The sequence below is a fragment of the Bradyrhizobium sp. USDA 4449 genome, from assembly GCF_054056275.1.
In genome coordinates, this window is the sequence record NZ_JBSRYD010000001.1 from 5,347,536 (window position 1) to 5,403,029 (window position 55,494).

Below are 55,494 nucleotides of genomic sequence, written 5' to 3' on the forward strand. Positions count from 1 at the left end.
GAAGATCCAGCCGAACACCAGGTTGGCGCGCTCGGGTCCGAATTTCTGCGCGGTGAGGCGCACCGTGGGCGGCACCGTCGCGATCCAGTCAAGGCCGTAGAACATCGCGAAGAGCGACAGGCCATAGAACGAGAAATCGCTGAACGGCAGGAAGATCAGCGAGAGCCCGCGCAGGCCATAGTACCAGAACAGGAGATAGCGATTGTCGTAGCGGTCCGACAGCCAGCCCGACATGATGGTGCCGAAGAAGTCGAAGATGCCCATCGCCGCCAGCAGGCTTGCGGCCTGAACCTGCGGGATGCCGAAATCGAGGCACATCGGGATCAAGTGCACCTGCACGAGCCCGTTGGTCGAGGCGCCGCAGACGAAGAACGTCGCAAACAGGATCCAGAACGCAGATGACTTCGAGGCATCGCGCAGCGTGCCGAGCGCGACTGCCGTGATCGAGCCGTTGCTCACCGGCGGAGCGGGCAAGGGCTCGGTGCCTTCGTCGCCGAAGGGACGCAGGCCCACATCGCTCGGCCGGTCGCGCATCACGAGCGCGACGGCGGTCGCCGAGACGCCGAGCATGATGCAGACGAAGCCGAGCGCGAGGCGCCACCCGTAACGTTCGGTCAAGCTTGCGAGCAGCGGCAAAAACACGAGCTGGCCGGTGGCGACGCTCGCAGTCATGACGCCGATGACCAGGCCCCGGCGCGCCGCAAACCAGCGCGTCGCGATGGTGGCGCCGAGCACCAGCGCGGTCATGCCGGTGCCGATGCCGATCACCACGCCCCACAGCGCCACGAGCTGCCAGACCTGCGTCATGCCGAGCGAGAGCACCAGCGCGGAGACGACGATGAGCTGCGCGGTCAGCGTGACGTTGCGCAGGCCGTAGCGATTGAGGAGGGCGGCGGCGAACGGCGCCATCAGCCCGAACAGGATGAAGCGGATCGACAGCGCCGAGGAGATTTCAGCCGTGCTCCAGCCGAACTCCTTCTGCAAGGGAACGATGAATACGCCGGGCGCGCCGACGGTGCCGGCGCTGATCAGCGCGGCGAAGAAGGTCACGCCGACCATCACCCAGCCATAATGGATGTTGCGACGGCCGAGTGCGGCCGAAAGCCAGTTCGAGATCATTGCCCCTCAATCCAGGTTGGCGGGGTCAGGGACACCCGCGTCATCGTTGCAGTCTGGCACGGGAACGGGAAGTCTGAAATGACGGACTTCCCTCATTTTCGGACTTCAGCGCGTCAGAGTGCGGGACGCTCCACCGCGATCGCAGTGGCCTCGCCGCCGCCGATGCAAAGCGCCGCGACGCCGCGCTTGAGGTTGTTGGCCTCGAGCGCATGCAGCAGCGTTACGATCAGCCGCGCGCCGGTGGCGCCAATGGGATGACCGAGCGCGCAAGCGCCGCCGTTGATGTTGAGCTTGTCACGGGGAATGCCGAGGTCGCGCTGCGCCGCCATCGCCACCACGGCAAAGGCCTCGTTGATCTCGAACAGGTCGACGTCACCGGCGCTCCAGCCGACCTTGTCGAGCAGCTTTCGGATCGCCGGGATCGGCGCCGTGGTGAACCATTGCGGCTCCTGGCTGTGGGTGGCATGGCCCTTGATCTCGGCAATCGCTTGCAGGCCATTGCGATCGGCGAGCGACCGCTTCGTCAGCACCAGCGCTGCGGCGCCGTCGGCGTTGGCGGAGGAGGCCGCCGGCGTGATGGTGCCATTGGCGCGGAAGGCCGGCTTCAGTCCGGGGATCTTGGCCGGGTCGACCTTCAGCGGATGCTCGTCATTGGCGATGATGCGCGGACCTGCCTTCTCGGTCAGCGTGATCGGTGCGATCTCGGCCTTGAACGCGCCGCCCTCGACCGCCTTGCGCGCGCGGCCCAACGTTTCCATCGCGTAGGCGTCCTGGTCCTTGCGGGTGAACTGATAGGCTTCGGCCGTGGCTTCGCCGAAATCGCCCATGGAGCGGCCGGTCTCGTAGGCGTCCTCGAGACCGTCCATCATCATGTGGTCGATGATGCGATCATGGCCGGCGCGATAGCCGCCGCGTGCCTTCGCCAACAGATACGGCGCGTTGCTCATGCTCTCCATGCCGCCGGAGACGACGATTCCGGCCGAGCCGGCGCGGATGATGTCGTGCGCCAGCATGGTCGCCTTCATGCCGGAACCACAGACCTTGTTGACGGTGGTGGCGCCGGTGGCATCGGGCAGGCCCGCCGCTCGCGCCGCCTGACGCGCCGGCGCCTGGCCCTGGCCGGCCGGCAGCACACAGCCCATGAACACCTCGTCGACCTTTTCGGGCGCGAGCTTGGCGCGTTCCAGCGCGGCATTGATCACATGCGATCCGAGCTTGTGCGCGGCAAGCGGCGACAACTCGCCCATGAAGCGGCCGAGCGGGGTGCGGGCGGCGGAGACGATGACGACGGGATCGGCGGTTTCAGCCATGACGAAGCTCCCTGCGATGGCGTTGGATGATGATCATCATATGATGCGGCGCAAAAAATGCAACCGTGCCCGGCATGAGAAATTGTCGTGGTTCCGATGAATTGTCGTCGCGTGATCGCAGGGCGTCCGCTTACCGCTTCCTGTTCGCAAACGCCTGCATCAGTCGCGTCGGCTCGTCCGTCAGGAACGATTGGCCGAACACCTTGACGCTGAGGTTGACCGACTCGGTCAGCGGCAGTTCCTCCCACTGCCGCAGCAGCGCCTTCTGCGAGCGCAGCGCTTCGGGGCCGCATTCGAGCAGGACGTTCACCAGGTGCTCGATCTCCCCGTCGAGGCCGCCCGGCGCGGCGACCTTGTCGACCAGGCCCCAGGCCAGCGCCGTCGGCGCGTCGATGTTCTCCGCGGTCATCACCAGCCAGCGGGCGCGGGCCCAGCCGATCAGGCGCGGCAAGAGCGCAGCATGGATCACCGAGGGAATGCCGACGCGAACCTCGGGCATGCCGAAATGCGCATCATGCGCGGCGATCCGGAAGTCGCAGGCCGCCGCCACCTCGAGCCCGCCGCCGAGGCACCAGCCGGGCATGCGTGCGATCACGGGGGCAGGGAATTGGCGTACGGCTTCGCAGAGGTCGCGCAGCCGGCTGATGAAGCCTTCGGCCGACGTCTGGTCGAGCTTCGCCATCTCCTTGATGTCGGCGCCGCCGATCATGCTCTTCTCGCTTTGGCCGCGCAGCACGGCGACGCGGATGCTGCGGTCGTCAGCGAGCCGCTGCAGGCCTTCGCGCACCGCATCGGTCACGGGCGAGCCCAGAATGTTCAGAGTGCCGGCATTGCAGATCGCGACATGGACGACGCCGCGCGCATCGCGCGTCACGCCGCAGTGGTCGTTGAGCATGTCCATCGTGAGATCTCGAAGGTTTCGCGGACCAGGGCGAGGGGCGCCGGCCGGGATCACTTCCGGGCCGAAACGGCTCCCTTGTCAAGCGGCAGGGCGGAGTTGCAAGTGCGAAGTCCGCCGCATAGTATGATATGAATCATATAAAGAGGCGACCCATGACTGAGCCCACTGAACTCGACCTGTTTTCGGCGGCGCAGCGGCGCGAGCGCGTGGTGGAGTGGCAGGCGCCTGCACCGGTCGCGAAAGTGGCGATGGGGCTCTCGGGCATGGACGCCATGCTGGGCATCCGCGACGGCCGGCTGCCGCCGCCGCCCTTCGCCAGGCTGATCGGGTTCATCATGGCCCTGGTCGAGCCGGGCCGTATCGTGATGGAACTGGAGCCCCGCGAGGATCTCGAAAATACCATCGGGCTGCTGCATGGCGCCACGGCCGCCGCGCTCCTCGACACCGCGATGGGATGTGCGGTTTCGACCAGCTTGGAGGCGGGGCAGGGGTCCGTCACGCTCGACCTCAAAATGACCTTCCTGCGTCCGCTCTCCGTGCGGTCCGGGCTGATCTCGGCCGAGGGCAAGGTGATCAAGCTCGGGCGTCAGACCAGCTACACCGAAGGTTTTGTGCGCGACGGCAAGGGGAGCCTCGCAGTCCATGCGAGTGCAACCTTTTCAATGATCGGCGGCAATTTTACCGGGAATTAATGCGCCGCCCGGTCGATATTCGTGTTATGAGATGACCTCCGACATTCAATGAGAGCCGCATGCGCTACTCCCGGGAACACAAGCAGGAAACCCACGATCGCATCGTGAAGAAGGCGTCCATCCGGCTGCGCGAAAAGGGCGCCCACGGTATCGGTGTCGCCGACCTCATGAAGGAGGCGGGCCTGACCCATGGCGGCTTCTACGCCCATTTCGATTCGCGCGAGGCCCTGGTGATCGAGGCGTTTGCCTACGCCATGGACCGCTCGATGGAACACTGGCGCAAGCAGTCCGATCAAGTCGCGCCCGAGAAGCAGTTCGCGCAGATCGTCGAGACCTACCTCTCGGCTTTGCACCGGGACAATCCCGGCCATGGCTGCTCGATCCCCGCGCTCGGCGCCGAGATCGCGCGCGAGAGCCCGAAGACGCGAAAAGCCTTTGCCGGCAAGCTCGACGAGATGCTCGAGATGATGACCGATTTCATCCCGAACATGCCGCGCAAGGCCGCGCGCAAGCAGGCGATCGCGACGCTGGCGACCATGGCCGGCACCATGCTGCTGGCGCGCATCGCCGGCTCTAGCGAGCTGTCGGATGAGGTGCTGAAGGCGGGCAAGGACAGCGCGCTGGAGGGGGCGAAGCGGGAGCCGGTGAAGGCTGCACCAGCGAAGAAGAAGCAGAGCTAGCCGGGATGCCGCTCTTGCGGGAGCGGCGTCTGCGGTCCCGCGAACAAAGCCCGCTCACGCTCCACGATCTCGCCGATGTAATCCGCCACGGCCCTGATCCGCGCCAGGTCCTTGCTGTCGGCATGCATCAGCATCCAGAACGTCCTGACGATCGAGACCTCCTCGGGCAGCACCGCCACGAGCTGCGGATAATCGCTGGCCATGAAATGCGGCAGCACCGCGATGCCGAAGCCTGCGAGCGTGGCATTGAGCTGCGCGATCAGATTGGCGCTGCGCAGCCGCGCTGAAATCCGTGGCGACACCAGCGGCAGGTAATCGAGCTCCGGCGTGAACAGCAGCTCCTCGATGTAGCCGACGAAGCGGTGTTGCGGCAGTACGTCGCGTGAGGTGATTTTCGGGAAGCGGTCGAGATAGGCTGGCGCCGCATAGAGCCCGAGGCGGTAGTCGAGCAGCTTGCGGCCGACGATGCGGCCCTCCTTCGGCATGGTCAGGCTGATCGCAATGTCGGCCTCGCGCTTGGAGAGACTGAACAGCCGCGCCGTCGCCACAAGTTGCAGATCGAGGTCGGGATAGCGATCGGCGAACGGCGCCAGCCGCGGCGCCAGGAAGGCGGTGCCGAATCCGTCAGGCGCGCCAATCCGCACCGTCCCGGTCAGCCGCGCCACCGAGCCGCCGACCTGCTCCTGGTTGGCGACGATGGTGGATTCCATGGCTTCCGCGCTGTCGGCGACGCGCTGGCCGGCCTCGGTGAGGAGATAGCCGGTCTTACGCCGGTCAAACAGCTTGGCCGAGAGGTGCTTTTCCAGCCGGTCCACCCGACGGATCACCGTGGCATGGTCGACGCCGAGCTGCTTCGCCGCAGCCGACACCGAGCCGCCCCGCACGATGGCCAGCACGAACCGAAAGTCGTCCCAATCGATGGTGCCTTGATCCAGCATTTTCGCACATCTATGGTGCAATATATCAGACTTGAATCCCAATAAATGCAGGTCGATAGGATTTGTCAAAGCGTTCCAGCTCGCCCTCAAGGAGATCATTCCATGCGTTCAGTCGGACATTTCATCGGTGGCAAGGAAGTGAAGGGCACGTCGGGCCGGACGGCAGACGTCTTCGAGCCGATGACCGGTGACGTTCAGGCCAAGGTCGCGCTCGCCTCGAAGGCCGAGGTTCGCGCTGCCGTCGAGAACGCGCGTGCGGCTCAGCCTGAATGGGCTGCGACCAATCCGCAACGCCGGGCCCGTGTGATGACGAAATTCGTCGAGCTGGTGCAGCGCGACTACGACAAGCTCGCCGAATTGCTCGCGCGCGAGCACGGCAAGACCGTGCCCGACGCCAAGGGCGACATCCAGCGTGGTCTCGAGGTCGCCGAATTCGCCTGCGGCATCCCGCATCTGATGAAGGGCGAGTACACCGAGGGCGCCGGTCCCGGGATCGACATCTATTCGCTGCGCCAGCCGCTCGGCGTCGTCGCCGGCATCACGCCGTTCAATTTCCCGGCGATGATCCCGATGTGGAAGTTCGCCCCGGCGATCGCCTGCGGCAACGCGTTTATCCTCAAGCCGTCCGAGCGCGATCCCGGCGTGCCGATGAAGCTTGCCGAGCTGATGATCGAGGCGGGCCTGCCGGCCGGTATTCTCAACGTCGTCAACGGCGACAAGGAAGCGGTCGACGCGCTCCTCGACGATCCCGATGTCAAGGCCATCGGCTTCGTCGGCTCCACGCCGATTGCGCAGTACATCTATGAGCGCGCCGCCCAGACCGGCAAGCGCTGCCAGTGTTTTGGCGGCGCCAAGAACCACGCCATCATCATGCCTGATGCCGACATGGACCAGGCCGTCGACGCGCTGATCGGCGCCGGCTACGGCTCGGCGGGCGAGCGCTGCATGGCCGTCTCCGTCGCCGTTCCCGTCGGCAAGACCACCGCGGATCGCCTGATGGACAAGCTGATCCCGCGCGTCGAGAGCCTCAAGATCGGCACCTCGATCGATCCGTCAGCCGACTACGGTCCGCTGGTCACGCGCGAGGCGGTCGAGAAGGTCAAGAGCTACATCGACATCGGCATCAAGGAAGGTGCGACGCTCGCGGTCGACGGCCGCGGCTTCAAGATGCAGGGCTACGAGAAGGGCTTCTATCTCGGCGGTTCGCTGTTCGACAACGTCACCAAGGACATGCGAATCTACAAGGAGGAAATCTTCGGTCCCGTTCTGTCGGTCGTGCGTGCGCATGACTACAAGGAAGCGCTCGCGCTGCCGTCCGACCATGATTACGGCAACGGTGTTGCGATCTTCACCCGGGACGGCGACGCGGCCCGCGACTTCGCGGCCAAGGTGAATGTCGGCATGGTCGGCATCAACGTGCCGATCCCGGTGCCGATCGCCTACTACACCTTCGGCGGCTGGAAGAAGTCGGGCTTCGGCGATCTCAACCAGCACGGCCCGGACTCGATCCGCTTCTACACCAAGACCAAGACGGTGACCTCGCGCTGGCCGTCCGGCGTCAAGGAAGGTGCGGAGTTCTCGATCCCGACGATGAAGTAGGGCTGTTGCGCAGCCCGTCATTGCGAGCGTAGCGAAGCAATCCGGAACCTTCCCGCAGAGACAGTCTGGATTGCTTCGTCGCTTCAGTGCAAAATTGCTCCGCAATTTTGTCACGAGCTCCTCGCAATGACGAGGAAGGTGAGGAGCCCAGCATGCAGTTCGCCCTGAATGAGGATCAAGTCGCGGTTCGCGACATGGCGCTGGCGTTTGCGGCCGAAAAGATCGCGCCGCACGCGCTGCGCTGGGACGAGGAGAAGCATTTCCCCGTCGAGGTCATGCGCGAGGCCGCCACGCTCGGCATCGGCGGCATCTACATCCGCGAGGATGTCGGCGGCTCCGCCATGACGCGGTTCGACGCGGCGCTGATCTTCGAGGCGCTGGCGACGGGCTGCCCGACCATTTCGGCCTTCATCTCCATCCATAACATGGCGAGCTGGATGATCGATGCCTTCGGCAGCGATGCCCAGCGCGCTCATTGGCTGCCAAGGCTCTGCACCATGGAGCTGATCGCGAGCTATTGCCTGACCGAGCCGGGCGCTGGGTCGGATGCGGCGGCGCTTCGCACCCGGGCGATGCGCGACGGCGATCACTATGTGCTCAACGGCCAGAAGCAATTCATCTCCGGCGCCGGTGGTACCGATCTGCTGGTCGCGATGGTTCGCACCGGCGGTGACGGTCCCGGCGGCATCTCGACCCTCGTCATTGACGGGAAGACGCCGGGTGTCTCGTTCGGTGCCAACGAGCGCAAAATGGGCTGGAACGCGCAGCCCACCCGCGCCGTGATCTTCGAGAACGCCCGCGTGCCTGTTGCCAACAGGCTGAGCGAGGAGGGCGTGGGTTTCAAGATCGCGATGGCGGGGCTTGACGGGGGCCGTCTCAACATCACGGCTTGTTCGGTTGGTGGTGCCCAAACGGCGCTCGACAAGGCGCGCGCCTATATGACAGAGCGCAAGGCCTTTGGAAAACGCCTCGACGAATTCCAGGCGCTGCAATTCCGCCTCGCCGACATGGCGATCGAGCTGGAGGCCGCGCGTACCTTCCTGTGGCGCGCCGCGGCGGCGCTCGACCGAAAAGATCCCGACGCCACCATGCTCTGCGCCATGGCAAAACGCTTCGGTACCGATGTGGGTTTCGAGGTCGCCAACCACGCGCTCCAGCTTCACGGCGGCTACGGTTATCTCAGCGAATACGGCATCGAGAAGATCGTGCGCGATCTGCGCGTGCACCAGATCCTCGAAGGCACCAATGAAATCATGCGGCTCATCGTGGCGCGCAGATTGATCGAGGGCGCGCGATGAGTGGAGCGGAAGAGGGCGATCTGATCGTTCGCCGCGAGGGCGCGGCAGGCGTGATCCGCCTCAATCGTCCCAAGGCGATCAACGCCATGACGCTGGAGATGTCGGAAGGCATCGACGCGGCGCTTGATAGATTCGAGACCGATCCTGACGTCGCTGTGATCATCCTGGAAGGCGCAGGCGAGCGCGGCCTCTGCGCCGGCGGCGACATCCGCGGCCTCTGGGAGAGCTCGCGCGAGGGCGGCGATCTCGGCGCCAGGTTCTGGCGCCAGGAATACGTCATGAACGCGCGGATCGCGAAATATCCGAAGCCCTACGTCGCCTTCATGGATGGCCTGGTGATGGGCGGCGGCGTCGGCCTCTCGGGCCATGCCAGCCATCGGATCGTCACTGATCGCACCAAGCTCGCGATGCCCGAGGTCGGGCTCGGTTTCTTCCCCGATGTCGGCGGCACCTTTCTGCTGTCGCGTTCGCCCGGCGAGATTGGCACTTATTTCGGCCTGACTGGCCAGACCATGAACGGCCCTGATGCGGTCCACGCGAAATTCGCTGACGCGGTGGTATCTGCGGCCAAATGGCCGGAGCTGCGCGCCGCTCTGACCAAGGTTCGCCAAGACGCCACTGCGGCCGATGTCAGCAGGCTCATCAACGGTTTTGCGACCGGTGAGATCGCGGGACCGGTCGCCGCCAAGGAGCCTGTGATCGACGCGCTGTTCGGCTTCGACCGCATGGAAGACATTTTTGCCGCGCTGAAGCGCGACGGGTCCGAATTCGCGCTGGCGACGCTGAAGACGCTCTCCGAAAAATCGCCGCGCGGCATGGTGGTGACGCTGAAATTGCTGCGGCTCGCGCGGACCGCCACCAGTCTGGAAGAATGCCTGGTGCGCGAATATCGCGCCGCCTGCGAAGTGTTCCGCAGCGATGACTTCCGCGAGGGCGTGCGCGCCGCTGTCATCGACAAGGACCGCAATCCGACCTGGTCGCCGCCGCGGGTCGAGGATGTAACGCCGCAAATGCTTGCGCCTTACTTCGCCGAGATCGGCGCCGACGAGCTGAAGTTCAATTGATCAACGCTACATCTGGAGGAAACGAAGATGGCCACGGTCGCATTCATCGGTCTCGGCAACATGGGCGGTCCGATGGCCGCCAACCTGGTCAAGGCCGGCCACAAGGTGGTGGCGTTCGATCTCGTCGAGGCCTCCCGCAATCAAGCCAAGGCCGACGGCGCCGGCATCGCTGATAGCGCATCGGGCGCGGTGAAGGGCGCCGATGTCGTCGTCACCATGCTCCCGGCAGGCAAGCATGTGCTCAGCGTCTGGAACGAGGTCGTGCCCGCCATGACCGAGGGTGCGCTGATCATCGACAGCTCCACCATTGACGTCGAAAGCGCGAGGGCCGCGCATGCGCTCGCGGCCAGGAATGGCGTGCTCTCGGTCGACGCGCCGGTTTCCGGCGGGACCGGCGGTGCCAAGGGGGCGACGCTCACCTTCATGTGCGGCGGCGAGGAGGGCGCGTTCGCGGCAGCCAGGCCCGTGCTGGAAAAGATGGGCAAGAAGATCGTGCATTGCGGCGGCGCCGGCGCCGGGCAGGCGGCCAAGATCTGCAACAACATGATCCTCGGCATTTCCATGATCGCGGTGAGCGAAGCCTTTGCACTCGGCGAAAAGCTCGGCCTCTCGCATCAGGCGCTGTTCGACGTCGCCTCGACCTCGTCGGGTCAGTGCTGGTCGCTGACCACCTATTGTCCGGTTCCCGGCCCGGTGCCGACCTCGCCCGCGAACAACGACTACAAGCCGGGCTTCGCCTCGGCGCTGATGGTGAAGGACCTGACGCTGGCGCAGGACGCCGCCAAGGCCGCCGGCGCCGCGACGCCGCTCGGCAAGCATGCACAGGAGATCTATCAGTCTTTCGACGCAGCCGGCCAGGGCGGGGTGGATTTTTCCGGAATTATCAAGCACGTTAGGGGGCTAGCCGGGAAAGCCTAATGACGACGTTTCAGGACGCGCGCGCGTTTCTTCTTCAGCACCGCACGGATTACGAAACAGCGGTCAGGGATTTCCGCTGGCCCGATCCGGTCCCCTTCAACTGGGCGCTCGACTGGTTCGACGAGCTCGCGAAGGATGCGGATGCCAAGGACCGGCCCGCGCTCTGGATTGTCGATGCCGCACAGGACAAGCAGACAAAACTATCCTTCGCGGCGCTCTCGAAGCGTTCCAACCAGGTCGCCAACTTTCTCCGTGCGCAAGGCCTCAAGCGCGGCGACCATCTCCTGCTGCTGCTCGGCAATGTGGTTCCGCTGTGGGAGACGATGCTGGCGGCGATCAAGCTCGGCGTCGTCGTCATTCCCGCGACCACGCTGCTCACCGCCGACGAGCTGCGCGACCGGCTCGATCGTGGCAGGGCGAAGGCAGTGGTGGCTGCGGAAGACCAGGTCGCGAAATTCGCAAGCCTTGGTGCCGGGAACATCGTCCGCATCGTCGTAGGTGCGGCCTCCGACGGCTGGCTCGCTTTTGAGCAGGCGGCGAAGACTTCAGAGAGTTTCACGCCCGACGGTGCGACCAACGCCGACGACCCGATGCTGCTCTATTTTACCTCGGGCACCACGGCAAAGCCAAAGCTGGTCCGGCACAGCCAGCGCAGCTACCCTGTCGGGCATCTCTCGACCATGTACTGGATCGGACTGCAGCCAGGCGACATCCACCTCAACATTTCCTCGCCCGGCTGGGCCAAGCATGCCTGGAGCTGCTTCTTCGCGCCGTGGAATGCCGGCGCCACCGTGTTCGTGGTCAACCAGCCGCGGTTCGACGCCAAGGGGCTGCTCGCCACCATCGGCCGCTGCGGCGTCACCACGCTGTGCGCGCCGCCGACGGTGTGGCGGCTGTTCATCCAGGAAAATCTTGCGTCGTTCAACGTGAGCCTGCGCGAAGTCTGCGGCGCCGGCGAGCCGCTCAATCCTGAAGTGATCGATCAGGTGCAAGCCGCCTGGGGCCTCACGATCCGTGATGGCTACGGCCAGACCGAGACCACGGCGCTTGCCGGCAATTCGCCGGGCCAGAAGATCAAGGTCGGCTCCATGGGCCGGCCGCTGCCGGGCTATCGCGTGCAGGTCAGCGATGCCGATGGCCATCCCGCCAAGGAGGGCGAGGTGGCCTTGCTGCTGGCCGCGGATCGTCCTGCCGGCCTGATGCAGGGCTATCAGGGCGACGACGGCAGGCTCTCCGGCGCCGAAGGGGAGCTCTATCGCAGCGGCGACGTGGTGTTCGCTGACGAGGACGGCTATCTCACCTTCGTCGGCCGCTCCGACGACGTGTTCAAATCCTCCGACTATCGCATCAGCCCCTTCGAATTGGAGAGCGTGCTGCTGGAGCACGAGCTCGTGGCCGAAGCCGCCGTGGTGCCGAGCCCGGATCCGATCCGGCTCGCGATCCCCAAGGCCTTCGTGCTGCTGACCTCGGGCGCGGAGCGGACACCGGAGACGGCACTCTCCATCTTCAAGCACCTGCACACGCGGCTTGCGCCGTTCAAGCGCATTCGCCGGCTCGAGATCGTCACGGAGCTGCCGAAGACGATCTCTGGCAAAATCCGCCGCGTGCAGCTACGACGGCTCGAACGCGACAATGATCGCGACGACCCGCTGCGCGGCCGGGAATTCCGTGAGGAGGACTTTCCGGAGCTGCCGAAAACGAGAAGTGAGACCTGAGTGAACGAAATCTGGAAGAAGCCGCCGATCACGCTGGAGGCCTATCAGGCCATGGTCGGCAAGGAGATCGGGGTGTCGTCCTGGCACCTGATCGACCAGCCCCGCATCGACACCTACGCCGCTGTGATCGAGGATCACCAGTTTATCCACGTCGATCCGGAACGCGCGAAGAAGGAAACCTGCTTCGGCACCACGATCGCGCACGGTTTTCTCACGATGTCGCTGCTGTCGATCATGTCCTATGAGGTGATGCCTGTGATCGCCGGCACCACGATGGGCGTCAATTACGGCTTCGACAAGCTGCGGTTCATCTCGCCGGTGCGCTCGGGCAAGCGCGTTCGTGGCCGTTTCGTGCTGGCGGAGGCCAAGCTGCGCAAGCCGAACGAGTTGCAGTCGCGCACCAACGTGACGGTGGAGATCGAAGGCGAGGACAAGCCCGCGCTGGTCGCGGACTGGCTTGGCCTGATCTATTTCGCGTAGGCCGAGGCCGTTATGGCCGGGCTTGACCCAGCCATGCATCGCTGCTCAAAAAGCGACTGAAAGCGAGGTCCTTATCCTCTCCCCTTGTGGGAGAGGGTGCCTCGCGGAACGCGAGGCGGGTGAGGGGTCTCTCTCCGCGAGCGCATCCGCCGAGAGAGACCCCTCATCCGGCGCTCCGCGCCACCTTCTCCCACAAGGGGGAGAAGGCAAGAACAGAGACTGTTTCAAATGCCAATCAGGTTCGACGGACGCGTCGCCATCGTCACCGGCGCGGGCAATGGTCTCGGACGCGCGCACGCGCTGGGTCTTGCGAGCCGCGGCGCCAAAGTCGTGGTCAACGATTTCGGCGGCGCGCGTGACGGCACCGGCGCCTCGCTCTCGCCGGCTGAAGCCGTGGTCGAGGAGATCCGCAAAGCCGGCGGCAACGCGATGGCCGACGGCGCCGACGTCTCGAATTTCGAGCAGGTCACCGCCATGGTCGAGCGCGCCACCAAGGAATGGGGCAGCGTCGACATCATGTGTGCCAATGCCGGCATCCTACGCGACAAGTCGTTCGGCAAGATGGAAGCGGCCGATTTTCAGAAGGTGCTCGACGTGCATCTGGTCGGCACGTTCTATTGCTGCAAGGCGGTCTGGGCCGGCATGCGCGACCGCAACTATGGTCGTATCGTGTTGACGACCTCGTCCTCCGGCCTGTACGGCAATTTCGGCCAGGCCAATTACGGCGCGGCCAAGTCGGGCATGGTCGGCCTGATGAACGTGCTCGCCGAGGAAGGCCGCAAGAACAACATCCGCGTCAACATCATCTCGCCCACGGCCGCCACCCGCATGACCGAAGAGCTGCTGCCGCCGCAGGCGCTGCAGCTGATGAAGCCCAACGCGATCACGCCCGCGGTCGAGTACATGCTGAGCGAGGACGCCCCGACCCGCACCATCATGGGCGCCGGTGCAGGCTCCTTCGCCGTGATCAAGATCATCGAGAGCGAGGGCATCAACCTGCCGGAGGCCGACTGGACGCCTGACGCAATCGCCGCGCGTTTCGCAGAGATCAGCGACATGTCGAAGGCCAGGGCGCTGGCCGGCGCATTCGAGCAGACGCAGAAATACGTCGCGCAGGCCGCGGCGCGCGCGGGGATCAAGCTCTGACTGACGTCGCCGTCATCGGTGCTGGTCCAGCCGGGCTGATGGCGGCGGAGGTGCTCGCATCGGGCGGTGCCCGCGTCACCGTCTTCGACGCAATGCCGTCTGCGGGCCGCAAATTCCTGATGGCCGGCCGTGGTGGGCTCAACCTGACTCACAGCGAGGCGCTGCCGGATTTCCTCCCCCGTTACCGCGAAGCGATGCCGCACTTGCGCTCCGCGGTCGAGGCGTTTCCGCCCGAGGCGCTGCGCGACTGGAGCGCAGCGCTTGGACAGCCGACCTTCGTCGGCAGCAGCGGGCGGGTGTTTCCAAAAACCTTCAAGGCTTCGCCCTTGCTGCGCGCCTGGCTGCGGCGGCTCGATGCCGCTGGCGTGCAGTTCGCATTTCGCCATCGTTGGGCCGGTTGGGACGGTAATGGGCGGCTGCAATTTCAAACGCCCGACGGCACGCGAGCCGTCGCGTCCAAGGTATCCGTGCTCGCGCTGGGCGGCGCCAGCTGGCCGCGGCTCGGCTCGGATGGCGCGTGGGTCGATTGTCTCGCCGCAAAAGGCATTGCTGTCTCGGAGCTGCGGCCGGCCAATTCCGGCTTCACGGTCTCATGGTCCGACGTCTTCCGCGATCGCTTTGAAGGCCAGCCGCTCAAGGGCGTGGCGCTGACGGTCGGCGCGCACACGGTGCGCGGCGAAGCAATGATCACCCGGGCCGGCATCGAGGGCGGCGCGGTCTATGCGCTATCGGCGGAGCTGCGCGAGGCGGTGCTGGGGATCGGGCGGGCGACATTGACGATCGCATTGAGGCCGGATCTCACCACGGAGGCGCTGGCCACGCGGCTGTCAGGCACGCGCGGCAAGCAGTCTCTGGCAAATTTCCTGCGCAAGGCGGCGCAATTGTCGCCGGTCGGCATTGGCCTGATGCAGGAAGCGGCCATTGCGTCCGGCCGGCCACTGGCCGTGTTCTCGCCGGTGGAGCTTGCGGATCTGGTGAACGCCATTCCGGTTCGGCTCACCGGCGTCGCCCCGATCGGGCGCGCCATCTCGACCGCGGGCGGCATTGCCTTCGACGAGCTCGATGAAAAATTCATGCTGCGCAAACTGCCCGGCGTGTTCGCCGCCGGCGAGATGCTGGACTGGGAGGCGCCGACTGGCGGCTACCTGCTGCAGGCCTCGTTCGCGACGGGGGCGGCTGCGGGCAGGGGTGCGCTGGACTGGCTGAAACGCTAACCACCGTCATTGCGAGCGCAGCGAAGCAAATCCAGAATCTCTGCGCGGAGGTAGTCTGGATTGCTTCGTCGCAAGGGCTCCTCGCAATGACGGTTGTGCGAGCAGCGCGCCTAGCGCAGCTTCCCCCGCGCGGCCACCGGCAGCGTGCCGATGATCTCCTCGCCGCGGACCATCACCACCTCGTCCATCATGTTGACGACGACGCAGACGTGGTTCGGCACGATGCGGACGACGTCGCCGACGCTTGGTCGCGTGTTGCTGCGGGAGAGGTCGAGAAAGCCGTGCTCCTCGGCGAAGCGGGCGATCTTGGCCTCGGGGTGCTCCAGGATCAGGCCGTGGCCGTCGAGCCCGCCGGTATCCGTCGTGAGCGTCTTCGAGCCGGCATCGAGAATGCCGCGCTCGGGGGCGGCACGGCTCACCACCGTCGAATAGACGTGCAGCGCGCAGTCGTCCCAGGTGGCGGAGCCGGCTGCGACCTGCATGCGGTCGTTATAGATATAGGTGCCGAAGCGGTGCTCGGTGCCGCCCCTGAGCTTGCCGATATTGACGAGGTTCGGCGTGCCGCCGGTCGAGACGATCTTCGCGTCGAGCCCGTGCGCGCGCACACCGGCCAGCGCCTCGTCGAAGAATTTCTGCGCATCGCCCCAGCCTGTTTCGGTCGGGTAGAGCATGAAGCCGGCAAACTCCAAGCCCTTGGACGCGGCAATTTCGCGTGCGAGCGCGATCGCCTCCGCCGGCGTCTCGACGCCCGCGCGCTTGCGGCCCGTATCGCATTCCACAACGACCGAGAGCGGACGGCCCGAGGCCGCGGCGGCCTTGGGCAGGCCGGCAACCACGGTCGGATTGTCGGCGGCGACCGTCATGCTGGTCTTGGCATTCAGCGCGCCCAGCCGCGCCATCTTCTCTTCGCCGAGCAGATTGTAGCTGATCAGGATGTCGTCGATGCCGGCATTGGCCATGATCTCGGCCTCGCCGATCTTCTGGCAGGTGATGCCCTTGGCGCCGGCCGCGACCTGCATCTTGGCAAGGGTCGGGTTCTTGTGCGTCTTGATATGCGGCCGGTTGGCGACGCCAGCCTCGTCGCAAGCCTTCTGGATCCGCGCGATGTTGCGCTCGACCTTGTCCATGTCGATGACGGCGCACGGCGTGCCGTATTCGCGGGCGATCTTTGCAGCAAGGGTCGTTGTCATGGGTCAAGCCTGTTCTATCTCTTCGCGAAGCATTTCGAGTTCAAGCCAGCGCTCTTCAGCTGCTGACAATTCATCATGTGCCTTGGCGATCGCAGCCGAGGTATCGTCGAATGTCTTGCGATCCCTGGCGTAGAGATTGGGATCGTCAAGCACACGCTGCAGTTTCGCGATGTCGGCGTGCAGGGTCTCCATCCTCTTCGGCAGCGTTTCCAGCGCGTGCTTTTCGTTGAAGCTGAGCTTGCGCTTGGCAGCGGACGAGGGAGCAGCGGGACGCTCCTCTTTCTTCTCCGCAGGAGCTCGTGCCTTCGACGTTTCGCGCTTCAAATCCGCGCCACGCTGCGCCAGCATGTCGCTATAGCCGCCGGCATATTCGATCCACTTGCCATTGCCCTCCGGCGCGATCACCGAGGTGACGACGCGGTCGAGGAAGTCGCGATCATGGCTGATCAGTATCACGGTGCCCTCGTAGTCGCCGAGCATGTCTTCGAGCACGTCGAGGGTCTCCAGGTCGAGATCGTTGGTCGGCTCGTCCAGCACCAGCAAATTCGAGGGCTTTGCCAGCGCGCGCGCCAGCATCAGCCGTCCGCGCTCGCCGCCCGACAGAACCTCCAAGGGCGTGTTGCGTTGCTCCTGCGCGAACAGAAAGTCCTTCATGTAGCCGACGACGTGCTTCGGCTTGCCGCCCACCATGATCTGGTCGCCGCGGCCGCCGGTCAGCGCCTCGGCCAGCGTCGATTTCGGGTCGAGGCTTTCACGGTGCTGGTCGAGCGTCGCCATCTCGAGATTGGCGCCAAGCCGCACCGTTCCGGTGTCCGGCTGCGCCCCGCCGGTGAGCAGGTTGACGAGCGTGGTCTTGCCGGCGCCGTTCGGGCCAACGATACCGAGCCGGTCGCCGCGCTGGATCCGGGTGGAGAAACTATCGACGATCACGCGCTCGCCAAAGGCCTTGGTGACGCCCTTCGCCTCGATCACGAGCTTGCCCGATTGCTCCGCTTCCGCCGCGGCAAGATTGGCGCTGCCGGCGGTGCCGCGGTAATTTCGGCGCTGCTCGCGCAACGCGTGCAGATTGCCGAGCCGCTTGACGTTGCGCTTGCGCCGGCCGGAGACGCCGTGGCGCAGCCAGTGCTCCTCGTCGACGATCTTGCGGTCGAGCTTGTGCTGGTCGCGCTCTTCCTCCGCCAGCACCTCGTCGCGCCAGCTCTCGAACGAGGCAAAGCCTCGGTCGATTTGCTTGATCTTGCCGCGGTCGAGCCAAGCGGTGGAGCGCGACAGATTGGTGAGGAAGCGGCGGTCGTGGCTGATGATGACGAGCGCGCTGCGCCGGGAGTCGAGCTCGCTTTCCAGCCATTCAATGGTGGAGAGATCGAGATGGTTGGTCGGCTCGTCCAGCAGCAAAATGTCGGGCGAGGGCGCCAGCACCCGTGCCAGCGCCGCACGGCGGGCCTCGCCGCCGGAGACGTCGGCCGGGTTCTCGTTGCCGGTGAGCCCGAGCCGCTCGACCAGGTAGCGCGCCTGATACGGATCGTCGCCGGGCGCGAGACCGGCCTCGACATAGGCGAGCAGGGTCTTGTGCTCGCCGAAATCAGGCTCCTGCGGCAGATAGCGAACGGTCGCGCCGGGCTGCACGAAGCGGGTGCCGCCGTCAGGCTCGACCAGGCCGGCCGCGATCCTGAGCAGCGTCGACTTGCCCGAGCCGTTGCGGCCGATCAGGCAGACGCGCTCGGATGGCGCGACATTGAGTTCGACGCCCGACAGCAGCGGCGTGCCGCCGAAGGTGAGCTTGATGTCTTTCAGTTGAATCAGCGGCGGCGCCATCCTCAGCCCTGACTTGTTGCGGCCTGATCGGCGCGGCGACGCTGGATCCGGCGCAGCGTCTGATCCAGCGCCGAGAGAAATGTCGAGCGGTCGCGCGGCGAGAACGAGCGCGGGCCGCCGGTGACCTCGCCGGCCGAGCGCAGATCCGTCATGAGATTGCGCACCGCCAGCGTCATGCCGATCGACTCTTCGGTGAACGGCTTGCCGTTCGGTGCGATCACGTCGGCGCCGGCCTTCACGCAGCGGCTCGCCAGAGGGATGTCGGAGGTGATGACGACGTCGCCGGCCTTGGCCCTCTCCGCGATCCAGTCGTCGGCCGCGTCCATGCCGGCACCTGCCGCGATGCGTTCGATCAACGGGTCCTGCGGCACGCGAATCAAGCTGCCGGCGACGACGCTCACGGGCACGCCGTGGCGGAGCGCGACGCGATAAATCTCGTCCTTCACCGGACAGGCGTCGGCGTCGACATAGATGCGGGTGGGGGTGTCGGTCATTCGCCGCGTGGTACCCCATTCGGGCCGCAAAGGCGAGGGGATTGACCGGTGTTCCCGGGGCCCTACGATCAGCCCAGAAACAACAAAAACATTGGGGTGGCCAAGCCATGCTGCACCGGCTCGAAACCTACCGCGTCGAGGCCTACAACACCGCAAAACAGTCCGAAAACAAGATGCACGACGACGCCGTGGCGCGCCGCTTCGGCTTCTCCGGCGGGCTGGTCCCGGGCGTCGATGTCTTTGCCTACATGATGCACGTGCCGCTGGCGCGCTGGGGCCGCGATTTCCTGTCGCGCGGGCTGGTCGAGGCGCGTTTCATCAAGCCTGTTTATGACGGCGAGACCGCCGATGTCGAGGCCACCGAGCATAACGGCCTGCTGACGATCGAGGTGTTCAGCCGCACCGAGCTCTGCGCCACGGGCACGGCGTCCTTGCCGGCGGCCGCGCCCGCGGTGTCGTTGAGTGACTATGTCGAAGTCCGCGCGGTGGCCGATCGCAAGCCGGTCAGCTCTGACATCTTCGCAACGGGCGAATGGCTGGGGACGAGGCCGCGCCGCTGGTCCGGGCCGGATGCGACAGGCTATCTCGCCGATGTCAGGGAGACCGATCCGATCTTTGCGCGCGAAGGGCTCGGCCATCCCGGCCTGATCCAGCGCGTCATGAACCGCGTGCTGACTGACAACACGATTCTCGGCCCGTGGATTCACGTCGGCAGCCGCATGCAGCTGCTGTGCGCCGCGCGCGCCGGCGACGAGATCGCCGCGCGGGCGAGGGTCACCGCGAACTACGAGAAGAAGGGCCACCGCTTCGTCGAGCTTGACGCGCTCGTCGTCGCCAACGGCACGACGCCGATCGCGCATTGCCAGCACACCGCAATCTACCAACCGCGCGAAGAGGCCGCGGCATAGCGCGGGAAAGCCGCGCCGTATCCGCATCGTTGTGCCCGGCTTGTCCCGGGCATCCAGGTTCTTCGTGCCTCGTGGCTAAGGCGTGGATGGCCGGGACAGCCCCTGCCATGACCACCGGAAGAACGTGCGCCGCCTACGCCGCCTTCCTCTTGGCGTCCTGAATGGCCCGCCACACCCGCTCCGGGGTCAACGGCATGTCGATATGCTTGATGCCGTAATCGGAAAGCGCATCGAGCACCGCGTTCACGACCGTCGCCAGGCTACCGGCGCAGCCGGCTTCGCCGCAGCCCTTGCTGCCGAGCGGATTGGTCGTGGCCGGCACCGGGTGGTCACCGACCGTCATGTTCGGCACGTCCTCCGCCCGCGGCAGGGCGTAGTCCATCAGCGAGCCCGTGATGGGCTGCCCGCTCTCGTCGTAGCGGACATGCTCCATCAAGGCTTGTCCGATGCCCTGGACGACCCCGCCGTGGAGCTGGCCGGCGACCAGCATCGGGTTGATCACCGTGCCAAAGTCGTTCACCGCGCTGTAGCGCACGATCTGCACCACGCCGGTCTCAGGATCGACCTCGACCTCGGCCACGTGACAGCCGTTCGGGAAGGCCGACGGCACGGGATCGCTGGTGTGGTCGACGTCGAGGCTGTCGGGCACGCCATCGGGCACCTTGCCGTCATGCAGGCGCTTGGCGAGCTCCATGATGTCGATGCTCCGGTCGGTGCCGGCGATGGTGAAGCGGCCGTCGGCGAACTCGATGTCGGCTTCGGAAGCCTCCAGCACGTGTGCGGCGGCGCGCTTGCCCTTCTCGATCACGAGCTTGGCCGCGCCCACGATCGCCATGCCGCTCGCGGTGATCGAACGCGAGCCGCCGGTGCCGTTGCCGGTATGGACGATGTCGCTGTCACCCTGCACCAGCTTCACGCTCTCGAAGGGAACGCCCAGCTGGTCGCACAGCACCTGTGCGAATGGCGTGGCGTGACCCTGGCCGTAGTCGAGCGTGCCGGTGATCAGCTGCACACTGCCATCAGGCTCGAACACGATCTTGCCGAGCTCGGGGCCCGGCGGTGCCGTGACCTCGAGATACGAGCCGACGGCGATGCCGCGCAGCTTGCCGGCCTTCCTGCTCTCCTTCTTGCGCTTGGCAAAATTCTCGTGATCGGAGAGTTCGAGTGCCTTGCTGAAGACGGCCTGGAAGTCGCCGCTGTCATAGGTGACGCCGGAGGAAGCGGCGAACGGCATCTGGTCCGGCTTGATGAAGTTGCGCTTGCGCATCGTCAGGCGGTTGATGCCCATCTCATCGGCGGCGCGGTCGATCAGCCGCTCCATGTAGTAATTCGCCTCGGGCCGGCCGGCGCCGCGATAGGCGCCCATCAGCGTGGTGTTGGTCAGAACCGTCTTGATGTCGATCGCCATCAGCGGCGTGCGATAGACGCTGGAGAAGTTCTTGCCGGTGTTGAGCGAGAGCGGGCTCGGCGCCACGCCCGTGATGTAGGCGCCGAGATTGCCGTAGCCGGAGAGTTTTGCCGCGAGGAAGTGCCCCTCGGCATCGAGCGCCAGCTCGGCATGGATCCGCTGGGCGCGGCCGTGGCTGTCGGAGAGAAAGCTGGTCGACCGCTCGTCGAGCCACTTCACCGGACGTCCCAGTGCCTTCGCCGCGTACAGGATGCACATGTATTCGGGATAGTTGACGTTCTTCATGCCGAAGGAACCGCCGACATTGGCGGTGAGGATGCGCACCTTCTCGTTCGGCACCTTCAGGTTCTTGGCGAGATTGGTCCGGTTGCCCGCAACACCCTGGGTCGGCATCTGGATGGTATAGCGCTCGCTCGCCTTGTCGTAGGAGGCAAGGCCGACGCGCGGCTCCATCGACACCACGGCAACGCGGGTGTTCTCGATATCGATCCTGGTGACGTGGGCTGCGCTTGCGAAGACCGCGTTCACCTTCTCCGTGTCGCCATAGTGATAGTCGAGCGCGACATTGTTGGGGATGTGGTCGTAGAGCTGCGGCGCGCCGGGTTTTGCCGCCTCCTCGGGATCGGTCACCGCGGCCAGCGGCTCGATATCGAGCTCGACCGCCTCGGCCGCATCGCGTGCCTGGACCAGCGTCTCGGCCACCACGAAAGCGACGGGATCGCCGACGAAGCGGACCTTGTCGGTCGCCAGCGGCTGGCGGTTGGTCTGGCGCAGGGGCGAGCCGTCACGGCTCTTCAGGGGCAGCCCACAGGTGAAGGGGCCATAGCCGGCGGCATCGATGTCCTTGCCGGTCCACACCCCCAGCACGCCCGGCATCGCCCTGGCGGCGTCGGTTCCAATGCCGCGGATGATTCCGTGGGCATGGGGCGAGCGGACGATCACGGCATAGGCCTGGCCAGGCAGGTTGAAATCGTCGGTGTAACGGCCCTTGCCGCGCACCAGCGTGTCGTCCTCCTTGCGGCGGACCGGCTGCCCGACGCCGTATTTTTGCAGTGCAATAGCGTTTTCGAGCGTGGAGGATTTGGTGTGTTCTTGCATGGAAAATGACCTGAAAAGCCGGCAATTGCGCGAGATGTGGGCGCCTGAGGACCGGGTCCTCTGAGATAACCCGCCACTGCGTTCACGACAACGCACGAATGGGCATGGTCCCATGTGATGCGATGTTGCGCATGTCAGCCGCGCTGGTAATGTTTCAAGCGAAAAATCAATTCCAGACCGGCCCGACCGGCCGCGGAAAGACAGTTTGTATGAATGACCACACGCGGCTCCGCGACGGCCATGTGCCGCACGGTGAGCTGGAGGGGTCGATGGCGGCGGTGGCATTGGCCACTGGGCCGGCCGTCCCCGCGCGAGCGGGAACCGGCGTCTATGCGGCGCTGGACCTCGGCACCAACAATTGCAGGCTCCTGATCGCCTGTCCGACCCACGATGGCTTTCGTGTGGTCGATTCCTTCTCGCGCATCATCCGGCTCGGCGAGGGCGTCTCGGCGACGGGGTGCATCAGCGAGGCCGCGATCGATCGCGCCATCGCGGCGCTCAGCATCTGCCGCGACAAGATCAATTTGCGGAAAGCGCGCCGGTTGCGGCTGATCGCGACCGAGGCCTGCCGCGCGGCCTCGAACGCGGAGAACTTCCGCAGCCGCGTCGCGGCCGAGACCGGCATCGAGCTCGAGGTGATCGACCGCGAGACCGAAGCCTCGCTCGCCATGCTCGGCTGCGCGCCGCTGGTCGATCCGAGGGGACGCGGCGCCATCCTGTTCGATATCGGCGGCGGCTCGACCGAGCTGGTGCGGATCGAGCGCGACCCGCAAAGTCCGGAACCGCGCATCAAGGCGTGGATGTCGATCCCGCTCGGCGTCGTGACGCTGGCCGAGCAGTTCGGCGGCCGCGACGTGACGCCGGAGATTTATGCCGCGATGGAGCGGGAGGTTGCCAGCCACGTCGCGCCGTTCGCCGCGGAGCACGGCCGCGATCTCACCGGCATGCATCTGCTCGGCACCTCGGGCACGGTGACGACGCTCGCCGGCATCCATCTCAATCTCGTGCGCTATGACCGCCGCCGCATCGACAGCATCTGGATGAACGACACCGACATCACCGCGACCATCACCAAGCTGCTCGGCATGAGCTATGAGGACCGCGCCAACAACAGCTGCATCAGCGTCGAGCGCGCCGATCTCGTGCTCGCCGGCTGCGCCATCCTCGACGCCATCAGGCACGCCTTCCCGCTGCCGCGCCTGCGCGTTGCCGACCGGGGGCTGCGCGAGGGCATGCTGGTCGAGATGATGCGCGAGGATGGTGCGCTCAGGAGCTGGTGAGATGGCCAAAGACACCACCGGTCGCTTGCACGTCCAGGTCAAGACCGGCGGCAAGCGCAAATTGTCGTCCAAGCTGTGGCTGGAGCGGCAGCTCAACGATCCCTACGTCGCCAAGGCCAAGGCGGCGGGCTATCGCTCGCGCGCCGCATTCAAGCTGCTGGAGATCGACGACAAGTTCCGCCTGTTGAAGCCGGGCATGGCCGTGGTCGATCTCGGCGCTGCGCCCGGCGGCTGGAGCCAGATCGCCGCCAAGCGCGTCGGCTCGGTCGACGGCAAGGGCAAGGTCGTCGCGATCGATCTGCTGGAAATGCCTGACATTCCCGGTGTCGACTTCGCGCAGCTCGATTTCATGGACAATGACGCGCCCGACAAGCTCACAGCAATGCTGGGCGGCGGCGCGGATATCGTGATGTCCGACATGGCCGCCAACACCACCGGCCATCGCAAGACCGACCAGCTCCGCATTGTCGGCCTGGTCGAGACGGCGGCCGCGTTCGCTTGCGACGTGCTCAAGCCCGGCGGCACGTTCCTCGCCAAGACATTCCAGAGCGGCGCCGACGCCGATCTGCTCGCCCAGCTCAAGCGTGACTTTGCGACCGTGCGTCACGTGAAGCCGGCGGCGAGCCGGCAGGATTCGTCGGAGCGCTATGTGCTGGCGACCGGATTTCGCGGCGAGGCGAAAGCGTAGCCTCGCTACCCCAGCCGCTGATCCCGCATGTCTTGCGTGTCTTCCGTCGCGACCTTGACGGCGGCGGTAGCCGCGCTCTTGGCGGCGCCCTTGCGACTAGCGACCTCGACCGCCTTGCGGCCGGAGATCTCGTGGCCGGCATCGCTGGGCATCTGCCAGAAGAACCAGCTCGAGACCGCCGAGGTCAGCCCGACCACGACGAAAGCCGGAGCGAACACGCTGGCATTGATCTCGCTGACGTGGTTGAGCCACATCGTCGTCTCCACCGAGGCCGCCCCCACCGCGACGCCGGCGGAGACCGCGAGCTGCTGGTTGACGCTGACCAGCGTGGTGGCGCGGCTCATCTGCGGGCTCTCAACGTCGGCATAGGCCACCGTGTTGATGGCGGTGAACTCCAGCGAGCGGAAGAAGCCGCCGACCACGAGGATCACCATGATGATCAGCAGCGGGGTCGTCACCGTGAACAGCGCGCAGACGGCGAGGAAGAATGCGCTGACGATCGCGTTCACCGTCATCAGGTTGCGGAAGCCGAAGGCGCGGATCAGACGCGCCGCCAGCGTCTTCATGCCCATGGCGCCCAGCGAGGAGGAGAACGTGACAAGGCCGGAATGAAACGGCGACAGCCCGAAGCCGATCTGCATCAGCAGCGGCAACAGGAAGGGCAGCGCGCCGATGCCGAGCCGGAACATGAAGCCGCCGACGATCGCCGCCCGCAGCGTCGGCAGCCTCAGCAGCGAGAAGTCCAGCACCGGCGATCCCGTTCGCCGGGCGTGAATCACGTAGAGCGTCATCGAGATCGCGCCACCCGCGACCAGCGCTGCAACCGTGCTCCAGGGCAACAAATTGAGGCCGGCGACCGACAGGCCGAAGGCGATGCCGGCGAGACCGATGCCCGCAAGCACCATGCCATAGAGATCGAACTTCTCCTGCGTCTCGCTCTTGATCGGATCGATGAAGCGCAGCGCCATGAAGATGCCGAGCAGCCCGATCGGGATGTTGATCAGGAAGATCCAGTGCCATGAGGCGTAGGTCGTGATGAAACCGCCGAGCGGCGGGCCGATCACGGGACCGATCAGGGCAGGGACCGTCACCCACGCCATGGCATTGACCAGCGCGCTCTTGTCGACCGAGCGCAGCAGCACGAGACGCCCGACCGGCGTCATCATCGCCCCGCCCATGCCTTGCAGGATGCGTGCGAACACGAAGTCGGTGACCGATCCCGAGAGTGCGCAGCCGACCGACCCGATCATGAACACGCCGACCGCGATCGCGAACACCATGCGCGCGCCGAACCGGTCGGCGGTCCAGCCGCTCGCCGGGATGAACACCGCGAGCGACAGGAGGTAGGAGGTGATCGCAAGCTTCAGCGTCAGCGGGCTGGTGCCGATGTCGGCCGCGATCGCCGGCAGCGAGGTGGCAATGACCGTGGAATCCATGTTCTCCATGAAGAGAGCAGTGGCCACGATCAGCGGAATGACGCGTTGCTTGTTGACCATGACGGATCGGTAATGGAAATCAGAAGGCAAGGACGAGAAATCCGGCTTATCACCGCCCACGGGCGGGGACCATTGCGGATCGACGCATAGCACCTAAATCCTGCGGAACACCGCTCTGACCCTCGCCCTCGTCACTGCGCGGCGCGACGGAGTCGCGAGCCCGGAACGACGGCCCGGGTGGGCTATCTCAGCTGAATTGACGAAAAAAGCCTGTGCATGGCTGGCCGGCGGTCCGATTTGCTTTGATTCGTCGCGCGGCCGTGCTATCGACCCGCGTCAACCCCACCGATGGGCTCCGATTCTCAGGCGATGCCGCAAGGTACGCCGAGGGTGGCGCTCATCCATAATTATTTGCGGCACGGCCGCAGGAAGGAGTTGGCATATGGCCACGGTGCAACTTCAAGGCATCCGCGAAGCCTTTACGTTCGACGACGTGCTGCTGAAGCCGGGCCTGTCTGACGTGATGCCGGGCGAGGTCGACATCCGCTCCCGCGTGACCCGCGCGATCCCCCTCAACATTCCGATCATGGCTTCGGCCATGGACACCGTCACCGAGGCCCGCATGGCGATCGCCATGGCGCAGGCCGGTGGCCTCGGCGTCATCCACCGCAATTTCGATCCCGAAGGCCAGGCCGCCCAGGTGCGGCAGGTCAAACGTTACGAGTCGGGCATGGTGGTGAATCCGCTCACCATCAGCCCCGAGGCCACGCTCGACGACGCGCTCAAGTTGATGAGCGACCACGGCATCTCCGGCATTCCGGTCGTCACCGGCGCCGGCAAGAACACGCCGGGCAAGCTGGTCGGCATCCTGACCAACCGCGATGTGCGCTTTGCCACCGACCGCCGGCAAAAAGTCTCCGAGCTGATGACGCACGAAAACCTCGTCACGGTGCGCGAGAATGTCAGCCAGGACGAAGCCAAGCGGATGCTGCATCATCATCGCATCGAGAAGCTGGTCGTCGTCGATGATCAGTATCGCTGCGTCGGCCTGATCACCGTCAAGGACATCGAGAAGGCAGTCGCGCATCCGCTCGCCTGCAAGGACGCGCAGGGCCGCCTGCGGGTCGCCGCGGCCACCACCGTCGGCGATAGCGGCTTCGAGCGCACCGAGCGCTTGATCGATGCCGGCGTCGATCTCGTCGTCGTCGATACCGCGCACGGCCATTCCCGCCACGTGCTGCATGCGGTCAACCGCATCAAGCGTCTCTCCAACTCGGTTCAGGTCGTCGCCGGCAATGTCGCGACGGCCGAAGGCGCTCAGGCACTGATCGACGCGGGTGCGGATTGCATCAAGGTCGGCATCGGTCCGGGCTCGATCTGCACCACGCGCATCGTCGCCGGCGTCGGCGTGCCGCAGCTCACCGCCATCATGGACGCGGTCGAGGCTGCCAGGAAGTCCGACATCCCCGTCATTGCCGACGGCGGCATCAAGTTCTCCGGCGATCTCGCCAAGGCGCTCGCCGCCGGTGCCGACATCGCGATGGTCGGTTCGCTGCTCGCCGGCACCGACGAGACGCCGGGCGAAGTTTTCCTGTGGCAGGGCCGTTCCTACAAGGCCTATCGCGGCATGGGCTCGGTCGGCGCGATGGCGCGCGGATCTGCCGACCGCTACTTCCAGCAGGACATCAAGGACACGCTCAAGCTCGTGCCTGAGGGCATCGAGGGCCAGGTGCCCTACAAGGGTCCGGTCGGCAATGTCATGCACCAGCTCGCCGGCGGCTTGCGCGCCGCCATGGGCTATGTCGGTGCCAAGGACATGAAGGAGCTGCACGACAAGGCGCAGTTCGTCCGCATCACCGGCGCGGGCTTGCGCGAAAGTCACGTCCACGACGTGACCATCACGCGCGAGGCGCCGAACTATCCGGGCGGGGGCTAGCCAAGCCGACGCAAGGTCACGTGATGTGATCGGCGGAGCGGAGTGGATCCGGCTCCCCGCATCCGGCCGCTTGCCGTTCATCAACGACCAGATCAGCGCGCTGCTTAAAATTCCAGCGAAGGATGGCGCCAGTCGCCTTGACGCGCCACGCCGGCTCCGCTTCCGTTGACGCCGAAACACAATTCGGAGGAAGCCATGTCCCAAGGCAGACGCATCGTTCTCGCCGCGCGTCCCGTCGGCGAACCAAAGTCATCCGATTTTCGCCTGGAGGAATTCGCACCTCCTTCGCCCGGCGCCGGCGAGGTGTTGCTGCGCACGATCTGGTTGTCGCTCGATCCCTATATGCGCGGGCGCATGAGCGAGGGGCCGTCCTACGCCGCGCCGGTGGCAATCGGCGGCGTCATGGAGGGCGAGGTGGTGAGCGAGGTGGCGGCCTCCAACAATCCTGACTTTGCCAAGGGCGACATCGTTCGTGCACGGAGCGGCTGGCAGACGCACGCAATCTCGAACGGCAAGGGTCTCATCAAGGTCGATCCCAAGCTCGGTCCGGTCTCGACCTCGATCGGCGTGCTCGGCATGCCCGGCATGACCGCCTACACGGGCCTGCTCGACATCGGCAAGCCGCAGGAAGGCGAGACCGTCGTCGTCGCCGGTGCTTCCGGCGCGGTCGGCTCGGCGGTCGGGCAGATTGCGAAGATCAAGGGGGCGCGTGCCGTCGGCATTGCCGGTGGCAAGGACAAGTGCGACTACGTGGTGAAGGAGCTCGGCTTTGATGCCTGCATCGATCATCGCGATCCCGATCTCGCCGCGAAGCTCAAGGACGCCTGCCCCGGGGGGATCGACGTTTATTTCGAGAATGTCGGCGGCGCCGTGTTCGAGGCTGTCTTCCCGCAGCTCAATGCGTTCGCGCGCGTGCCGGTCTGCGGCTTGATCGCACACTACAACGACACCGAAGCGAAGCCGCCGAAATGGGCGGGCGCGATGATGCGCAACATCCTCACCAAGCGGCTGACCTTCCGCGGCTTCATCGTCTCGGATTTCGCCTCGCGCCACGGCGATTTCCTGCGCGACATGTCGGGCTGGGTCCGCGACGGCAAGGTGAAGTACAAGGAGTTCGTCACCGAGGGCCTGGAGAGCGCCCCTGGCGCCTTCATCGGGCTCCTGAAGGGCGCCAATTTCGGCAAGCAGCTGGTCCGGGTCGGGCCGGACAAGGCTTGAACTTTCAAATCCTGGAACGTCTCGTGGCGGCTTGGAGCGTCGTACGATTGCTCCAGCGCCACACCCCGGCCCTCAATGGTTAACAAAGAGTGACCAATCGGCCACACCTGTCCGCAAATGGCGCAGCGTGTGAACGGCGGTTCATTGACGTCAGGGCGAAGGCATTGAATCATCGCGCATATTTAGGGTGTTGCGATGCTAGAGATCGGTATTTTCTGCGTAATCCTGCTGGCTGCCGCCTATTGGGCGGCCATGTACGTCATGGGCCGCCATGACGACGTCATCCACGGCAAGTTCGTGCACAGCGAGGACGAAGGCACGTCCGTGCAGCCTCGGATGCCGACACCTCCGCCGCGCTTCCCGAAACGCCCGGTCACGGCCGTCGAGCCCGCCAACATCAGGCCTGGCAATGATGTGGCGGGCAGCCCCGTGACCAGCGAAGCGTTGCAGTCGTTGCTCGCTGCGATTCAGCAGGACCTCAAGAACGTCGCCTGAGCGGCGCGCTCAGAGGCTGCCGGTGGCGGCGGCTCATGCGGCCTCCGGCGCGAATACGCGCAAGCGATGACCATCCGGATCGAGCGCGACGAAGGTCGTGCCGAAGTCCATTCGGGTGGGCGGCTGGGCGATGGCAAGTCCGCGCGTTTTCCAGGCGGTGTGCGTTTCCTCCACGGCGGCCGCGTCGGCGACCGTGAACGCCACCTCGCTGCAGCCAGGCTGCCCTGCGGTCTTCGGTTCGACGCTGGCGCGCGACCACAATCCGAGCATCACCCCATCGCGCAGGGGCAGCATGGCGAATGTCGGCGACTGCTCGATGATGGGGATGTCCAGCAACTCGCTATAGAACTTGGCGCTTGCACCCGGGCTTCCGACATGGAGCAACAGGAAGCTGAAGTCTGGCATGTGAGGTCTCCTTGTTCAGCGCTCTCTGACGTGAGCGCGATGCAGAAACCCATAGCGCGGCATGCTGTCAGTTTATGTCAGCAGCGTCGACCTCACTGTTCCGGCACGGCCTTCAGCGCCACCGCGCCGCACCAGCGCGCCCGCAGGCGAGGTCGCTGACGCGTTGGATCTGGGTGTCGCCGGGGGCTCCCCGGGAGCCGAAGTCGCTTGAGCGACCGGCAGTTGGTCGCGCGATCGGGAACGCCGGTTCAACTGGTCGATTGTCATGACCAGCACTGACGGCTAATGGACGCAGGCGGCGGCTTCCGCCCGATGGGAAAATCGATGTCCGTTCAAATGGTTTTGCTGCCGGTCTTCGCTCAGATCGGGCTCACCTTCGCGCTCCTGGTCGGCATGGTGTTCGGGCGGCGCAATGCGCTGGTCTCGGGCGAGACCAAGATCCGCGACATTGCACTGGGAGAGCCGAACTGGCCGAAGGGCGCCACGCAAATCGCCAATTGCTACCGCAACCAGTTCGAGCTGCCGGTGCTGTTCTACGCCCTGATCGCGCTGGCGCTGCCTTTGCGCCATGCCGATCTCTTCATCGTGCTGATGTCGTGGGTGTTCGTGGTGACGCGCTTTGCCCATGCGGGCGTGTTCGTCACCTCGAACAATTTCGGCCACCGCTCCTCGGTCTGGCTTGCCAGCGTGCTGGTGCTGCTGGCGATGTGGATTTACTTTGCACTGAAAATTCTGTTGCTGATCTGACGCTTACAAGTCGGATCTGATCTGAAAGATTCAAATGACTCCCGCTGCCCGGCTGTCCGCAGCCATCGAACTGATCGACACCATCGAGAAGGACCGCGTGCCTGCGGCCAAGGCGATGAAGGAGTGGGGCACCGCGCACCGCTTTGCCGGCTCCGGCGACCGCGCGGCCATTGCCGGCCTGGTCTGGGACGTGCTGCGACGTTACGCCTCGAGCGCGTTCCTGATGGACGCCGACACGGCCCGCGCACGGCTCATCGGCATGCTCCGCCTGGAGCGGAACATGGACACCGCGACCATGTCCGCGCTGTGCGACGGCAGCCGGTTTGCGCCCGAGCCGTTGACCGAGGCCGAGCAGGCCGCGCTCAGCCAGCGCTCGCTGAAAGATGCGCCGGCCGCGATTGCCGGCGACTATCCGGAATGGCTCGATTCGCATCTCGCCAAGGTGTTCGGGGAGGACCGCGTCGCGGAAGCCGCGGCGATGGCGAGCCGGGCGCCGCTGGATTTGCGCGTCAACACGCTAAAATCGAGCCGTGACAAGGTGCTAAAGGCGCTTGCTCATCTTCATGCGAAACCGACGCCATGGTCGCCAAATGGCCTGCGCATCGAGCTTTCGGCCGATGCGCGCAATCCGGGCATCCAGGCCGAGGAGGATTTCATCAAGGGCGGCGTTGAGGTGCAGGATGAAGGATCGCAGCTTGCGGCCCTGTTCACCGCGGCAAAGCCCGGCGAGCAGGTGATCGATCTCTGCGCCGGCGCCGGCGGCAAGACGCTGGCGTTGGCCGCGATGATGCAGGGCAAGGGCCGGCTGATCGCGACCGACAGCGACAAGCGCCAGCTCGCCCCCATTCACGAACGCCTGTCGCGTGCCGGCGTCCACAACGCCGACGTCCGCACACCCAAGGGCGACGCTGACCCGCTTGTCGATATCAGCGCCACGGCCGACCTCGTCGTCATCGATGCGCCATGCACGGGAACCGGGACCTGGCGCCGCAACCCCGACGCCAAATGGCGCATGCGCCCGGGTGCGCTGGAGATTCGTCTGAAGGATCAGGCCGAGGTGCTGGAGCGCGCGGTTCCGCTGGTGAAGGCGGGCGGCCGCATCGCCTACATCACCTGCTCGGTATTGTCCGAGGAGAACGGTGAGCAGGTGAGGGCCTTCGTCGCCAAGCATCCCGGGTTCACGGTGGTGCCGCCGGAGCAGACTGCAAGCGTGCTCTGGGACAAGGCCGAGGCGTTTGCCGAAGCCGCACTGCAATCAGCCGAAGGCTGGCTGATGACGCCCCGCCGTACCGGCACGGACGGGTTCTTCGTCTCGGTGCTGAAGAAGGCGGGCTGATTGCCAAACAAAAACCCCGCGAACCGGGTCCCGGTCGCGGGGCTTCTGAACTCGACGATTCTGACCGGTACGTCCGCGATCAGATCGCGAATGTCGCGGTCAACTAGCCGGCGCGGAGGTTGTCGGCCGAGGACTTGCCGCTGCGGCGATCCGCAACGATGTCGAAGGAGACCTTCTGGCCCTCGTTGAGGGTCGACAGACCGGCACGCTCGACGGCGCTGATGTGAACGAAGACGTCCTTTGCGCCGTCATCCGGCTGGATGAAGCCAAAGCCCTTTTGGTTGTTGAACCACTTCACGGTGCCCATTGCCATAGTCATTTCCTTTCAATTGACGATGCACTCAGGGGGACAAATGCGCATCGCTGCGCCCATCGTCCCGGTTGGTCGATTTTGGAGAAATACCTGAAACGTGCTCGTCCATTGAAATAAGACGGAGCGGCCCAGTCGTTCGGCCAAGGATCGATGCTCACAATCTAGCGATTTTTTGGGGCGACTTCAAGGCGGCACGCGCTGGTGGCGAGCCAGCCAAGCTTTGCTATTTTGCGCTGCACACCCGCCTGGTTCCGTCAATCCACGATGAAAAGCGTCGCGCCGACGGATGTCGACGAGCGATGCGCGGCATCACCGAAATCCGAGACCTGGTAGCTCATCCCGGGCGTCAGCTTGAATTTGCGCCCGTCGCGCAGCTCGCTGTCGAGCTCACCCGCGAGCACGTAGAGGACGTGGCCACGGTCGCACCAGTGATCGGCGAGATAGCCCGGCGAATACTCGACCATCCGCACCCTGAGATCGCCGATATCAACGGTCCGCCATTTGGCTTCGCCGGTCTCGCCGGGATGCGTGGTGACCTCGACCTTGCTCCAGTCGGTGACGGTGAAGGGCGAGGTGGGGAGCTTCATGGGGGTAGGTCCTGTTTCAGCGCCGGCGATGCCTGTGTAACGCACGCGCGCGCCGCAGTCTCCGTCATTGCTGAGAGCACGTGTCAATGCGGCAAATGATTAGCCGATCCCTGCACGATCAGCCCCGCATCATTCACCCGCAGATACTCGCAGATCTTCTTCCCGCGCTCGTTTTCGTAAAACACCACCAGGCTGTCCGGGCTGACATACACGTCGATCAGGGTGAAGTGCAGGTTCGGGATCAACCCCAGCGCCTTGCTCCAATAGGCCCGCAAGCTCTCCTTGCCGCGCACGGTGCCGCTGGCATCGAATCCCAACCCCGGGATGCGATCCGAGGTCATCACGATCGCGTCGTCATAGAGCGTCAGCACGCGCTCGAGATCGCGCGCATTCCAGGCCTCGACCCAGGTCCGGCCGAGCGCGGCAAGTGTTGATGGCGGATGGAGCTTCGACATGGCGTTCTCCCTGATGGGCCCCGGTTCAGTGGGGCAATTAGGTCAATAATACTTACCTATATCGATCTGTCCATCCCCAAAGAAGCATGTGGGCGCGCGCTGACGCGCGGTTGCGAGCCAAGGGCTCATCGCGTATTGGCTTGCCATGACAGCAGCACAGAACGACCGCTCCGCGTCGACGCCTTCGGTGGCCTCGGCGCACGACAAGATTCTCATCGTCGACTTCGGCAGCCAGGTGACGCAGCTGATTGCGCGTCGCGTGCGCGAGGACGGCGTCTATTGCGAGATCGTCCCGTTCAACAAGGCCGAAGCCGCCTTCAACGAGATGAAGCCGAAAGCGGTGATACTCTCCGGCGGCCCTGAATCGGTGCATGAGGCCGGCTCGCCCCGCGCCCCGCAGGCGATCTTCGAGTCCGGCGTGCCCGTGATGGGCATCTGCTACGGCCAGATGACCATGGCGGCCCAGTTGGGCGGCACCGTCGAGGGCGGCCATCACCGCGAATTCGGCCGCGCCGATGTCGAGGTGAAGGCCGAGAGCAAGCTGTTCGAGGACGTCTGGTCGTCGGGCAGCAAGAACCGGGTCTGGATGAGCCATGGCGACCGCATCACCAGGATGCCGCCGGGCTTCTCGGTGGCCGGCACCTCGCCGAACGCGCCGTTCGCGATCATCCAGGACGAGGCGCGCAGATATTACGGCCTGATGTTCCACCCCGAAGTGGTGCACACGCCCGACGGCGCCAAGCTGATCCGCAACTTCGTCCGCAAGATCGCAGGCCTCTCCGGCGACTGGACCATGCGCGCCTTCCGCGAGGAGGAGATCGCGAAAATCCGCCAGCAGGTCGGCAAGGGCAAGGTGATCTGCGGGCTCTCCGGCGGCGTCGATTCCGCCGTCGCGGCCGTGCTGATCCACGAGGCCATCGGCGACCAGCTCACCTGCGTGTTCGTCGATCACGGCCTGCTGCGTCTCGACGAGGCCAAGACCGTCGTCGACCTGTTCCGCCACCACTACAACATCCCGCTGGTGCACGTGGATGCCTCGAAAGAGTTTTTGGGCGAGCTCGAAGGCGTCACCGACCCCGAAACCAAGCGCAAGACCATCGGCCGCCTCTTCATCGAGGTGTTCGAGCAGGAGGCCAAGAAGATCGGCGGCGCCGACTTCCTCGCGCAAGGCACGCTCTACCCTGACGTGATCGAGAGCGTCTCCTTCACCGGCGGTCCCTCGGTGACGATCAAGTCGCACCACAACGTCGGCGGCCTGCCTGAACGCATGAACATGAAGCTCGTCGAGCCCCTGCGCGAGCTGTTCAAGGACGAGGTGCGCAAGCTCGGCCGCGAACTCGGCCTGCCCGAAATCTTCGTCGGTCGCCACCCGTTCCCGGGCCCCGGCCTTGCGATCCGCTGCCCCGGCGACATCACGAAAGACAAGCTCGACATCCTGCGCAAGGCCGATGCCGTCTACATCGACCAGATCAGGAAGCACGGCCTGTATGACGAGATCTGGCAGGCTTTTGCCGTGCTGCTCCCCGTCAAGACCGTCGGCGTCATGGGCGACGGCCGCACCTACGACTACGTCGTGGGCTTGCGCGCCGTCACCTCAACCGACGGCATGACCGCCGACTTCTACCAGTTCGACATGAAGTTTCTGGGCGAGACGGCGACGCGCATCATCAACGAGGTGAAGGGGGTGAACCGGGTGGTGTACGACGTGACGAGCAAGCCGCCCGGGACGATCGAGTGGGAGTAGGGGCACGCCTATTGGATCCCTGAGCCGCAGGGCGTAGGATGGGTAGAGCGTAGCGAAACCCATCGTGCTTGCAAAGACGGGATTGATGGGTATCGCTGCGCTCCACCCATCCTACGAGTTGGCGCTTGCCTTGAGCGTCGATGCCGACGTCTGAACGACACATCGCGATTTCGCCGGTTGGGGTGTCGCGTCGTGGTCGACGCCGAGCCTCATGCGTGCATGTGCGGCGGCCAACTAGCTAATTCTCCGCCAGCGCGTAGGATGGGTAGAGCGTAGCGAAACCCATCGTGTCTGCAAAGACGGGATTGATGGGTATCGCTGCGCTCCACCCATCCTACGAGCTATGCTTCGCATCCTCTCGCAGGCAACGCGGCCAACGATCCCGTGACGCTGCCGGCGTATATGGCGCTGGCGAAGGCGTTGATGGTGGCATGAACGATGATACGCGCCGAAAAATCGGAACCGATCCTGCATTTTCGAAGTGCGGCGAAGCTCGAAGCGTATATGTCCGCCGAGCCTCGAACGTCTCCAGGTTGCTGGCTCAAGTTAGCCAGGGCCGGGGCGGCCAGGACGACCATCACCAAACAGGATGCGATAGAGACCGCGCTCTGCTGCGGCTGGATCGACGGTCAACTGGCGCCGTTTGATGCCGAGTATTTCCTGGTCCGAATGACGCCCCGTCGGCGAGGCAGTCGTTGGTCCCAAAAGAATCGCGATGCGGCCGACCGGTTGCTGGCACAAGGCCGGATCCGGCCGGCCGGGCTTGCGGAGATCGAGGCCGCAAAAGCCGATGGGCGCTGGGCCGGCGCCTACGCCTCGCAGGGAAAGGCCGAAGTGCCGGCAGATCTGGCCGCGGCGCTCAAGCGCAACAAGCCGGCTGCAGCGTTCTTCGAAGAACTGGATCGCGCGAACCGCTACTCCATCATCTACCGGGTGAATGACGCAAAGCGTCCGGAAACACGGGCGGAGCGGATCACGAAATTCGTCGCCATGCTCGCCCGTGGCGAAACTCTTCACCCCCGAAAAGCCGGCGCGTCGGCGGTGACAGCCAAGAAGGGAAAGCGCGGATAGAGCAGGCGGGTTGGCCTGTCGGGGCAATTGTGCGTTGTTGTGTAACTGCGTCCTACGTACTTGCGGGGGATTACATATGGGTGTATGTAACGGCTATGAGCCATATCAGCATCCGCGATTTGCAGAAGATCTCCGGCGAGGCGATCGGCGCGTTGCCCGGTCCTACGCCGGTCAAGTCGGGAGAGCGGACAGTCGGCCTTCTCATCCCGCTCAAAGCGGCCGATCCGGATCGGCTCGCTGCGGTGTTGGCGCGTGCCGAGAAGCTGGCGAAGCGACGCGATCCCGCCGCGGACGACGCGGCGCTCGCCGAGTTCGGCGAGGTCGATCCGGTCGATTGGTCCGTCTCGGCCGTGAAGGCTTTGAAGGCCGAGGCTTTGACGGCCAAGTCGAAAGCATGAGGCGCCCGTCGCCCACGATTGTCATCGACGCAGCCATTCTCATTGCCGCCGTGCGGGGCCGCAGCTCCGGCGCGCTGTTGGCGGCCGCTGCTGGCGCGATCCTCGTGACGACGGACCGCGTTGTCCAGGAAGCGCGACGCCGTATCACGTTGGGATTGCAGCGTCCGGAGCTGATCGAGGTGCTCGATGCACTCGTGGAGGCGCTGACGATCGTTCCCGTAGCTGCATTGGAATCCATGCTCGCCCGGTGCGAAGCGACGCTCCGGGACGCCGTGCCGAGCCGCAACGGGTCCGAGCGCGACGCGCATGTGCTGGCGCTCGCCTGGAGCGTCGACGCGGACGTTTGGACGACTGACCGCGACTTCGCCGGTACGGGCGTTGCGACCTGGTCGACGCCGAACCTCATCCGGGCGCTTGCGGAGACCGAGTAGCCAATTCGCCTACTGGCGGCCCTCGTATTCCAAACCGCAAGATCGGTCGAGCACGCCATGGCCATGATCGCCTAACTCAGGCCGCCACGGAGGAGGGACGATGACGGCGGCACTGCAAAACTATCGGGCCCGGATGCGGCGGGTGCTGGATCATATCGACCGGCATCTCGACGCTGATCTGGACCTGGAGAGCCTGAGCGGCGTTGCGGCCTTCTCGAAATTCCATTTCCACCGGCAGTTCATGGCGACCTTCGGGGTGTCGGTGCATCGTTATGTCCAGCTCGCCCGCATGCAGCGCGCGTCCTACCAGCTGGCCTATGACGGGGCGCTTGGCGTGACCGAGATCGCGATGGATGCCGGATACGACGCGCCCGATGCTTTCGCCCGCGCCTTTCGGCAACGGTTCGGGCAATCGCCGTCGTCGTTCCGGAAAGCGCCGGATTGGGACTCGTGGCTTGCGGCCTTCGGGCCTCTCGAAGATGCAAGGAGCAAGCTGATGAGAAGTTTTGACAGTAACGACGTGACGATCCGCGATGTGCCGGCGACCAGGGTCGCGATCATGGAGCATCGAGGCAACCCCGCGACGCTGGGCGCCAGCGTCCAGCGCTTCATCGCCTGGCGCAAGGCTGCCGGTCTGCACCCCAGCACAAATCCAACCTTCACGATCTGGCGCTCGGAGGGACGGCCTGCGCAGCCGGCCGATTACAGCGTCGACCTCTGCGTCGGCACTGACCAGCCGATCGCCACTGAAGGCGAAGACATCAAGGCCGGCGAGATCCCCGGCGGACGCTGTGCCGTGCTGCGCGTCGTCGGCCACACCGACAATCTCGAGCCTGCCGCACTCTACCTCTACCGCGACTGGCTTCCGGCCAGCGGCGAGGAGGTGCGCGACTTCCCGATCTACTGCCAGCGGCTGAGCTTCTTTCCTGACGTGCCGGCGCATGAGACGGTCGCGGAGCTGTTTTTGCCGCTGAAATAGTCAGGACGATCGAACGGATGGTCATCATCTCTGGTGTTCGATGGTGGCGATTCCAATGCAGCGCAGCGCCGGGTGTAGCGGACCGCTCTGCGGTCAGCCAACCTCGATGTTCATCTCCGCGATCAGCCGCTCGCGACCCGCCAGGGAGTTTAGCGCCTTGTCACCCAATTCCCTGGCGACAAGGTTGAGCAGAGCCTCGCAGAAGACGACATAGGCGCCCATGCTGTTCGAATAGAAGCTGCTCGCGTGGGGGATGAAAAAAGCATGCGCGGCAGGAGGAACCAGTGGTGACGACCTCGAATCCGTAATCGCGATGACCGTCTGGCCGTTCAAGGCTGCGACCCGGGCCACCTCCGCGACGCTGCGCGTATAGGGCGCGCAACTGGCGACGATGACGACGTCATCAGGGTCGAGCTGTGACAATGCCTCGGCGACGCCGAGACGCGGCGCGTCCAGAAGCGCGACGTCCGAGCGCACCATTCCCAGGCAATAGGTGAGAAAGCTCGCCAGCGAATGGAATTGGCGAACGCCATGGACGCGAACGCGATGGGCGGTCGCCAAGAGCCTGGTGGCGCCTTGCAGAGCGGCTCTGTCCAGTTGTCGGAGGAAGCCGTCAACGTTCGCTGCGGTTTCCCGGGCAAGCTGCGTGAACGCCTCGACTTCGGTCGTGCCGGCGGACGGCGCGGCCATGAGTCGGCCGGCCTGGCGGCTATAGAAATACTGCTGGTCGTCAGCGATGGCCTTGCGGAAGACCGCCTGGAAATCGCTGAAACCTTCGAAGCCGAGACGTTTCGCCAGTCTGGTCAACGTCGACGGGTTGATGCCGAACTGCTCGGCAAGCTCCGAGATCGAGCGAACCGCCGACTGTTCCGGTGCTTCCACCAGTTTTGCGAACACATCATGCGCTTTGGCGCCGAGCGAAAAGCCTGCTTCGTCGCGGCCAACCGAGAGCGCGAGTGCCCTGAGATCCTCGATGGTGCGCGGCGGCTCCGCGACGGCTTCCTCTGGCATCGCCCTGATCCTGTTCACGCAGCGAAGGGCACCAGCCCGTCCCGCAAATCGAAGCGAACCGCTTCGTGCGCTCCATCGTAGACAGACCATTCGACCGTGTCAGCCCCGACCCGGAAGAGGGCGCTTGCGAGCGTGTTCTCGGCGTCGCTGTCGGCCGGGTCGGCGCGGTAGATCGGCAATTCTGGGTCGGCTGCGTCCCACAAAATGTCGAGCGCCCGCCCCTGCGGCTCCGACCGGCACGTTTGACCAAGCAGCATCTCGCCGCGCCGTTGTCGCACGCCGGACGAGCCGGTGACGATTTGCGACACGCGCCCGGTGTCGGCATGGATCAGATGATTCGAATGGACGCGCGGCGCCTCGACCCGATCGACCGACAGGGCGCGCGCGGTGAACTCGACACTGAGAAGGCGCTCGTCCCCGGCCTGTGCCAAAGTCAGGTGAAAGGCTCCGGCGCGGGGCGCCGACTTGAGCACGGTGAGCGCGCCGTCGAGATCCGGCGCGTCGAGTATCGCGCGGGCGAGCACCATGCGCGGCGTGCCGGCGCCGCCCGTGAGCGGCCTGATGTTGTTGACGGTCTGGACCAGCCGCTTCGATGTCGCCGCAAAGGTATGTCCCGGCAGCGAGCCCGGGTACACGAAGGCCGTGAACGGCGTGCCGCCTTCGGATGCAACATGGGCAAGGGCGCAGTGGCCGGCGAAGTCGGGGTCGCCGTCCTCGTTGTGGCCGATGACATGCGGAGAGCCCGGCAACTGCACGGTCGTGCAACCATCCGGCGCCATCGCCCAGATATCGCCGCGGCAGTTCCACAGGAAGACGTCGTCGAAGGGCAGTGCCAGCCCGACGGCGAGGCCCTGCAACTCGGCCCAGTATCTTGGAAAACGCTCTCGAACGATCGCAGCCATCCCGGCGATGGAGGGATCTCCGCGGCGCGTCGTGAGTTCGCGCCACGCAGCGGATGTTCGGAAGTGGTCCTGCAGGGCCGCCCGGCCGAAGCGCCCAAGGGCCGCTCCGACATCGTGTGGTGAACCGGTGACGTCTATGAATGAAAGCCGGCGGCCGGCGTTAGGCGACATGTTGCAGAAACTCTCTCAGGCGAAGATTTTGAGGATTTGCCAGCAACTCCCGTGGCTCACCGTCGACTGCGATCTTGCCGCCCTCCATGAAGATCAGCCTGGTGCCGACCTTACGCGCAAAGGCCATCTCGTGGGTGACCACGATCATGGTCATGCCTTCCTCTGCCAGCGCCTGCATGACGCGCAGCACTTCGTGCCTCAGTTCCGGATCGAGTGCGGACGTCGGCTCGTCGAACAGCATCAGCTTCGGCTTGACGGCAAGCGCGCGGGCGATCGCGACGCGTTGCTGCTGGCCACCGGAAAGTTCGCTCGGAAAATGGTGAGCGCGTTCGGCGAGGCCGACCTTGGCGAGCATGTCCAGCGCCTGCTGTCGCGCATCCCGGCGCGACTCGCCGCGCACGCGGCGCGGGCCAAAGGCGACCTTATCGAGGGCCGTCATTTGCGGAAACAGGTTGAATTGCTGGAAAACCATGCCGGCTTCCTGGCGGATCATGCGGACCTTGCGGCCGCCATCCTTGACACTGATACCGTCGACCACGAGATCGCCGCCGTTGATCTCCTCCAGCGCATTGATGCAGCGGAGCAATGTCGATTTGCCCGAGCCGGAGGGACCGATCAGCACCACCTTCTCGCCTTGCTCGATCGAGAGGTCGACCTGGTCGAGGATCGTAACCTGGCCGAACCGCTTCGTGACCTTCTTGAACTCCACGATGCTCACAGGATGCGCATCCTCTTTTCGGTCATCCTGAGGATAAGCGTGAGCGCGCCCGTCATGACCAGGTAGAACATCGCCACGGCAGACCAGATTTCGACGGCGCGAAAGTTGGCCGCCATGATTTCCTGGCCTTGCCGCGTGAGTTCCCCGACACCGATGACGATGAAGAGCGACGTATCCTTAAGGCTGACGATGAACTGGTTGCCGAGCGCCGGAATCATGCGGCGGAAGGCGAGCGGGCCGATGATGTAGAGCAGCACCTTCCAGAGCGGCAGGCCGAGTGCGAGACCCGCTTCCCGCAATCCTTTATGGACGGAGAGAAACGAGCCGCGCACGATCTCGGCGATATAGGCTCCGGCGTTGACGATGATGGCCATGATCGCCGCCGCGAGCGGGTAGATGCGGACATTCGCGAGGATCGGCAACGCGAAATAGATGAACATCACCTGCACGATGATCGGCGTGCCGCGGATGATCTCGACATAGGCGAAGGCAATGGCGTTGAGGACGGCATTGCCGTAGGCGCGCGCCAGGCCGGCGGCGAAGCCGATCAGCAGTCCGCCGGCGAGGCCCGCCAGCGCGATCAGCACGGTGAGGCGGGCGCCTTTCAAGAGCTCTGGCAGGGCCTGCCAAATAACCGACCACTCGAAATCCATGAGAGCTTTCCTTCAGGGAAGGCGTGCCGACCAAAGCATGATTCGGACCCGGAGGGCCGCGTTAGCGCAAAGTGCGAAGCGGTTTTCCGAAAAGATCATGCTCGAGCAACAACCCCGGTTGCGCGCGCCGCGAAGCCCGGATCAGCTCTTCGGCGGCTCGGCGCCGAACCATTTTTTGTAGATGGCCGTGTAGGTGCCGTCGCCCTTCAGCTTGGCCAGCGAGGCGTTGACCTTGGCGACGAGCTCGCTGCCCTTCGGGAAAGCGATGCCATATTGCTGGGCCATCATCTGGGGACCTACGGTCTTCACTTTCCCCTGGCCGTTGGTCTTGATGTAGTAGAGGACGTTGGGCGTGTCGTGCATTGCAGCGTCCGCGCGTCCCGTCGCAACCTCGAGGTAGGCGTTGTCGCTGTTGGGGAAGAGGCGCAGCTCCGTCGCCTTGAAGTGCTCCTTGGCGTAGTCGGTTGCCGACGTGCCGGTCTTCACGGCAAGCGTCTTGCCGGGAAGATCTTCCGGACCCTTGATGGCGCTGTTGGCCGGCACCATCAGCAGGAACCCGCTGTCGTAATAGCCGTCGGAAAAGTCGATGACCTTCTTGCGCTCGTCCTTGATGGTAATGCCGGCCAGCCCAACATCGACCTGCTTGGTCTGGAGCGCCGGGATGATGCCGTTGAAGTCCATCGGCTGCAGCGTATAGGTCACCCCGATATCCTTGGCGACGGCGGCCCACAGGTCGATGTCGAAGCCGACATATTTGTCTCCCTCCTTGAACTCGAATGGAACGAAGGCGGTGTCTGTCGCGACGATCAGGTCGCCGGCACGAGCAGGTTGGCCGAGGGAGAAGGTTGCCGCGACGGCTGCGGCGGCGGTCAGGCTGGCAAGCGCGAACTTCATTTGGGATCCCCTCTTTTCCGGGAGTGCCACGGAACGCCCACAGCATGCCACAGGCTACGCAAAACAAAAGTGCATATTTTTGTGCAATGCATCGCATATTTGCACGAAATATCGGCGGCCGATTCGTGCTGGTATCGCGAGGGTGGACGAAGTGCAGAGCAGTGAACTGCTCAGGTCCTTCAAAACAGTCGTTGGAATTTGGCGCTGGATTTGCCCGCGGCCGACCCGCGCGAATTACGAGTTTCGCGTCATCTTCTCGAACTTCCTCACCAGCCGTTCCCGCTTCAGCCGCGACAGCCGCTGGAGCCAGAATAAGCCGTCGAGCTGGTCGATCTCGTGCTGGTGGCAGACGGCACGCAAGGCCTCGGATTCCTCGCTTTGCATGATGCCGTCGAGGTCCTGATAACTGATGCGAACGCGGGCGTGGCGCTGGACGTCGTCGGTGACGCCGGGCATCGAGACGCTGCCCTCCTTGTGCAGGATCATCTCGGAAGAAGCCCATTCAATCTGCGGATTGACGTAAGTCTGCGGGCCAGTGGCGGCATCGAGCTCCAGCACCACGAGACGCAAGGGCACGCCGATATGCGGCGCCGTGATGCCGATCCCGGGCGCGGCGCGCATCGTCTCCAAAAGGTCTCTCGCAAGCTCCCGCAAGCCGTCGTCGAAGGCGGTGACGGGGCGGGCCGGCATGGCGAGCCGGCGGTCGGGATAGCGAACGATCGGACGAATGGTCATATCTGGCACGCTAGCCTCTCTGGATCAGCTCGCGCCCGATCCGCTTCGGCGGCTCGCTCCGCAGCACGATGGCGGTCGTGACGGAGCCATACCGGGCAATCGCATCGACGATGCTCTCGAGCTCCGTGGGCGAGGGCACGATCACCTTGAGATGAAAGCAATCCTCTCCCGTCAGCCTCAGGACTTCGATGATCTCGGGCATCTCGGCGAATTGCTTCAGGCAGGCCTTGATGTGTTCGTGCGTCGTCCGCAGGCGGATGATCGCCATCATGTTGAGGCCGACCGAGCCCGGATCGATGACGGCGCGATAGGCCATGACGATCCCGCGCTCCTCCAGCCGCTTCAGTCGTTCCGAGGTGGCCGGCTGCGACAGGCCGACCTTTCGCCCCAATTCCGAGACGCTGATGCGGCCATCGTCCTGGAGCGTTTCGATGATCGCAATATCAGTCGGATCGAGAATGGGCTGGAAATCCCGGCTTCGCGTCATGACCTCTAATCTATCGGAACAGTGCCGCTCTTTCCGATGAATGCCAATTCCGTTTGCGGATGTAAACCGCCATGCTCCGCAGGTGCATGGCGAAACATCAGAGGTGAGGCGTGACGGAATTCATCCATTTGCCTGGGATCGGCAACTCCGGCGAAGCGCATTGGCAAAGTCGTTGGGAGCTGGCTGACCCCGGCATCCGCAGGTTCAGTCCGGCGAGCTGGGATCAGCCCGATCTGGCCGACTGGATCGAGGCCCTCGACCGCGCCGTGCGCACAGCGAGAACGCCACCGGTGCTGGTGGCTCACAGTCTTGCCTGTCTGCTCGTCGCGCATTGGCAAAAGCAAAGTGCCTCGCCCGTGAAGGGGGCGCTTCTCGTTGCTGTTCCCGATCCGCGCTCTCCGGCATTCCCCGCCGAGGCCGCGGCGTTCGCGTCCGTGCCGGACCAGCGCTTCCGCTTTGCCTCGATGATCGTGGCCAGCACCAATGACCCCTACGCGTCGCCGCGCTACGTGCGGGGAAGGGCAGGGCAGTGGGGCAGCGAACTGGTCGAGATCGGCGCGAAGGGGCATATCAATGCTGCGAGCAATCTCGGCGACTGGCCGGAAGGACGCCGCATCCTCCTGGACTTCGACGCGCGCATTTAGATGATGGACGGGTCAAGCCGTGTCGGTTCATCCTGGTTCAGCCGATCAGCATTGCCGCCGAGCCCCACGAGGTGTGGGCGGCCCTGATCGTCCCATAGCTCGGCCTCACGGAGCAAGGCGTCAATGCATTGTTCGACGCGTCGCAAACTGCGGAGCGGCGGCAACCATCACGGCTACGAGTTCTGCGGGATGATGACATGATGCCGGTGTTTTGCCCGACGAGTCAAATTTCGGCCTGACGTCGTGGGTTCCCCGCACTGCGATGGGCGTGCATCGTTAAGTCATTGATCCCTCTATGGCCGGCTACTGTGCATGGGGTTGTTTTCGAAATCTTGTTGGTGGGCCGCGAATGTTTGCCCTAAAAAATGTCGCAAGACCTGTCTGCTTTCGCCGTTTCCATTCGTCTTCCACGTGAGACAGACATGACGGGAGACAAGGAATGACTGCTTCCAGATATCGCTGGGTGATCGTCGCCGCCGGCGGCCTGCTCGGCTGCGTCGCCATCGGCGGCATGTTTTCGCTGCCGGTGTTCCTGCAGCCGATCGCCAAGGAGACCGGCTGGTCGGTGACCGGCATTTCCAGTGCCATGACCATCGGCTTCCTGGCCATGGCGTGCAGCAGCATGATCTGGGGCACGTTGACCGACAAGTTCGGGCCGCTGCCGGTGGTGCTGACCGGATCGACCGTGCTGGCGCTGAGCCTGTTCGCCGCCAGCCACGCGACCTCGCTGATCGTGTTCCAGTTCGTGTTCGGCCTGTTGGTCGGCGGCTCCTGCGCTGCGATCTTCGCGCCGATGATGGCGACCGTCACCGGCTGGTTCGACACCCATCGCAGCCTCGCCGTCTCGCTGGTGTCGGCCGGCATGGGCGTGGCGCCGATGACGATGGCGCCGTTTGCGGCCTGGCTGGTGTCTCATCATGACTGGCGCACCGCGATGCAGATCGTGTCGCTGGTGGTCGCCGTCATCATGATCCCGGTCGCGCTGCTGGTCCGCCGTCCGCCGGCGCTGGCGCATCCGCCCGTCGCGGCAGCGGGTCCGGGCGGCCCGCAATCCGAGATGACGGTGGCTGAAGCGCTGCGCTCGCCGCAATTCCTGATCCTGCTCGCCACCAATTTCTTCTGCTGCGCCACACATTCCGGCCCAATCATCCACACGGTCAGCTATGCCGTGAGCTGCGGCATCCCCCTGATCTCGGCGGTGACGATCTACAGTGTCGAGGGGCTGGCCGGGCTCGGCGGGCGGATTGCCTTCGGCCTGATGGGCGATCGGCTCGGTGCCAAGCGCGTACTGGTCTCGGGCCTGCTCGCACAAGCCTTCGGCGCGCTCGCCTATGTCTTCGCCCATCAGCTCACGACCTTCTACATGGTCGCGACCGTGTTCGGCTTCATCTATGCCGGCACCATGCCGCTCTACGCCGTGATCATCCGCGAGAACTTCCCGCTCAAGATGATGGGCACCGTGATCGGCGGCACGGCGATGGCGGGCAGTCTCGGCATGGCCACCGGCCCGCTCGCCGGAGGCCTGATCTACGATGCGTTCTCGAGCTACGCCTGGCTCTATATCGGCTCCTGGGCGATGGGGCTTGGCGCGTTCCTGATGGCGATGACGTTCCGCCCGTTTCCGAAGCCGCAGCAAGTCGAGCCCGCGCCGGCACCAGTCGCGGCATGATCGGATCGAGGCGCAGCCTCAGAGCTGCGCCTCGATCGCCGCCTTGTCGATGACCGACCACACCTGCCGGATCTTTCCGTCATGAAATTCGTAGAAGACGTTCTCGCAAAAGGACACGCGCCGGCCGTTCACGGCGAGCCCCAGGAACTGGCCGGTCGGCGCGCAGTCAAACGTCAGTCGCGCGGCGATGCGCGGTGGCTCCGAGATCAGCATCTCGATGTTGAACTGCAGATCCGCAATCTCGCGGAAATCCTGCTCCAGCATCGCGCGATAGCCCGAGCGGCCGCGCATTGTGGGCGACATCATCATGCACGAACCGGCCAAGCGTAGGCCAATCCTGCCTGTTCAGGCAGGCGATGTAATCGCGGTAGATGTCGGCGAGTCCGGCTGGCGTCATGGCGACACTCCCTGCGTTCCGGGGCTAACGCGGGAGCAGGGGAATCGGTGCGCTGCTCAGAGCGGTTTTTCGAAGAACAGATCCGGGTAGGGATCGTCATTGAAGCGCGGGATCTCGCGCCAGCCGGTGGTACGGTAGAGCTGGCCGGCTTCGGGCAGCGCGCTGTTGGTATCGAGCCGCAGCAGCGAGATGCCGAGCGTACGCGCCGCATCCTCTGCAGCGTCCATCAGCCGTCTGCCGAGCCCCAATCCGCGCGCGGAGGGGGCGACCCAGAGCCGCTTGATCTCGGCATAGCCATGGTCGGTGCCCTTCAGGCCGACACATCCGATCGGCAGCGCGTCCGACACCGCGACGACGAAGCTGCCGCGCGGGCGGCGCATGTCCTTGGCATCGGGGTCGCGCGACAGCGACACGTCAAAGCCCTGTTTGAAGCGCCGTCCGAGCTCGGCGTAATATTCTCTCAGGCAATAGCGCGCCTCGTCGCTGCGCGGATCCATCTCAGTGAGCGCAATGCGATCGCGCGTCAGCGCGGACGCGATCAGATCCATTGCGGCGAGCAGCGCCTCGGCTTGCGAGTTCCGAGCGAGGAGGCTTTCGGCTTGCGCGTTGGATATCCTCTCATAGGCTGCAAATTCCCGCTGACCTGCACGCGTCAATCTCGCGACGCGTCGCCGCGCATCGTCCGGGTGCGCATGCGTCTCGATCAGGCCTTCCTCTTCCAGGCTGCGCAACAGCCGGCTCATCAGCCCGGAGTCGAGGCCGAGATAGTCGCGGACCTCGCCGATGTCGGAGCGCCCGTGTCCGATCGCGTTGAGCACGCGCGCAGCCCCGAGCGGCCGGCCGCGCCCGAGGAACGAATGGTCGAGTGCGCCGACGGAGGAGGTCACCGCACGGTTGAAACGACGGACGCGGGAGACGGGATCGAGCATTGCCTGACTTTAGTCAGATATCGTGCTATGGTCAACTGAAGCTCTCGTCAGATTCAGGCATTCATCCTTCGGGCCGAATCAACTTGATGTCCCGATCGGCGGCCCAATCGGCAACGTCCTCACGCTTCAGCGCGGTCGCCATCAGGTCGGGAAACTGATCCGGCGTACAGGCAAAGACGGGGATGCCGAGGCTCGCAACCTTCGCCGAGAGGGCGGGGTTGTAGGACGGGCGACCGGTGTCGGTCAGTGCCAGCAGGACGATCACGTTGATGCCGCGCGCTGCGAGCCTGCCCAGGCGGTCGACCAGCGCGTCTGCATCGCCGCCTTCATAGAGGTCGGTGATCAGGACCAGATGCGCCTTGGCGGGGCGCTCGATGCGGTCCTCGCAATAGCCGACGGCGCGGTTGATGTCGGTGCCGCCGCCGAGTTGAACGCCGAACAGCACCTCGACGGGATCGGCGAGCTCCTCGGTCAGATCCACGATTGCGGTGTCGAAACAGACGAGCTTGGTTGCGACCACCGGCAGTGAGGCCATGACCGCCGCGAAGATGGAGGCGTAGACGACGGAGGTCGCCATCGACCCCGATTGATCGACGCACAGAATGACTTCGTCGAGATCGACAATGCGACGCTGCTGGCGCAGAAAGCCAATCAGCCGTTCCGGCACCACCGTGTGATGCTCGGCCTGATAATGGCGAAGATTGGCCTTGATGGTGCGCGGCCAGTCGATGTCGGCAAAGCGCGGGCGGTTGGTCCGCAGCGAGCGGTTGAGCGCACCGCGGACCGCATCCGCCGTGCGCCGCTCGAGCCGCTCCATCAATTGGCCCACCACCTTGGCGATGACGATCCGTGCGGTGTCCTTGGTCTTCTCCGGCATCACGCCGCGCAGCGCGACCAGATCGGCGATCAGGTTTACGTCGGCTTCGACGGTTGCGAGGAATTCGGGTTCGAGCAGCATCTGGCGAAGCCCCTTGCGCTCGAAGGCGTCTTTCTGGATCACCTGCACCACTGGGGCAGGAAAGAACTCCCTGATATCGCCGAGCCATTTCGCGACGCGTGGGGCCGAGCCGCCGAGCCCGCCGCGGCCTTTTTTCGGCCCCTCATCGCCGTCGCCGTAGAGCGCCGTCAGGGCTTCCGACATGCGGCGGTCGCTATCGGACAGGGGCGCACCGGCTCCGCCGTTCTCGGCATCGGCGCCGAGAGCCAGGGTCCAGCGGCGGCTACGTTCATCACTCTCGCTCATCGCGCAGCTCCCACCTTGAGAAGCGCAAGCACGCGCGCCTCGTGCAGCGGCCAGACGGCGCCGGCATCCGGGACAAGCCGATAGCCCTTCGCGCCGCCGGTGCCTCGCGCGAACAGCACATCCATCAAGCGCCGGCGCTCGTTGCGATCGAGCGCCGAGAAGACGCGGCGGAACAGCGGCAGGCCGGCGGTAAAGCCATCTTCGGGGAGCGCCAGCAGCCAGCCGTCGACTGCGCTGCGCAGCGCCGCGTCATGGATCAAGCGTTGGCCCGCGCCCTCGAAGAAGCCTTCGAAAAGACCGGCCGCCTCGGCGACAGGCGTACCGGGCGAAAGCATGCGTGCCAGCAGGTCGGCGGTGTGATCGCCGGCCAAGAGCTCGGCTTCGTAGAGCAACCGCGCCGCGGTGCCGGCGATCAACCGCGTGGTCTGGTCATCATGCAGCAGGGCGGTCAGCGCCTCGCGCCATCGGGCGACGATGTTGGCGTCGAGCTGGGCCAGCTGGATCGCGGCATCGGCTGCGAGGATCGCGCCGCGCAGCTTGGATGCTGCCGGACCATCCAGATTGCGGGAGGCGTAGGGCAGGGCGATGGCCGCCTGCACGACGATCCGCGGCATCAGGGCTGCCAGATGCTCGACGGTGCCGGCACGCGCCTCGCCGTAGCGCAGGATGTCGGCCATTGGCGGCAAAGCGTCGAGCAACGCTTGTCCGTCGCTGGTGAGGGCTGCCTTGGTTTCGAGCGCCGAGATGCCGGATTCGGTGGCGCGCGGCAGATCGGCGATCATGGCGTTGCGCACGAGGCTCGCCAGCGCGCCAAGCTCCGCCTCCTTGCTCATCGCCTCGATCAGGCGGCCGCCGGCCGCTTCGGCGATGGTCGAGCCATAGAGCAGGTTCTCGACCAGCCGCACTGCGAATTCCGGCTCCCAGCGCAATTGCCAGTTCTCGCGAAACGTTCCGCGGCTGCGGCCTGCGTCCGTCAGCCGTCCCCAGGGCACGCCGAGCGCGCCCAGCCGGTGCAGCAGCGTCGAACGCATCAGCCCGCTTTCGCTGCGCAGATCGAGCGTCAGCGGCCGTTCGAGCGCTTCCGGTTTCAGCCGCGTCGCCTTCTGCTGGCGCTGGAGATCGTCCAGCAGCGGCGCCAGTGGCGTCGACGGCGGGATCGAGCCGACACCCGCGCCGATCAGGAGCTCGGCCGCGACGTCGTCCCATACGGCCCGTTCGCCGTTGCACAGGCATGCGATTGCCGCCTCGCGCAGCTCCTCGAAGCCGGGTGAGGGCCGCTCGCGCAGCGCCGCGAGCGCGATGCCGAGACGCTGCGCCTCGATCACCGAGGCGGTCGAGACGAAATGACCGCCGTCGCGCAGCACGCGCGTCACCTTGGCGAGCCAAAGGGCAACGCGATCGCCCTCGCGCGTCTCCCAGAGATGCGCGCACCAGCCGGGAGCGACCACGCCCGCGCCATAGCCGCTCGCACGTGCCAGGCGCGGCGCAGTCCATGGTGCCCAGGTTGCCTTGATCTTCGCCTTCGGCCGGCCCTTGAGCAATTCGCGGTCAGCCGGAAGGCTGCGTCGCTCCGTGAGCGCCGGCACGTGCCAGGCGCCGCAAACGACGGCGACGGCGCCCTCGCACTCCTTCGCCGCTTTCGCGATCTCGATCCGCATATGCGCTTCGCGCGCGGCTTCGCGAGCCGATAGCGGCTTTTCTTGCGCGCGCAGTGCCGTCATCGCCTCAGTGACGGCAGCGAACACAGGACCTGTCGCGGGATTTTCCTCGATGACGTCCGACCACCAGGACTCGCCGTCGTCATACCCTGCCGCCGTCGCGAGCGCGCCGATTGGATCACGGCTGACCGGGTCCTCCTCCGATCTTGCGGCAATCTCCTCCGCGATGTCGCTGGCCGAACTGCCCAAGCGATCCGAGGCAGGCAGGTCGATGAAGCGCAAGGCTGCACCGTGGCGCACGGCCCAGCAGGCAGCCTGGTATTCCGGCGAATAGTCGGCAAAGGGATGGAAGCTCGCATGGGCCGGATTGTCTTCGGCATAGGTGAGCAGCGCCACCGGCGTCACCATGTCGGGGTCGGCGAGCATGGGCAGCAGCTCGGAGGCATCCGAGGGCCCCTCGATCAGCACCGCGACGGGCTTGAGCGCATCGAGCGCCTCCACCAGGCGCCGCGCCGATCCCGGCCCGTGATGCCGGATACCGAACAGATGGATGCCGCCGGCCATGGCGTCAGATCAGGTCGGTCAGCGAAGCGTAATAGCCTTCGAAGCCGCGCTTCTTCTTCAGCACGGTCTCGAGATATTCGCCGAGCACGGCCGTATCCTGCACCGGATCCTTGACGACCGCGCCGATCATGTTGCTGGCGAGTGTCTCAGCCGTCAGCTTGCCATCGTTGAAGAAGGTCGCCTGGCTGATGCCGCCGACCATCACGGCAATCGCTTCGGCGGTCGAGAGGCCGCCGGAGGGCGATTTCAGCGCGACCTTGCCGTCCTCGGTCGAGCCCGAACGCAGCTCGCGGAAGATCGCGACCACCCGCGCCACTTCCTCAGCGACGTTCTTCGGGGCCGGTAGATCGAGGTTCTGCGCCATCTCGCCGACGCGCTTGACGACGATCGACACTTCTTCTTGGGCGCTGTCGGGCAGCGGCAACACGACCACGTTGAAGCGGCGCTTGAGCGCCGAGGACAGTTCGTTCACGCCTTTGTCACGATTGTTGGCGGTCGCGATGATGTTGAAGCCACGTTGCGCATAAACCGCGGTGTTGAGCTCCGGGATCGGCATCATCTTTTCGGACAGCACGGTGATCAGCGTGTCCTGCACGTCGCTGCCCATGCGCGTCAGCTCCTCGAACCGGCAGAGCTTGCCGCCTTCCATCGCGCGCATCAGCGGGGTCGGCACCAGCGCTTCGCGGCTCGGCCCGTGGGCGAGCAGCTGAGCGTAGTTCCAGCCGTAGCGGATCTGGTTCTCGTCGGTTCCGGCGGTGCACTGGATCACGAGCGTGGAGTCACCGGTGATGCCGGCGGCGAGGTGTTCGGAGACCCAGGATTTGGCGGTGCCGGGCACGCCGAGCAGCAGCAGCGCGCGGTCGGTTGCAAGCGTCGCAACGGCGGTCTCGATCAGCCGCTTGTCGCCGACATATTTCGGCGTGATCGCGGTGCCGTCGGCCGCCGTACCGCCCATCAGATAGGTTACGACCTGCCGCGGCGACAGCGCCCAGCCGGGTGGGCGATGGCCTTCGCCCGCCGCGAGCGCCTTCAGCTCGGACGCAAAACTGTCCTCAGCGGGCAACCGCAGTTTCTCGCTCATGGCTTTTCTCCTTGATCGTCCAACGCGGCGTTGAGCCGCAGCATGTCGAGGCGTGGATCGGCTTGCAGTAGGCCTGCGCCGGTCAGTTGCTCCAGCGATCGTCGCGCGCCATCGCGCGAGGCGATAAGGCCCAGCGCATGAAGTTCCGCAACATGATCGGAAGGCTTGGCATCATCGCGCCGAAGCTCGGTCAGCAGCTTGGCACCTGATGGCGCCGACAGCAGATCGTCGAGCCGTGCGGCAACGCCGGCGACCGCCTGCGCCATCTCGAAGCGGAAGCCGTGCGTGTGCAAACCTGCCGCCGCGAACCTGGCCCGTTCAGCGGGCGCCAGCCGCGGCGCCAGCGCCGCGATGAGGCCGCTCGCATCGTGCTCGCTGACGACGCCGGCAGCCTGCGCGAGCTGCGCGTCGGTGCCGGTCTCCACGATCATCTTGATCAACCCAGCGTCGGCCGCCGGGTCCACGTTCCAATCCCAGGCAGCGATCAAATCCTGCGGGGCGAGGCCGAGCGCGTCCGAGAACGACGTCAGATCGGCACCCTCGAGCATGACTTTCCGTCGCTGCCACTGTGCCGGCGTCTTGGGAGCTTCAAAGTCGATCACGCGGGAGCGACGCAGCAGCCCCTTCGTCTTCACCGAGAAGAAACCGGCGAGCTCCGCAATGTCTTCGGCCAGGGCGGGACCGTGGCCGAGACGGGCGAGCATGGATGTTGCCATGGCCTTGACCTTCGGCGCGCGATCGTTCGTCACAAGGTTTTCGAGAAGGGCAACATCGTCACCCGACAATCGCTCCGACAGAAGGCTCAACAGGCGCAGCCGCGCATCGGCGTTCTCGCTGCCGAGCCTGGCTTCGAGCAGCGCACGCGCCGCGGAGGGGTCGCCTCGCCTGAGTTCGATCAACGCGGCCTTGCGCGCGGCCGGCCAGAAGTCGTCCCAATTGTCCGCCGTGAGCTGGTCGCCGGTCTGTCGCGGCGTCGTCTCGCCGGCCGCGGCGAGTGCGGCCCAGTCGCGCCATGCTGCATAGACGTCCGGCGCATCCTCATCGCTCGCATCAGGCATCCAGTCGGCAGGATGTGTCGTCCAGCCACGCGCGGCGAGGAAGTGGATGACATCGGCTTTGGACGCTGCGTCCTTGCTCGCCGCAAGGATACGGCGCACCAGCGGCCGCAATGTCTCAGGCACGGTCGGCCGCGCGAGCGCAGGGATGTCGGGCAGCACCCGCAGTGCAGAGGGTGGTTCGCCTGTCACGATTGTGCCGAGGAATTGGCCGGACAGAGCGAGCAGTCGCAACTCGGCCTCGACAGGATCGTCGCCAAGGTCGACGCGCCAGATTGATGCTGCGGAAGCTGCGGTCGAGCCCATGGTCCAGCGTGTCACGATCGTGCCCATGGTCTCGAAGATCGCCTCCGCGCTGGCTGTTTCAGTCATGGCTGCCGATCCTTCCCCAAGAGGACTGTGCAGCGAGGATCGTGAGCCGGTTGCCCGACCAGATTGCGGCGGTGCGCGTCAGTTCGGTGCCGGAGAGCAAGCCCTCCGCCTTGCCTGCGACGGGCAGCGCGGCCGCGCCGTCGGCCGCGCGCCACCAGGCGCCCCCGGCATCGTCACGTGCGATCCGTCCCTCCGGCAGCAGCAGGGGAATCTCGATCGTCCACGGCTCGGCCAGCAGCGGCTGCGTCAATGCATTGGAGAGCGTTTGATTCGGCGCAGGCCATTCGGGCGTCAGCGTAGCCTGCGCGGCGTCGCGCCGGACGAGCAGGGCGCGCAGCGGCCGTTGCGACGGGTAGAAGACGAGCTCGCCCTGGAAGCGCTCGCCGGGCGTGAAGACCGAACCACGTCGTCCGGCACTCGCAGGAAAAAAGTCGAGCAGCATGGCGAAGCGCGGGCCCGATGCGGCGAGATTGAGCAGCCATGTGGTTTGCGAGACCAGGCCGTCGCGCCGTGTCTGCACCTGTTCGGCCAGCACTTCCCATTGCGCATCGATCCGCGGTGCGCTCGGATCGGCCAGCACCATCTCGCGCGTCTCCGATGTTGCCACACTGCGCCGGATCGCGGCATCGCGCGGCGCGCCGCGGAAGGCGCGCGCAAGCAGCACCAGCTTGCCGAACTCGACGACGGCGCCGCGCGGCCGGTCACCCGCGTCGAGCGCGAGCAGGCGGGCCGGCAATTCGTCGATCCGGCTGGCGAGTGCCGTGGCCTTGCCGTCGACCAGGCGCGCGGCGATACGCCGGCATCGCGCGGTGGCATCGTCGATGAAGCCGGACAGGCCCAGGCGGAGCTGATCGCCGATCCACTGCTCGAGCGCATCCAGCGCATCCAAGATCGCGCGCTCGGTCTCTTCGTTTCGTTTGGCTGCCTGTGCCTCACGCCGCGCGACATCCTTCGGATCTTCAGTGGCCTCTTGCTCGATGACGCGTGCGGCGCGCAGATCCTTCTCGCCGGACGGAGCGGCGGCGCCTGCCGGCTTTGCAGCCGATGGGCCGCGCCGACGCCCGAGCCAGTCGCTGACCCAGGCGGGCGTATCGGCGGGCGCAAACGGCACGATGGATTCTGCGTTCAGCCACAACAGGCTGAGCACATGCTTGCAGGGGAATTTTCGTGACGGGCAGGTGCATTTGTTGCCGAGGTCGCGGAGATCAGCCATCACCCGGTAGGGATTGGCGCCGGAGCCCGCGCATTCGCCCCAGATCAGCGCGCCATCCGGACTGCCGCCGACGCCGGACCATTTGGCGGGCTTGGCAAGGCCGGCAGCCGCCTTGAGCGAGGATTGATCGGTAGCGAGTTGCTCGATCGCCTTCAGATCAATCGCCACGCCGCTTCCCAATTCGAATCCAGGACAGGCAGTATATCGGGGAGGGATGAAATCTCAATGTCGCCGCGCGCAGCTGATCGGTTGCACGCGGAGATCGTCATGCGGGCCGGGTCTCCAGCGACACAAGCCCGAGCTCGTTGCGCGCCTTTCTCGTCAGCTTTGCCATGATAAACGCGTGGGGGTGAGCGAGATAGGCCGTGAGCTCGGCATCCTCCAGCACGCTGTTGCTTGACAAGCTGCACCCATTTGGCCCGTGCGAGATAAGGCGCGGGCCGCGCCAGGCGGTGTTCGATCAACATGGCTTAGGCCATGTTCGAGACCTTGAACATGTAGCCGCCGGACCTTGCGGCAAAGCCACCGCAAATCGCGAACATCTTGCCGCTGACCTTGAGCACGGAGGTGCCTTCCCCTTGCACAACCTTGGTTGCGGCGGGGAGGAGCAGGCAGCGTGCTTCCGAAGGTCCTGGATGTCATGCGGTTTCGATCGCGGAATTGCACCCCGCGCGGCTCCGCTCGCGATCACGGACCCGTGATTTGCCCCAAAGCTATCTCCAGTTATATCGTAAGATATGTTTTGAGCAAGGAACCAAATATGTTCACCAAACACAGAGACCACAGGGATTTCCACTTTGGCCACTTCGCCCATTTCGCCATGGGCCGTCACGGCGGACGGCATCGCTTCGGCCGCGGCGGGCATGGCTTTTTCGGCCGGGGCGGCGACGACTTTCCGGGAGCACGGCGTCTCGCCTCACAGGACCTCCAGCTCGTGATCCTGGCGCTGCTCGCCGAAAAGCCCGCGCATGGCTACGAGCTGATCAAGATCATCGAGGAGCGATCCGAGGGATTCTATACGCCGAGCCCCGGCGTGATTTATCCGGCGCTGACCTATCTCGAAGAGGTCGGCAACGCGAGCGTCGCACAGGATGGCGGCCGCAAGCTCTACAGCATCACGCCGCAGGGCGAGACCTATCTCGCCGAGCAGCGCGGCACTGCTGATGCGATCCTCCAGGCGCTGTCGCGGATCGGACGTCGCATGGACGAGGTGCGCGAGGCCTTTGCCGGCGTCAGCGATCTCGATGCCGACGCCTCCGACGAGCTGCACCGCGCCCGCCACAACCTCAAGCGCGCGCTGCGGTCCAAGCATGGCAGCGATTCTGCTGAGGCGCGTCGCATCGCCGGAATCCTGGAGCGCGCGGCCGCGGACATCCTCGGCAAGTAAGGGAAGTATGACTAGACGGCTCGCCGGGCTGCGGTGGTCGCTTGCTCGCCCGTGAGGTGATCGTGTCGCTCAAGGTGCAGTGGGGGCACCATCCCTTGCGTCGCCAGATGGACAAAACACGCTAGCGGTGGGGCCATCCGCGCACCCGAAAATGTTCATCCGCAATCCCCAAAATATTTCGCATCCATACGCTTCACCGAGACGT

Annotated in this window: 53 protein-coding genes and 1 pseudogene (1 of these 54 cut by a window edge); 26 read left to right on the forward strand and 28 right to left on the reverse strand. The window is 65.2% G+C overall.

Translation table 11 applies throughout. From position 1 onward, the window contains the following. From ACVIIW_RS24865 to ACVIIW_RS24875, 3 genes are all read right to left on the reverse strand, one after another. Window positions 1-1,119, reverse strand: partial view of an MFS transporter gene (locus ACVIIW_RS24865; protein ID WP_456703148.1) — the 5' portion only. 177 nt of this gene lie to the left of the window's left edge; only the first 1,119 of its 1,296 coding nucleotides appear in the window; the start codon lies at window positions 1,117-1,119; its stop codon lies beyond the left edge, outside the window. A 113-nt stretch (window positions 1,120-1,232) separates the two neighbouring features. Next, a complete protein-coding gene (locus ACVIIW_RS24870) occupies window positions 1,233-2,429 on the reverse strand; it encodes an acetyl-CoA C-acyltransferase (RefSeq protein WP_456703149.1) in 1,197 nt (398 codons plus the stop codon). Between the two features lie 130 nt (window positions 2,430-2,559). Further along, on the reverse strand, window positions 2,560-3,330 hold the full coding sequence (locus tag ACVIIW_RS24875; protein WP_456703150.1) for an enoyl-CoA hydratase: 771 nt from the start codon (window positions 3,328-3,330) through the stop codon (window positions 2,560-2,562). A gap of 152 nt (window positions 3,331-3,482) precedes the next feature. On the opposite strand from ACVIIW_RS24875, the gene ACVIIW_RS24880 reads away from it, so the two are divergent. Next, complete coding sequence (locus tag ACVIIW_RS24880) at window positions 3,483-4,022, forward strand: PaaI family thioesterase (RefSeq protein WP_456703151.1); 540 nt, start codon at window positions 3,483-3,485, stop codon at window positions 4,020-4,022. A 59-nt stretch (window positions 4,023-4,081) separates the two neighbouring features. Next, the gene (locus ACVIIW_RS24885; protein ID WP_456703152.1) at window positions 4,082-4,702 is read left to right on the forward strand and encodes a TetR/AcrR family transcriptional regulator; all 621 of its coding nucleotides are present in this window, start codon (window positions 4,082-4,084) and stop codon (window positions 4,700-4,702) included. Here ACVIIW_RS24885 and ACVIIW_RS24890 read toward each other — a convergent pair. Continuing rightward, window positions 4,699-5,640, reverse strand: a complete 942-nt coding sequence (locus ACVIIW_RS24890; protein WP_456703153.1) for a LysR family transcriptional regulator — start codon at window positions 5,638-5,640, stop codon at window positions 4,699-4,701. The genes ACVIIW_RS24885 and ACVIIW_RS24890 overlap by 4 nt on opposite strands. Before the next feature lie 102 nt (window positions 5,641-5,742). On the opposite strand from ACVIIW_RS24890, the gene ACVIIW_RS24895 reads away from it, so the two are divergent. From ACVIIW_RS24895 to ACVIIW_RS24930, 8 genes are all read left to right on the forward strand, one after another. Next, window positions 5,743-7,239 carry a CoA-acylating methylmalonate-semialdehyde dehydrogenase gene (locus ACVIIW_RS24895; protein WP_456703154.1) on the forward strand — a complete coding sequence of 499 codons (1,497 nt, stop codon included), beginning with the start codon at window positions 5,743-5,745 and terminating at the stop codon, window positions 7,237-7,239. Window positions 7,240-7,391: 152 nt separating this feature from the next. Then, complete coding sequence (locus ACVIIW_RS24900; protein WP_456703155.1) at window positions 7,392-8,537, forward strand: isobutyryl-CoA dehydrogenase; 1,146 nt, start codon at window positions 7,392-7,394, stop codon at window positions 8,535-8,537. Beyond that, window positions 8,534-9,601, forward strand: coding sequence for an enoyl-CoA hydratase/isomerase family protein (locus ACVIIW_RS24905; RefSeq protein ID WP_456703156.1), 1,068 nt, complete (start codon window positions 8,534-8,536; stop codon window positions 9,599-9,601). The genes ACVIIW_RS24900 and ACVIIW_RS24905 overlap by 4 nt, the downstream gene beginning before the upstream one ends. Window positions 9,602-9,613: 12 nt before the next feature. Further along, window positions 9,614-10,519 (forward strand): 3-hydroxyisobutyrate dehydrogenase, encoded by a 906-nt coding sequence (gene mmsB / locus ACVIIW_RS24910; protein ID WP_456705259.1) that lies wholly within the window; start codon window positions 9,614-9,616, stop codon window positions 10,517-10,519. After that, a complete protein-coding gene (locus ACVIIW_RS24915) occupies window positions 10,519-12,234 on the forward strand; it encodes an AMP-binding protein (protein WP_456703157.1) in 1,716 nt (571 codons plus the stop codon). Before mmsB ends, ACVIIW_RS24915 begins: the two co-directional genes overlap by 1 nt. Continuing rightward, complete coding sequence (locus ACVIIW_RS24920; protein ID WP_456703158.1) at window positions 12,235-12,714, forward strand: MaoC family dehydratase; 480 nt, start codon at window positions 12,235-12,237, stop codon at window positions 12,712-12,714. A 228-nt stretch (window positions 12,715-12,942) separates the two neighbouring features. After that, window positions 12,943-13,860 (forward strand): SDR family NAD(P)-dependent oxidoreductase, encoded by a 918-nt coding sequence (locus ACVIIW_RS24925; RefSeq protein ID WP_456703159.1) that lies wholly within the window; start codon window positions 12,943-12,945, stop codon window positions 13,858-13,860. Next, a complete protein-coding gene (locus ACVIIW_RS24930; RefSeq protein ID WP_456705260.1) occupies window positions 13,857-15,074 on the forward strand; it encodes an NAD(P)/FAD-dependent oxidoreductase in 1,218 nt (405 codons plus the stop codon). Before ACVIIW_RS24925 ends, ACVIIW_RS24930 begins: the two co-directional genes overlap by 4 nt. 110 nt (window positions 15,075-15,184) lie before the next feature. Here ACVIIW_RS24930 and ACVIIW_RS24935 read toward each other — a convergent pair whose 3' ends face one another. From ACVIIW_RS24935 to ACVIIW_RS24945, 3 genes are read right to left on the reverse strand one after another with little or no spacing between them, the layout of a single operon-like run. Next, entirely contained in the window at window positions 15,185-16,264 is a 1,080-nt protein-coding gene (locus ACVIIW_RS24935; protein ID WP_456703160.1) for a D-TA family PLP-dependent enzyme, read from the reverse strand. A gap of 3 nt (window positions 16,265-16,267) precedes the next feature. Next, window positions 16,268-18,079 (reverse strand): ABC-F family ATP-binding cassette domain-containing protein, encoded by a 1,812-nt coding sequence (locus ACVIIW_RS24940; protein WP_456703161.1) that lies wholly within the window; start codon window positions 18,077-18,079, stop codon window positions 16,268-16,270. A gap of 2 nt (window positions 18,080-18,081) precedes the next feature. Beyond that, the gene (locus ACVIIW_RS24945; protein WP_456703162.1) at window positions 18,082-18,573 is read right to left on the reverse strand and encodes a YaiI/YqxD family protein; all 492 of its coding nucleotides are present in this window, start codon (window positions 18,571-18,573) and stop codon (window positions 18,082-18,084) included. Between the two features lie 107 nt (window positions 18,574-18,680). On the opposite strand from ACVIIW_RS24945, the gene ACVIIW_RS24950 reads away from it, so the two are divergent. Then, complete coding sequence (locus tag ACVIIW_RS24950; protein WP_456703163.1) at window positions 18,681-19,481, forward strand: hypothetical protein; 801 nt, start codon at window positions 18,681-18,683, stop codon at window positions 19,479-19,481. Between the two features lie 133 nt (window positions 19,482-19,614). Here ACVIIW_RS24950 and ACVIIW_RS24955 read toward each other — a convergent pair whose 3' ends face one another. Beyond that, window positions 19,615-21,987, reverse strand: coding sequence for a xanthine dehydrogenase family protein molybdopterin-binding subunit (locus ACVIIW_RS24955; RefSeq protein ID WP_456703164.1), 2,373 nt, complete (start codon window positions 21,985-21,987; stop codon window positions 19,615-19,617). 209 nt (window positions 21,988-22,196) lie between these two features. Between ACVIIW_RS24955 and ACVIIW_RS24960 the strand changes: the two genes are divergently transcribed. Next, a complete protein-coding gene (locus ACVIIW_RS24960) occupies window positions 22,197-23,267 on the forward strand; it encodes a Ppx/GppA phosphatase family protein (protein ID WP_456703165.1) in 1,071 nt (356 codons plus the stop codon). Between the two features lies 1 nt (window position 23,268). Beyond that, complete coding sequence (locus ACVIIW_RS24965; RefSeq protein ID WP_456703166.1) at window positions 23,269-23,955, forward strand: RlmE family RNA methyltransferase; 687 nt, start codon at window positions 23,269-23,271, stop codon at window positions 23,953-23,955. 5 nt (window positions 23,956-23,960) lie between these two features. Here the strand turns inward: ACVIIW_RS24965 and ACVIIW_RS24970 are convergent, their stop codons facing one another. Next, window positions 23,961-25,451: an MFS transporter gene (locus ACVIIW_RS24970; RefSeq protein ID WP_456703167.1), complete on the reverse strand. Its 1,491-nt coding sequence runs from the start codon at window positions 25,449-25,451 to the stop codon at window positions 23,961-23,963. A 382-nt stretch (window positions 25,452-25,833) separates the two neighbouring features. Here ACVIIW_RS24970 and guaB point away from each other — a divergent pair, with 382 nt between their 5' ends. The 3 genes from guaB (at window position 25,834) to ACVIIW_RS24985 (ending at window position 29,040) form a co-directional block, all read left to right on the forward strand. Continuing rightward, complete coding sequence (gene guaB, locus ACVIIW_RS24975; protein WP_456703168.1) at window positions 25,834-27,327, forward strand: IMP dehydrogenase; 1,494 nt, start codon at window positions 25,834-25,836, stop codon at window positions 27,325-27,327. Between the two features lie 195 nt (window positions 27,328-27,522). After that, window positions 27,523-28,545, forward strand: a complete 1,023-nt coding sequence (locus ACVIIW_RS24980) for an NADP-dependent oxidoreductase (RefSeq protein WP_456703169.1) — start codon at window positions 27,523-27,525, stop codon at window positions 28,543-28,545. A gap of 195 nt (window positions 28,546-28,740) precedes the next feature. Continuing rightward, complete coding sequence (locus tag ACVIIW_RS24985) at window positions 28,741-29,040, forward strand: hypothetical protein (RefSeq protein WP_456703170.1); 300 nt, start codon at window positions 28,741-28,743, stop codon at window positions 29,038-29,040. A gap of 33 nt (window positions 29,041-29,073) precedes the next feature. Here the strand turns inward: ACVIIW_RS24985 and ACVIIW_RS24990 are convergent, their stop codons facing one another. Next, window positions 29,074-29,445: a VOC family protein gene (locus ACVIIW_RS24990; RefSeq protein WP_456703171.1), complete on the reverse strand. Its 372-nt coding sequence runs from the start codon at window positions 29,443-29,445 to the stop codon at window positions 29,074-29,076. 324 nt (window positions 29,446-29,769) lie between these two features. On the opposite strand from ACVIIW_RS24990, the gene ACVIIW_RS24995 reads away from it, so the two are divergent. Beyond that, complete coding sequence (locus ACVIIW_RS24995; RefSeq protein WP_456703172.1) at window positions 29,770-30,192, forward strand: MAPEG family protein; 423 nt, start codon at window positions 29,770-29,772, stop codon at window positions 30,190-30,192. 34 nt (window positions 30,193-30,226) lie between these two features. Beyond that, a complete protein-coding gene (locus ACVIIW_RS25000; RefSeq protein ID WP_456703173.1) occupies window positions 30,227-31,528 on the forward strand; it encodes an RsmB/NOP family class I SAM-dependent RNA methyltransferase in 1,302 nt (433 codons plus the stop codon). A 103-nt stretch (window positions 31,529-31,631) separates the two neighbouring features. Here ACVIIW_RS25000 and ACVIIW_RS25005 read toward each other — a convergent pair whose 3' ends face one another. The 3 genes from ACVIIW_RS25005 to ACVIIW_RS25015 all read right to left on the reverse strand — a co-directional run bounded on the left by ACVIIW_RS25005 (window position 31,632) and on the right by ACVIIW_RS25015 (window position 32,883). Then, window positions 31,632-31,841 carry a cold-shock protein gene (locus ACVIIW_RS25005; protein ID WP_027532363.1) on the reverse strand — a complete coding sequence of 70 codons (210 nt, stop codon included), beginning with the start codon at window positions 31,839-31,841 and terminating at the stop codon, window positions 31,632-31,634. Window positions 31,842-32,095: 254 nt separating this feature from the next. Next, the gene (locus tag ACVIIW_RS25010) at window positions 32,096-32,428 is read right to left on the reverse strand and encodes a DHCW motif cupin fold protein (RefSeq protein WP_092236368.1); all 333 of its coding nucleotides are present in this window, start codon (window positions 32,426-32,428) and stop codon (window positions 32,096-32,098) included. 83 nt (window positions 32,429-32,511) lie between these two features. Then, window positions 32,512-32,883, reverse strand: coding sequence for a nuclear transport factor 2 family protein (locus ACVIIW_RS25015; protein ID WP_456703174.1), 372 nt, complete (start codon window positions 32,881-32,883; stop codon window positions 32,512-32,514). A 145-nt stretch (window positions 32,884-33,028) separates the two neighbouring features. On the opposite strand from ACVIIW_RS25015, the gene guaA reads away from it, so the two are divergent. The 5 genes from guaA (at window position 33,029) to ACVIIW_RS25040 (ending at window position 37,506) form a co-directional block, all read left to right on the forward strand. Beyond that, entirely contained in the window at window positions 33,029-34,627 is a 1,599-nt protein-coding gene (gene guaA / locus ACVIIW_RS25020; RefSeq protein WP_456703175.1) for a glutamine-hydrolyzing GMP synthase, read from the forward strand. A gap of 438 nt (window positions 34,628-35,065) precedes the next feature. Then, window positions 35,066-35,698: a YdeI/OmpD-associated family protein gene (locus ACVIIW_RS25025; protein ID WP_456703176.1), complete on the forward strand. Its 633-nt coding sequence runs from the start codon at window positions 35,066-35,068 to the stop codon at window positions 35,696-35,698. Window positions 35,699-35,793: 95 nt separating this feature from the next. Then, window positions 35,794-36,096 (forward strand): hypothetical protein, encoded by a 303-nt coding sequence (locus ACVIIW_RS25030; RefSeq protein WP_456703177.1) that lies wholly within the window; start codon window positions 35,794-35,796, stop codon window positions 36,094-36,096. Then, window positions 36,093-36,527: a PIN domain-containing protein gene (locus ACVIIW_RS25035; protein WP_456703178.1), complete on the forward strand. Its 435-nt coding sequence runs from the start codon at window positions 36,093-36,095 to the stop codon at window positions 36,525-36,527. The genes ACVIIW_RS25030 and ACVIIW_RS25035 overlap by 4 nt, the downstream gene beginning before the upstream one ends. Before the next feature lie 100 nt (window positions 36,528-36,627). Beyond that, on the forward strand, window positions 36,628-37,506 hold the full coding sequence (locus ACVIIW_RS25040; protein WP_456703179.1) for an AraC family transcriptional regulator: 879 nt from the start codon (window positions 36,628-36,630) through the stop codon (window positions 37,504-37,506). A 93-nt stretch (window positions 37,507-37,599) separates the two neighbouring features. On the opposite strand, the gene ACVIIW_RS25045 is transcribed toward ACVIIW_RS25040, so the two are convergent. The 7 genes from ACVIIW_RS25045 to ACVIIW_RS25075 all read right to left on the reverse strand — a co-directional run bounded on the left by ACVIIW_RS25045 (window position 37,600) and on the right by ACVIIW_RS25075 (window position 43,077). Then, entirely contained in the window at window positions 37,600-38,403 is an 804-nt protein-coding gene (locus ACVIIW_RS25045; RefSeq protein ID WP_456703180.1) for a MurR/RpiR family transcriptional regulator, read from the reverse strand. A 128-nt stretch (window positions 38,404-38,531) separates the two neighbouring features. Then, window positions 38,532-39,590, reverse strand: coding sequence for a C45 family autoproteolytic acyltransferase/hydolase (locus tag ACVIIW_RS25050; RefSeq protein WP_456703181.1), 1,059 nt, complete (start codon window positions 39,588-39,590; stop codon window positions 38,532-38,534). Continuing rightward, complete coding sequence (glnQ, locus tag ACVIIW_RS25055) at window positions 39,580-40,308, reverse strand: glutamine ABC transporter ATP-binding protein GlnQ (protein ID WP_456703182.1); 729 nt, start codon at window positions 40,306-40,308, stop codon at window positions 39,580-39,582. Before glnQ ends, ACVIIW_RS25050 begins: the two co-directional genes overlap by 11 nt. Then, window positions 40,305-40,961, reverse strand: coding sequence for a glutamine ABC transporter permease GlnP (glnP, locus tag ACVIIW_RS25060; RefSeq protein ID WP_092238458.1), 657 nt, complete (start codon window positions 40,959-40,961; stop codon window positions 40,305-40,307). Before glnP ends, glnQ begins: the two co-directional genes overlap by 4 nt. Window positions 40,962-41,102: 141 nt before the next feature. Next, complete coding sequence (glnH, locus tag ACVIIW_RS25065; protein WP_456703183.1) at window positions 41,103-41,855, reverse strand: glutamine ABC transporter substrate-binding protein GlnH; 753 nt, start codon at window positions 41,853-41,855, stop codon at window positions 41,103-41,105. A gap of 234 nt (window positions 41,856-42,089) precedes the next feature. Then, window positions 42,090-42,590 (reverse strand): peptide deformylase, encoded by a 501-nt coding sequence (locus tag ACVIIW_RS25070; protein ID WP_456705261.1) that lies wholly within the window; start codon window positions 42,588-42,590, stop codon window positions 42,090-42,092. A gap of 10 nt (window positions 42,591-42,600) precedes the next feature. Next, the gene (locus tag ACVIIW_RS25075) at window positions 42,601-43,077 is read right to left on the reverse strand and encodes an Lrp/AsnC family transcriptional regulator (protein ID WP_456703184.1); all 477 of its coding nucleotides are present in this window, start codon (window positions 43,075-43,077) and stop codon (window positions 42,601-42,603) included. A gap of 110 nt (window positions 43,078-43,187) precedes the next feature. On the opposite strand from ACVIIW_RS25075, the gene ACVIIW_RS25080 reads away from it, so the two are divergent. Together ACVIIW_RS25080 and ACVIIW_RS25085 are read left to right on the forward strand one after the other, a co-directional pair. Then, window positions 43,188-43,721, forward strand: coding sequence for an RBBP9/YdeN family alpha/beta hydrolase (locus tag ACVIIW_RS25080; protein ID WP_456703185.1), 534 nt, complete (start codon window positions 43,188-43,190; stop codon window positions 43,719-43,721). A gap of 439 nt (window positions 43,722-44,160) precedes the next feature. After that, window positions 44,161-45,390 (forward strand): MFS transporter, encoded by a 1,230-nt coding sequence (locus ACVIIW_RS25085; RefSeq protein WP_456703186.1) that lies wholly within the window; start codon window positions 44,161-44,163, stop codon window positions 45,388-45,390. Window positions 45,391-45,408: 18 nt separating this feature from the next. On the opposite strand, the pseudogene ACVIIW_RS25090 reads toward ACVIIW_RS25085, so the two are convergent. The 8 genes and pseudogenes from ACVIIW_RS25090 to ACVIIW_RS25125 all read right to left on the reverse strand — a co-directional run bounded on the left by ACVIIW_RS25090 (window position 45,409) and on the right by ACVIIW_RS25125 (window position 54,305). Next, window positions 45,409-45,787, reverse strand: a pseudogene (locus ACVIIW_RS25090) (ester cyclase). Window positions 45,788-45,843: 56 nt separating this feature from the next. Then, the gene (locus ACVIIW_RS25095) at window positions 45,844-46,716 is read right to left on the reverse strand and encodes a bifunctional helix-turn-helix transcriptional regulator/GNAT family N-acetyltransferase (RefSeq protein WP_456703187.1); all 873 of its coding nucleotides are present in this window, start codon (window positions 46,714-46,716) and stop codon (window positions 45,844-45,846) included. A gap of 61 nt (window positions 46,717-46,777) precedes the next feature. Further along, window positions 46,778-47,959 (reverse strand): VWA domain-containing protein, encoded by a 1,182-nt coding sequence (locus ACVIIW_RS25100; protein WP_456703188.1) that lies wholly within the window; start codon window positions 47,957-47,959, stop codon window positions 46,778-46,780. Further along, entirely contained in the window at window positions 47,956-50,181 is a 2,226-nt protein-coding gene (locus tag ACVIIW_RS25105; RefSeq protein WP_456703189.1) for a DUF5682 family protein, read from the reverse strand. The genes ACVIIW_RS25100 and ACVIIW_RS25105 overlap by 4 nt, the downstream gene beginning before the upstream one ends. A 4-nt stretch (window positions 50,182-50,185) precedes the next feature. Beyond that, window positions 50,186-51,262, reverse strand: coding sequence for an ATP-binding protein (locus ACVIIW_RS25110; protein ID WP_456703190.1), 1,077 nt, complete (start codon window positions 51,260-51,262; stop codon window positions 50,186-50,188). Continuing rightward, complete coding sequence (locus tag ACVIIW_RS25115) at window positions 51,259-52,689, reverse strand: DUF5691 domain-containing protein (protein WP_456703191.1); 1,431 nt, start codon at window positions 52,687-52,689, stop codon at window positions 51,259-51,261. The genes ACVIIW_RS25110 and ACVIIW_RS25115 overlap by 4 nt, the downstream gene beginning before the upstream one ends. Then, entirely contained in the window at window positions 52,682-54,070 is a 1,389-nt protein-coding gene (locus tag ACVIIW_RS25120; RefSeq protein ID WP_456703192.1) for an SWIM zinc finger family protein, read from the reverse strand. The genes ACVIIW_RS25115 and ACVIIW_RS25120 overlap by 8 nt, the downstream gene beginning before the upstream one ends. A 97-nt stretch (window positions 54,071-54,167) precedes the next feature. Next, a complete protein-coding gene (locus ACVIIW_RS25125; protein WP_456703193.1) occupies window positions 54,168-54,305 on the reverse strand; it encodes a hypothetical protein in 138 nt (45 codons plus the stop codon). Between the two features lie 357 nt (window positions 54,306-54,662). Between ACVIIW_RS25125 and ACVIIW_RS25130 the strand changes: the two genes are divergently transcribed. Further along, window positions 54,663-55,289 carry a PadR family transcriptional regulator gene (locus tag ACVIIW_RS25130; RefSeq protein WP_456703194.1) on the forward strand — a complete coding sequence of 209 codons (627 nt, stop codon included), beginning with the start codon at window positions 54,663-54,665 and terminating at the stop codon, window positions 55,287-55,289. Window positions 55,290-55,494: the final 205 nt, after the last annotated feature.

Coding starts and splice junctions, on each gene's coding strand:
- ACVIIW_RS24870 (WP_456703149.1), bottom strand. CDS start 2,429: ATGGCTGAAACCGCCGATCCCGTCGTCATCGTCTCCGCCGCCCGCACC.
- ACVIIW_RS24875 (WP_456703150.1), bottom strand. CDS start 3,330: ATGGACATGCTCAACGACCACTGCGGCGTGACGCGCGATGCGCGCGGC.
- ACVIIW_RS24880 (WP_456703151.1), top strand. CDS start 3,483: ATGACTGAGCCCACTGAACTCGACCTGTTTTCGGCGGCGCAGCGGCGC.
- ACVIIW_RS24885 (WP_456703152.1), top strand. CDS start 4,082: ATGCGCTACTCCCGGGAACACAAGCAGGAAACCCACGATCGCATCGTG.
- ACVIIW_RS24890 (WP_456703153.1), bottom strand. CDS start 5,640: ATGCTGGATCAAGGCACCATCGATTGGGACGACTTTCGGTTCGTGCTG.
- ACVIIW_RS24895 (WP_456703154.1), top strand. CDS start 5,743: ATGCGTTCAGTCGGACATTTCATCGGTGGCAAGGAAGTGAAGGGCACG.
- ACVIIW_RS24900 (WP_456703155.1), top strand. CDS start 7,392: ATGCAGTTCGCCCTGAATGAGGATCAAGTCGCGGTTCGCGACATGGCG.
- ACVIIW_RS24905 (WP_456703156.1), top strand. CDS start 8,534: ATGAGTGGAGCGGAAGAGGGCGATCTGATCGTTCGCCGCGAGGGCGCG.
- ACVIIW_RS24915 (WP_456703157.1), top strand. CDS start 10,519: ATGACGACGTTTCAGGACGCGCGCGCGTTTCTTCTTCAGCACCGCACG.
- ACVIIW_RS24925 (WP_456703159.1), top strand. CDS start 12,943: ATGCCAATCAGGTTCGACGGACGCGTCGCCATCGTCACCGGCGCGGGC.
- ACVIIW_RS24935 (WP_456703160.1), bottom strand. CDS start 16,264: ATGACAACGACCCTTGCTGCAAAGATCGCCCGCGAATACGGCACGCCG.
- ACVIIW_RS24940 (WP_456703161.1), bottom strand. CDS start 18,079: ATGGCGCCGCCGCTGATTCAACTGAAAGACATCAAGCTCACCTTCGGC.
- ACVIIW_RS24945 (WP_456703162.1), bottom strand. CDS start 18,573: ATGACCGACACCCCCACCCGCATCTATGTCGACGCCGACGCCTGTCCG.
- ACVIIW_RS24950 (WP_456703163.1), top strand. CDS start 18,681: ATGCTGCACCGGCTCGAAACCTACCGCGTCGAGGCCTACAACACCGCA.
- ACVIIW_RS24955 (WP_456703164.1), bottom strand. CDS start 21,987: ATGCAAGAACACACCAAATCCTCCACGCTCGAAAACGCTATTGCACTG.
- ACVIIW_RS24960 (WP_456703165.1), top strand. CDS start 22,197: ATGAATGACCACACGCGGCTCCGCGACGGCCATGTGCCGCACGGTGAG.
- ACVIIW_RS24965 (WP_456703166.1), top strand. CDS start 23,269: ATGGCCAAAGACACCACCGGTCGCTTGCACGTCCAGGTCAAGACCGGC.
- ACVIIW_RS24970 (WP_456703167.1), bottom strand. CDS start 25,451: ATGGTCAACAAGCAACGCGTCATTCCGCTGATCGTGGCCACTGCTCTC.
- guaB (WP_456703168.1), top strand. CDS start 25,834: ATGGCCACGGTGCAACTTCAAGGCATCCGCGAAGCCTTTACGTTCGAC.
- ACVIIW_RS24980 (WP_456703169.1), top strand. CDS start 27,523: ATGTCCCAAGGCAGACGCATCGTTCTCGCCGCGCGTCCCGTCGGCGAA.
- ACVIIW_RS24985 (WP_456703170.1), top strand. CDS start 28,741: ATGCTAGAGATCGGTATTTTCTGCGTAATCCTGCTGGCTGCCGCCTAT.
- ACVIIW_RS24990 (WP_456703171.1), bottom strand. CDS start 29,445: ATGCCAGACTTCAGCTTCCTGTTGCTCCATGTCGGAAGCCCGGGTGCA.
- ACVIIW_RS24995 (WP_456703172.1), top strand. CDS start 29,770: ATGTCCGTTCAAATGGTTTTGCTGCCGGTCTTCGCTCAGATCGGGCTC.
- ACVIIW_RS25000 (WP_456703173.1), top strand. CDS start 30,227: ATGACTCCCGCTGCCCGGCTGTCCGCAGCCATCGAACTGATCGACACC.
- ACVIIW_RS25005 (WP_027532363.1), bottom strand. CDS start 31,841: ATGGCAATGGGCACCGTGAAGTGGTTCAACAACCAAAAGGGCTTTGGC.
- ACVIIW_RS25010 (WP_092236368.1), bottom strand. CDS start 32,428: ATGAAGCTCCCCACCTCGCCCTTCACCGTCACCGACTGGAGCAAGGTC.
- ACVIIW_RS25015 (WP_456703174.1), bottom strand. CDS start 32,883: ATGTCGAAGCTCCATCCGCCATCAACACTTGCCGCGCTCGGCCGGACC.
- guaA (WP_456703175.1), top strand. CDS start 33,029: ATGACAGCAGCACAGAACGACCGCTCCGCGTCGACGCCTTCGGTGGCC.
- ACVIIW_RS25025 (WP_456703176.1), top strand. CDS start 35,066: ATGATACGCGCCGAAAAATCGGAACCGATCCTGCATTTTCGAAGTGCG.
- ACVIIW_RS25030 (WP_456703177.1), top strand. CDS start 35,794: ATGAGCCATATCAGCATCCGCGATTTGCAGAAGATCTCCGGCGAGGCG.
- ACVIIW_RS25035 (WP_456703178.1), top strand. CDS start 36,093: ATGAGGCGCCCGTCGCCCACGATTGTCATCGACGCAGCCATTCTCATT.
- ACVIIW_RS25040 (WP_456703179.1), top strand. CDS start 36,628: ATGACGGCGGCACTGCAAAACTATCGGGCCCGGATGCGGCGGGTGCTG.
- ACVIIW_RS25050 (WP_456703181.1), bottom strand. CDS start 39,590: ATGTCGCCTAACGCCGGCCGCCGGCTTTCATTCATAGACGTCACCGGT.
- glnP (WP_092238458.1), bottom strand. CDS start 40,961: ATGGATTTCGAGTGGTCGGTTATTTGGCAGGCCCTGCCAGAGCTCTTG.
- glnH (WP_456703183.1), bottom strand. CDS start 41,855: ATGAAGTTCGCGCTTGCCAGCCTGACCGCCGCCGCAGCCGTCGCGGCA.
- ACVIIW_RS25070 (WP_456705261.1), bottom strand. CDS start 42,590: ATGACCATTCGTCCGATCGTTCGCTATCCCGACCGCCGGCTCGCCATG.
- ACVIIW_RS25075 (WP_456703184.1), bottom strand. CDS start 43,077: ATGACGCGAAGCCGGGATTTCCAGCCCATTCTCGATCCGACTGATATT.
- ACVIIW_RS25085 (WP_456703186.1), top strand. CDS start 44,161: ATGACTGCTTCCAGATATCGCTGGGTGATCGTCGCCGCCGGCGGCCTG.
- ACVIIW_RS25095 (WP_456703187.1), bottom strand. CDS start 46,716: ATGCTCGATCCCGTCTCCCGCGTCCGTCGTTTCAACCGTGCGGTGACC.
- ACVIIW_RS25100 (WP_456703188.1), bottom strand. CDS start 47,959: ATGAGCGAGAGTGATGAACGTAGCCGCCGCTGGACCCTGGCTCTCGGC.
- ACVIIW_RS25105 (WP_456703189.1), bottom strand. CDS start 50,181: ATGGCCGGCGGCATCCATCTGTTCGGTATCCGGCATCACGGGCCGGGA.
- ACVIIW_RS25110 (WP_456703190.1), bottom strand. CDS start 51,262: ATGAGCGAGAAACTGCGGTTGCCCGCTGAGGACAGTTTTGCGTCCGAG.
- ACVIIW_RS25115 (WP_456703191.1), bottom strand. CDS start 52,689: ATGACTGAAACAGCCAGCGCGGAGGCGATCTTCGAGACCATGGGCACG.
- ACVIIW_RS25130 (WP_456703194.1), top strand. CDS start 54,663: ATGTTCACCAAACACAGAGACCACAGGGATTTCCACTTTGGCCACTTC.